The organism is Vibrio sp. L85, assembly GCF_963871815.1.
GTDB classification, from domain to species: Bacteria; Pseudomonadota; Gammaproteobacteria; order Enterobacterales; family Vibrionaceae; genus Vibrio; species Vibrio harveyi.
In genome coordinates this window covers 230,687-275,061 of record NZ_CAWMYL010000234.1, presented here as the reverse complement: position 1 = coordinate 275,061, position 44,375 = coordinate 230,687, and the positions used below count along the sequence as shown (strand labels likewise).

The window sequence follows — 44,375 nt, the reverse complement described above, 5'->3', positions numbered from 1 at the left end:
GCTTTTTTCATTTTGCTATCCTGTACTTGTTCATGGTTCGCTAATGTTTGATTTTCTGAAAAATTTTGTCCAGAGGCGTTTCACGGAGCTTAGCTTCGGGACAAAAGCGCCATAGAACATCCACTCTAAACATATGTGCCCCGAAGTTGTTCGCCTAATATTTGGGACACACTTTTCTTGCTATTAATTGACCTATTTCTCCTAATGATTCAATATGGCTCTGATTGAATAATGTGGTTCTGCATCTGTCTAGTGAGTAGGTTGCTATTCAATCTATGAGTAAATTTTTATACTTTACAATGATAGACCTACTTACAAGTAACATTGTGTTTTTGAACCTGTTAATTCCTAGGAGAAAGTATGGCATTTCAAAGAATGATGACAGATCGAATCAAAGTTATTAAAACTAATGGTGATGAGTATTCGGATTTAAAGGCTAGTGTGCAAGATAAAGGTATTTACCTTATGCAATCAAATGTTTTGATTGAAACAAATGATCTAATACAGAGGTTTATGTCTAGCGGCGGTGAAGAAACTTACAAAGTAATAGATCCAGGCTTTCACGAAAAATTTCATTCAATACCAGCACATTATCAAATCAAAGCTAAAAAGTTAGGTATTCCAGAAGCTAAGGAAGCAGTTCAAAATATTACTTACAACTTCCATGGTGACAATGCTCGAGTTAACAATAACTCGGTAGACAACTCAACTAATATCGTCAATCAGAACTCTGAAATCGTAGAGCATATACTGCTCCTTCGAAGCGAAATTGATAGGCTTGTTCAAGATACTGCTGAAAAGAAAGAAGCATTGGAAGTTGTTGATGCAATTGAACTACAGATTCAGTCAGACAAACCGAGTAAAGCAGTTGTCAAAACTTTGCTAAGTGCGCTGCCTCATGCGGGCAGTATCGCTAGTGTAGGCTCATTTCTACTTTCGATACTTTAGGATTTCAATTTAATGACTGCACACGAAAAGATTAAGAAATACGCTTGTATACAGGAGATAACATGAAGAATTTGGATTGTGAATCAAGTATACCTTTATCTATAAAAAAACGGCGTGAAAGTAACTTAAAAAATGCACTTAAATTCATTCTTGCTGATCAAACTATAGAGCTATTAGACATTTCATTTCCATATGTTTTGAAAAACCTTAATCGTGTTCTCACCCGTTATTGTCAATTGGCGCTAGATGGAGAAAACTTTTACAATTCTGATGCGAAAGGAATCGATGCATGGGTGGAACTACCTAACAAAGGCAAATTTGTGATTAAGTTTCCCATTCCAAATGAACTGTATAGCGAGGAGGTTTTTAATCATTCAAGGTGGAGCGGCAATGGTTCAATTCTTGGGTTAGGTGAAGAAGTAATCATGGACTATTTTTTCCCTTACTTAATAAGATATGTATCGCAAAATTATGATAATTTAACGGAAGAAGATAAAGCAATACTTCTAAATCCATATGATTGGGATTTTGGTCCTTCATAGTAAGGGGTTGCACCACCGAAACTAGACAGTTAATTAAACGACTTTTCATTAGCTGAGTTTATTCATGGATTGCTAATTTAGCAAAATGAATAACTCATAAATGTCCAGTTGTGAGCTACGATACCAGTAGTTAAAATTGTACGATCTAGTCGGAACTAATACATTTTGCTTACCACTTCTCTTCGCTCCCGTCATCGCTTCTCGGGTCGATGCTTTCGCTTTTCGGCACAATATGCATTTCTAAATTTAGCGACGATAAAATGCGAAATAGAGTCTGAATCCTTGTGGTTTCTGGATTAAGCTCAAACTTAGAAACCGTGTCTTGTTTTATACCTACAGGATCAGCAACCTTATTCTGAGATAGGTTGCTACTTTTTCTTTCATCACGAAGATGTATCGCTAACTGCTTAGGCGATGTTATCAACATAACAATCCCTCATATTACCCTCTATAGAGGGTAGTTTTAGCTTTACCCGCAGTCAAGGGTAAAATAAAAAACAGCCCTTTGGGCTGTTTGGTTCTAGTTTGTTGGTGCTTCTACGCTTACTGAGTATGTAATTAGATTTTTAGCATCTTCGCTAACCTTTTTCGGTTTGGCTTGTAATCCAATGACGTTAAGGTCTGAGTGTAAGTTGCAAATTTTTTTAAACCGAAATGGGTTATCGGATAATCCCGAAATATGCAGTATGAACGACACAGCTACTTAACCTAACTCTTCGCACAACTTTAAAGGTCATACTGCAAGCAGTGTGACTGAGCTACCTTATATTAGGAACTACGCTGCATTGCGCTTAAAGTTCTCAGCCTGCTCAAAAATCTCTTTATACACTTCATCACGATCAATCGGTGGGTAGCCCCACTCATCGAGCAAAATGATCAGGTCAAAGTGCAATTCAGCTTTGATATCATCTCGCTTGTTCCAATCTGTATACTTGGCTTTATCATCAATGACTTTCTTCACTTCTTTAGATAGATCAAGCAGCTTCTCTTCAGGATAGGTAAAGTCGTACTTATGAGCTAATGAAATGAGAATGTCGTAAAAGGCTTTTTCTTCAAAATCTATCCCCATTTCACCGAATGAAGCCATTTCAGCACGTAGTTCATTGTAAAGGTTAATAATTTCATCAGAAAAATCATTAATGACTTCCGAGCGAAGTACATCCTTTTCGTCACGCTCATTGTACTTTTCAACCAACATATTCATTTTCTTAGTGAAATCGACACCTTTCACTTTATTGGTCTTTTTAAACTCCCCAATCGCTTTAGCCAGCATTTGCTGAAGCAGTTGAAGCTTTGTATTTGGCTGTTTCACCATCTCCAATTTGGCAAGATAATCATCATCGAAAATATCAATCTCACCACCGTCTTTCTCACCCAGTTTAAAGATCTCTTCAACACCATCACTGATAAGCGCATCTTTAACCAAATCACGCACTCTGCGGTTCATCTGGTCAACATCTGGCGCACCACCCGTAGTGATCTTAAACACGATGGTTCGAACCGCTAGATAATAGTGAATCTTGTCCTTATGCTCTTTGGTCAGCTCACTACTACCCACACAAATGTCATAAGCTGATTTAAGGCGTTTGGTCAGTTCCATAAACGTCTTTTCAAACTTCTTGGTTCTTAGTGCAAAATCAGCCGAAGCATTTAAGCAATGTAACTGCTCTAGTGGTGTACCATTAAAGTAGGGCTTAGAGTCGAACTTATGGAACAGCCCATCCAACAGGCTCAAGTGATCCTTAACGATAATGACCGACTGTTTAATGTCTTCTAGATCCTGATCTTGCCCTGCTGTGTATTGAGAAAGTGCAAGGTTCATCTGTTTTTTTATGCCGATGTAATCGACTACCAGACCATTCTCTTTACCTTCAAATTTACGGTTTACTCTCGAAATGGTTTGGATCAGATTATGCTTTTGCAAAGGCTTATCAATGTAGATGGTATCGAGGAACGGTACATCAAAGCCCGTTAGCCACATATCGACAACAATAGCGATTTTGAAGTTCGATTTACCATTTTTAAACTGACGATCCAGCTCTTTACGGTACTCTTTATTGCCGAGTTTGTTCCAGAGAGCTTTATCATCGTCTTTGTTACGAGTCATAATCATCTTGACTCGTTCCATCGGCTTCACTTTCTTCTTATCACTTTCTGATAGAGTTGCACCGTCTTCACAGACTTTTACTTCATCCCACTCAGGGCGAAGCTTAAGCAGCTCTTTATAGAACTGGTAAGCGATTTCACGACTACTACAAACGAACATTGCTTTGCCTTTTTGAGTCGTGCCTTCTTCAACACGATTCTCATAATGCTCAACAAAGTCTTTTGCTATAGCTTTGATACGATCTGGGTCGCCCAGTATGGTAGACATACTTGCCATAGCCGTTTTGCTTTTATCTATTTGATATTCATTTGTTCCAGCGTCTTCACACTCTTTATAGTATTTTTCGACTTCATCAAGCTGGCGACCATCAAGTAGCACTTTTGCAGCTCGACCTTCATAAACAATACGAACAGTAATTTCATCGTAAACCGATTCTGTCATTGTGTAGCTATCGACAACCGCACCAAATACATCCAACGTTGCGTCAATCGGTGTACCAGTAAAACCGACATAAGTCGCGTTTGGTAAAGAGTCGTGAAGATACTTAGCAAAGCCGTAAGTCTTTTTCACGCCGTCTTCAGTAACGGTAATTTTCTGTTCTAAATTGGTTTGGCTACGGTGTGCTTCATCCGAGATACAAATGACATTGGTTCGCTCAGTCAGCAGCTCCAAATCTTCCGTAAATTTATGGATGGTAGTTAAGAATACACCGCCACTTTTACGCCCTTTCAGGTGTTCTCGAAGTTCAGCACGGCTCTCTACGCTAATGATATTTTGATCACCCACGTAACCTTTTGCATTAGTGAATTGACCTGAAAGCTGATCATCTAGATCAGTACGGTCAGTGATGAGAATGATAGTGGGACTACCCAGTTCGACATCTTTCATCAGTAGACGAGATAGGAACAACATTGTGTAGCTCTTACCACAACCAGTCGCACCGAAATACGTACCCCCCTTACCATCACCACTCACCAACTTTCCGTACTCATCAAAGTACTTCATATGTTGTTTTATATTGGCAAAAAGCTTTGTTGCTGCATAATACTGAGGATAACGACAAACAATCTTCTCTTGTTTGCTTGAGGTATCTGGTAGGTAGATAAAGTGACGAATCACATCGGTAAGGCGTTTCTTATTGAACAAGCCGCTGATCATCGTAAACAGTGAATCAATGCCGTCTTTGTCTAGCTTCTCTTCACCCGTAATTTTACGCCAAGAGTAAAAGAACTCGTATGGGGCAAAGTACGACCCCATTTTGCTGTTCACGCCATCACTAATCACACACAGAGCGTTGTATTTGAATAGTTCAGGGATATCTCGATCATAACGAGTAGTTAGCTGCTTATACGCATCATAGATAGTCGCTTCTTCACGAATAGCACTCTTAAATTCAAATACCACAAGAGGTAAGCCATTGATGTAAAGAATCCCGTCTGGGATACGCAGCTCATAGCCTTGTATCTCCATTTGGTTGACGATGCGATAGATATTACCGTCTTGCTTTGGTAAGTAACTCAAACTCGATTCTGCTACTTTTAGCTGGTCACTAGCCTCTGATTCAAGAGCTGCTACAACACTTTCAAAGTCGATAAGCTGAATGTATAAATCTTTCTGACTTACATCTTCACGCTTTAACAAAAAGCCATCAGAGACAAACTTCATTATGGCTTTGTTGGTATCGTAGAGATCCGAAGCTGGAAGATACTCAAGCTTATGGATAATTTGCTCTATCTCATAGGCTGTAATACCTTCCGCTTGATAACGTTTGGCTAGAAATTCACGAAGATCGGGCTTAATCAGCACATCTTCAGGTGATCGCTCAATCGCTTCACCACGAGAATGGGGGTAGCCTTCTTTCCCTAGCAGTTCAATGATGGCTTGCTCTAGCCTTTCTTCTGTGAATTTCATTAATTAAGCCTTCGAGATCCTTTGTAAAATTATTTGTGATAGATTTTTTAGCTGAATCTGAGAATTTTTTATCACATCAACATTGTCAGTTATCTTATTGATAATATCTTCGAGTTGAAGAATCACACCACCGTCTGGTCTTATAATATTAATCTTTACTAAATCTTTTATCGGCAACTGTGGTTGAGCAGAACCTGACAAAAAAGATTCAATTTTATTTTTCATTTCAACACTTTGAAGCAACGAAAAAATAAAACCCGAATACTCTTCAGCTTTAGGTCTGATAATTAACATTCCAGAATTGATTCGCATATGCTCATAAGGGGTTACACTAGAAAATCTAGCGACATTTCCGATTGTCCCTCTAGTTGTCAGAACCACATCATTGACCTGAAGCTTCCCTTTCCTTAGCAAAGAATCTCTTTCTTGATCAATAAAAGATAGATTCTCAAATAGGAATCCTTTTTTAGTAACATTGCCTGTATTCAGAAACAAACAATACCCTTGAGCTTTCATTTGCTCTTTGCTTGGGTAGTTTTTGCCACGGTCTCCATCAATCAAATCAGACATATCGCTAAGGTTTCCGAATGACCAACCATCAGGTATATTTTTTTCTAATTCTTCACAATGCTTCATCTCACCACCTGAAGACTTGTAAGGCTTCCCTTCTAGTTCAGGCTTACCGATGGATTCTGCGTATTCTTTTGATATCGGGAACTCAAAATCGACAAACCATTGTTGGTAAATAGCTTGAGCGGTATCTTCTAGCTTTTGAGTAAGTTGTTCGTTGAGTGCAATACGGTCATTCACCACATTGTATTCACGCACGATTTCGCGCTGCTTTTCTATAGATGGGATTGGTAGTTCCATATCGCAAAAGTCAGCCCAGCTAAAACCACCACGAACACTATTGTCAGTCATAAACCAAGCGTTTCGGTCGAACTCTGAGCGTCTGCACCACATCATCAGATATGCAGGTAAAAGCTCTTCTTCATCCTTTACCTCAAAAACCACATATGCTGGCGATACAATAATTGGTTCATCATCTTCAAGCATTGAAATGGGCAACACTTCATCTCGGCCAACGTGCATTGGGTTAAATGCAAATTGATTTTTCTTAACAACTCGGTACTTGCTTAGATCTGTACCATTGATGTTCGCAACCGAAGGCATAAAGTGTTTATTGATGTTTATCCCTTTAAGCGAAGAGACAGAGTCATCCGTATTTTTTAGTTTGATTTGGGTGACGTAATCACCAATACGCTTATAGTGTGATCTCATAGCCCAACTCTTCAAATACAGATAAAAGTTCCGATTTCGACTTTTCTTCTTGCTTCAATAGTGCTGTAAAGTCATCTCGCATTTGACTCATTTTCTGGTCAAAATCGACATCTTCATCGTGATTCTTAAACTCGATGTATTTACTTGGCACTAATGAGTAGTCTTTTGCTGCGATCTCTTCTTTAGTCGCAGAGTAACAATACTCAGCAATATCTTTGTATTCGGTTTCGGCACGTACTTCTTGCCAAGTGTGAAGCGTTTCAGCAATTTCAGAGATTTTCTCTGGAGAGAATTGAACGTACTTTTTCTCAAATGCTTCACCGTGTTTACGTAAGTCCATAAACAGAACTTTGTCTTCACGGTTACGGTAATGACGAGTCAGGTCTTCGTGTGGAACAGTTCGCTCTTTCTTGTTCTTATTAACAACCCAAAGTGTCACACTGATATCGGTGGTATAGAACATCTTCATCGGCAAAATGATGATCGCTTCTACTAAACCATTCTCGACAAGTTTCTGGCGAATAGCTTTTTCTGTCCCATCACCTGATAACGCACCGTTAGCTAGAATAAATCCAGCCACACCGTTTTCAGACAGCTTAGAAACCATATGCAAAATCCAACCATAGTTAGCATTGCCTGTTTGCGGTGTTTCGTAGCCGTCCCAGCGATGATCATCAACTAGCTCATCAGAAGCTCGCCAGTCTTTTTGGTTAAATGGTGGGTTTGCCATTATGAAATCAGCTTTAAGAGTTTCATGCTGATCATTGGCAAAGGTATCTTTTGCCGCTGCACCAAGGTTGGCAGAGATACCACGAATAGCGAGGTTCATTTTCGCTAGTTTGTAGGTTGCACCTGTGTACTCTTGACCATACACAGAAATGTCTTTCTTATTGCCTTTGTGGTTCTCAATGAACTTCATTGACTGAACAAACATACCACCCGAACCACAACAAGGGTCATAGATTTTACCTTTGTATGGCTCAATCAATTCTGCGATTAGGTTAACGATGCTCTTTGGTGTATAGAACTCGCCCTTACCCTTACCCTCTGCAATCGCAAATTTAGACAAGAAATATTCGTAGACTCGACCTACTACATCTTCATGCGGATTCGCTAGGGTGTCGATGTTGTTAATCACGTCAATCAGCGCAGATAGCTTGCTGACATCCAAACCAAGACGAGAGAAATAGTTATCAGGCAATGCGCCTTGTAATGCTTTGTTGGTTTTCTCGATGGTGCTTAAAGCAGTATCGATCTTTAGAGCAATATCTTCTTGTTTAGCGTTTTGCTGAACAAAGCTCCAACGACTGTTTTCTGGTAGATAAAACACATTGTCTTTGGTGTAGGCAGGAACCATATCAACGTGCTTTTCCAGCCCTGAATCAATCAGCTTTTGGCGCTGTTTCTCAAATGTATCACTGATGAACTTGAGGAAAATCAGGCTCAATACGATGTGTTTGTATTCTGACGATTCAACACTACCACGCAGCTTGTTTGCCGCATCCCAGAGTGTTTCTTCAAATGATTTTTCTTTCTTCTTTGCTGCTGGTTTCTTAGCCATGTTCTTATTTGCCATGCGAGATTTTGGCAAATTCTACATCAATATGAAACAAGCGACTAGGAATCGCATCAAGGTTCAAGGAATGTCTAAGAAAGCATGAGGCTAACGGTACAATCGACTCTTCATCATTAATTCTGGGTTGTAAGTACAATAATCGCAGAAAATGAAATCGACCAGCAAGCAACGAACCAGCTTGGAAAGTCTACTTTTCTGATCTGATGGTCGATAAAGGAATCATTATTTGCAAGGTAACAAGATACGTAAATATTAGAGATGATAATATAAAACTCAGTAGAAGCGTCGTACTCAACAGCTAAGCTCATTTGAAGAACGCAGTGTATCTATTGTCAGCGTAAACGCATTCAACATTCCATTAAGTTTTGCAGTTTCAAAGCTCAGTTTTTTCGTTCTCTCAGCGATCATCCCTTCAAGTGTCGGGAAACATTCGGCTAAGTTTTTATACGCCTCAGCTTCCCCCGCTAACTCTGTTTTTTTTGCTTGTAGACAGTCGATCTGCATTTGGACATGATCAAGCACATTTGCTATTCCTCCATCAGAATTATTGCCGTTTTCTGATGTTAGTGGGTTAACTCGACAACCAGATAGCAGCTCAGCCTGGTCTCTATCACCACATACTTTCACAAATTCAGGGTTTTGGTCACGCCTTGGTGATAGTTGTAACAAGAGATTTTGATTTTTTAGTCTACATATTTGTCGATAAGCAATTTTTCTCAACTCCTTATCATCAACATTTTTATATCCTCGATCTAGTGTCTTTATTCTCATAACAAACTGATCAAGCGTAATTCTCTCATCGTTTGAAAGAGCGTTGTAAATACTAAAAAATGGTTCTCTCAATCGTATAGTCATTTTTTGATACCTGTAAAAGCACACCTACCCACTATAATGGGTTGACCAATAAAGATCAACGTGAAAAAAAGGAAGGCATAAAATCCTCGTCATATGAAATGACTCTAAATAAAAATCATAAAAATGAATAAGATAGTGCGAGAGTTTGCAAAGAATCTGCACGAGCAGAGAGTTAGAAAAAAAATTTCGCAAGAAAAGTTAAGTCTAGCTTGTGGGTTTAACAAAAAGTTAGTGGGAATTTTGGAACGTAGCGAACAGCGAATAACATTGGAAAAAGTATATATACTTGCAGCTCACTTAGACTGCTCAATTTACGACTTACTGCCGCACGAAGATCCTCAACATATTGAAGCAATGATTAAACTCGATGAGTAACTAGAATCATTATATATCTACACTTTCGATAGGAAAGAAATACCTAAGCTTTTGATATATATAAAGATAAAGAAAAATCAGTCTAGTAAATAAACCATCCGCTTCATGCGGATGGTTAACCTATATGGCTTTGACGAAACTAAACTGCAACTTGAGCTTTGATTGCAGGCTGTGGATCGTAACCAACCAACTCAAAATCTTCCAACTTGTAATCATATATAGATGCAGGTTTACGCTTAAGCTTAAGCTGTGGAAGGGGAGTAGGAGTTCTCTGTAACTGAGTTTTAACTTGATCAATATGGTTAGAGTATATATGCGCATCACCGATACTCATGATCAGTTCGCCAACTTCAAGGTCACATTGTTGCGCTAGCATATATACCCAAAGTGCCGCTTGAGCTGTATTGAATGGATGCCCCAAGAAAAGATCATTTGATCGAATCGTACACATCAAATTTAATTTATTATCAATAACTTGGAACTGATAAAGTAAATGACATGGTGGTAACGCCATCTTTCCTTGACGAACATTTTCATGTGGAGTCAATTTTTCATCGGGTAAATACTCCACATTCCAACCGTGGAACAAAATCCTTCTAGAAGTAGGATTGTTTTTTAGCAAATCAACAACATAATCAATTTGATTGATAGTTGAACCGTCTTTGGTTTCCCAAGCAGTCCATTGTTTGCCATAAACGGGACCTAACGAACCATCTTCTAAAGCCCACTCATTCCAAATTCTAGCATCGAGGTCATTGATATTCGTACTACCTGATATGAACCAAAGTAATTCATTTACTATCGATTTAAAATGAACCTTTTTAGTTGTAAGTAGCGGAAACCCTTTAGCTAAATCAACACGATACATGCGACCAAATACTGATAATGTACCAGTACCAGTTCTATCTCCTTTAACGGATCCGTTCTCTAAAACGTCTTCTAATAACTCTAAATATTGTTTCATTTGTTAAGTTCTTCTAATAAGTTAATTCTATCTTCAAGAGACCGTGCCTTGAGTCTCTCCTTCTCTAGTTCTTTCTTGTACCAATCAACAAGATCCGCCTTTCTGCTCAGTTGAATGTCTAGTTGTCCTGCTTCTTGCGAAAGCGTCTGGAACTTAGTAAACCAGTACACAAGCTCATTTTTTGCATTCTCCAACTGATTTTCTAACTCTGTTACATGATCTTTCTTATCACTTTTATCTTGCTCTTTCTTATTCTTTTTTATTATTTTTATACGTTTAAGTTCGTCAGAGACTGTTGTTTCTATCTGAAGATCGCCCACAGTTAGGCTTCTATTCCTCAGTGTGTTTCTATGAAGACCAGACTGGCGTTCTAGTTCGGCTAAAGTCGCAGATAACGTTTTATCGTTTTCTATGATTTTCAGAGCTTTATTTATCTTCTCTGTGTTCTCTAGAAAGTCCGCTTGGTTTTTATCATCAAACTCATAACTCGTTGTGGCGCTCATGATATTATCAGCTCCTCACCTAGATCCAATAGAACTGCTTCAGCTTCTTGCATAGCTGCCAATATCTGCTCCTGCTTATCTTCAAAACCTTCTTTTCCTACTAGTGCCTTGTTCGACAAATAGACTTCTCTCCACTTGGGAGCATGAGCTTTTGTTACAATAGAATTTTTACACCGCAATGGATTACAACGTAGCCCCCCAAGACATGGCAGAGAGTCATCAAACTTTTCCATCTCATTATCGCCAAAACAGAAGCCTGTACCTACATTTACAATTGCCATCCCTTGCTCTGCCATGGCTTCGTAGATTTCATCATCAGAGAAGCCTTCTGCTCGATACCCTATAAATGCCTGAGTAAGCCTCTCTTTATGCTCTTTCCCTTTCTCTCCCAAATACGTTCCGTCAGGGTTCATAGTAGACTTGACGCTTTCAATCTCGGCTTGTTGACGAATTGACTGCCGCTTTCCTTTTGTCGCGTCACTACTAAGTCTTTCAGCTATCTCACCATACTCCAAAGTGACATCACTAGTACTTTTGTATCCAGAGTGTTTAGAAATACTCTCAACTACATGCTTCAATTGATATGAAATGAAAGGCAACCCAAGATCAACTCGGTATAACTGATACGCTAGAGTATGTCTGTACATATATGTGGTGAACTGAAGCTCTTTCCATTGCTCAACACTAAACAACCTAACAAAATACTTCTAAAAAGAATGCTTTATACCCTGTGAACTCATTGATTCTGGCTTCGAACCATACTCAACCGTATCAGCATTACTAAACAAATATGGGTTGTTTTTGCACTTAGCTATTAACTTTGCAGCGGTAATAGCATCTTTCATGATCGGGATAGTTACAAACTTGTCATCAAAAAGGTTAAAACTTTCTGATTTGCCTTTTTTCTCTTCGGTAACAATTAGGTCATCACCTTCAGAAGTTACAAGACAGCTCTCTATTATTATTTCCGAAAGAGCATTCGGTCTCATGCCAGAAAATTGTGCGATTATGTAACAGCATGCATCGTATACTTCATTAATCTTATTCCTGACTTCTTCAAAACTCTCAAAGCCATGACGCTCACTGATTTTTTTTCTTAACTTATGCTCTGAGAGTTTATTAGTGCCATCAACATACAAACCTGGATGAATAGTCACTATCTTAGATATCTCAGCTTCAGAATATCCTTTTCTGAATAACCTTATTACAGCATAGTCATCTATCAACTCACGGGTGATACCAAGACAAGGTGCTGAACTACCTAAAGCATCAAGATGTTTGAGAGCAAGTTGATCAAAAATATCCTCATTGCAACCTCTTAATAGGTCAACAATGCGATATGTTGAGTGGGATACAAGTTTTTCAAAGACATCATTTTCAAAAACTAATCTAGCCTTTCGTTTCTTAGTCTTCCGCTCAGGAAACTCAAGAACCCCAAAATCAACCTGAATGCTATGATCCAGAATTTTTACTGCAAAAGGATGCTTTAAGTAATAGCAAAACTTCCAAAAAGCATTATCCACTGTATAAGGATAATCTTTTGCGGCTTCTTTAAAATCAGACTCTAAAATATCTGAAAGCGTCTGATATTTCTCATTAATAAAGTCTATCGGAGCATCATCAGATATCTTTTTGAATACATGATCTAAAAATCGCAAACCAGACTCGAACTGTGAGATTGCAGTATTAGGCTTGATACTTTTTTTGCCTTTTGAGCCTTCAGAAAACACTACTGCATTTAGCATTAAGTAATTTAATAAGCATTTGATTTCTATAATTATATAGTTTGGTATACAGCTATATTTATAGAAATCGATTCGTAGCTTCGAGCCAGCCACATTCTTGGAAGGATTCAGAGCATCATCATTATAATCCCAAGTCATCTCACCAAACTTAGAAAGCTTGGTGACTGGCATCTGAGTCAGTAGATGAGCATAAGAGTTAATATCGATATCCTGTGAAAAAATATGCTGCTGGGTTACAAAGTTCTGGACCACCTTTTTATTTTCACTGAACTTATTCAACAGTGCTATTTGACTCTTCTGTTCCATTCTATGCTCCAGCACTATCGATAATATTAGTTTCTACAAAAAGAGATAGTCTCTCGCCCTCATCCAACTCTTTTTTAGAAAAACCATCTTCACCAGGGGTTAGTATTTCTTCTAGTAGAGATAGGTTTTCTTGTATAACAACCCCATAGGGAGTAGTCATGATCCTACTGTTCTGCATAAGAAGGAGATAATCTCTGCGCATAGCAAATAGTTCAGGTATGTGAGAAGCAATAAGCATTACATTTTCACAACCCAAACACTTGTTGTACTGGGAACATGCCTGCCCCTCTACAAACGCCGACGAATTCCTGATGAAGTCAGGGGGATCAAAAATATTGGCGCACCCACCTAGAGGAGTTGTAAAAACAACCTGGTCTTCATTATCTAAGTACTTTTTAGGTCTCTTACTCTTATTTTTCTGAGCTAAAGCACCTGTATGAATTTTTTTCAGCGCTGCGTACAATTTTTGTCTTGCTACGCGACTAAAATCAAGACGGTCAAGGTAGTTCGTTGTTGTAGATAAGTACTTATGACCCAGCATCAATTGGATCTCTCTAATTGATACATCTTTTTCTATCAGCTCGCTTACAAAAGTTGGTCGGAACCGCGCGATATTTAGCTGCGTTGGATCACCATCATCATTAACAATTGAGTGTTTGCTAACATAATTGTTAAAGTAACTTGTCAATGATTCAATCGCCATGACTTTTCCATAAGTTGCACGTCCCGTGCTTTTTATTAAAAATAGCCTTTTTGATATCTCTGCTGGCGCATCCTTTCTAATCTCTTTTGTTAACGCTATTACTGTATCGAATATATCTTTAACTGCTTTACTTTGAGATACTGTTAACCACTGCAACTCAGCTTTAAAAATATCGAGATGATAAGGTTTTTCACCTCCGCTACGTTCTTTCCAGTACGTAAGGCAAGGTCTTGACGTAATTTTATGCTGCATTAAATAATCATCAATTTCCAACGCACATATAGAGTCTGAATTTATACCCGTAATCTGAGCAAGGCGAAGAACAAATGGAGCTATTAATGCTCTATCTACAACAGGAATCACCCCCCAGTCTTTATAGAGTTGATGCAACTCTACATCATTAGACAGGATAATTCGTAAAAATGCGTCAGCAAAAACAGATGATGTATGACCATAGAAAACTGGCTCACAACCTAAGTGATTTTCAAATAGAAACCTCGCATTATCTAATGTCCCTTTTTTTGGAATCACATGATAGTCTGAATTTAAAGGGTATTCACCGACACCCGTATAAACATATGGCTCCATTAATTGCTTAGTTTGAGATATATCCGAAGCTAACGCATCATTGATCTGTTTACGCTCTCCGAGCGAGTAAGGTCGGTACATATCTGTTACACGCCCAACATCTTCGATTCCTTCAACGTCATAAAATGTCGTAAAACCAAGATTTTTAATTTGTGTAGCGCGTTTCAAGGTTTGCCTCAAACAAGAAATTATTGTGGCTGCACTACTAGGAGCAATATTTTTATTATCAATATTGGGGAGGATATAGTTTTTTCTGAAGCGACTTAAAAGGAACTCTTCAAGAATATCTTCTAAGGGAGTATCGGAGGGAACAGAAGATTCAATCAAAAAGTCTACGAAATGCTTATATGCAATTTTATAGTTGCTTATTCCAGAGTCACTATCAACAGACTTCAACTTAGCGGCAAATAACTGCCTAACTTGAACGTATGGCTCTGTATTATTTGTTATCTGAGTTAAATCACCAGCATCTTCCAGAGGTAAGTCAGATAAGTATGCCCATTCGTCGCGTTTTTGCTGTGCTCGTTCTTGAATGTTACTATCTCTTAGAGCAGCTCTATCTTTGGACAATACATAATTTTTATCTAAGATGCCTAACTCCAGCAGTTCATCATTGAACTCCGAAGATAGAGCAGCAACGATTTTGTAATTCTTTCCGCCACGATAGTTTGGTATGTAATTTTTAAACTGGATGCTGTTGCCAAAAATTTTTAGTTCGAACTTTTCTTCTAAGGACAGGCTAGCCCACCAGACTTTCATATTTCTTCTAATTTCGAGAGCTGAAGCTATTTCCTCAGGGAGAATGACTTCATACTCAATCATAAGCCCTCTGATCAACTCAATTAGTTCGGGATACCTGAGGAGTTGAGCTTGTGTTGCTCCCACGGTCTCTTGAAGGTACTTGTTAGACGGAACCGCTCCAAATTTTTTACTGTGTGTTATTGGAATGTTTAGGAGTAGCTTTGGCTCATTCCTATATGACTCAAGCAAACTCTCCAGTTCTGCTTTTATCTGGGATGAATTTTTTCTACTCATTTTTTATCTCCCAATTTTATCGCTCTTTTCGTTTTTGCAGCGATACGTTCCATCAGTTGAAAGCGACACAACCTTTCACCATTTTCGTCAACTAACAGCGAAAGAATATCGTAAGGTATACTCGTATAGATTTGGGTGGTTTCTAACTTACTGTGACCTAGACATTTCTGTAGCGCAACAAGTCGATCTACATCGTCTTTACCAATATCTGGAGAACGTAGAAAGCCACCAGCAAAGCCATGTCTAATCTTGTGCGGCGAAATAGGTCGTGTAATGTGCCTTTTCTTTAATGCTCTATTAGAGACTCTCTCTACAAGTTTACTTACTGAAGATGCAGTAAATCCCCCTCCCTGAGCATTCAAAAATGCAGGTTTATCATCACCAAATTTTCGTGAGAACTTTTTGTAAAGGGGACTTGCATGATATTGCTTTATCCTTACTAAAGTATGCACACTTACTATCGTGTATCGGGGTTTTATTTCCCTATGACGCCCTTTAGAGCCAGGGATATAGAGTGACTTATAATTGGCAGGAACTTGGATAGTTTCTTCATCTATAATTACACTCTTGCGCTCAGAGCTATAAGCTTCATCAATGTGCGACTTCATTACTCGCGGAATCTCTGATCGTCTAACACCAGAGTCATACATAAATTGAAGTAAAGTTCTTTCCCTTTCATATGGAGTGTTTTGAATTAGAGAGATAACCTCATCTAAATCACACATTTCAATCAAATTTGAGTTAGGAGACCCTGATAACAACCCTTCTTCATACGGGTTATCATCTCTCAATGCTTTCTGGTTAGAAAACTCCGTACAAAGATAATTATCAAAAAAAGCCTTGAACGAAGCATCTCTATTTCTAACGGTTTTTGACACTAACCCCTGCACGTTGTTCATGTCAGTAAGATATTCTTCAATATGGTATGCCTGAACATAAAGATAAGCCTGATCTAATTTTTCATGCTTCAGTGATGGAAACCTCTTTAAGTAAGACAAAAGATAGATAAGGTTCTTTCCGTATGTTTTTGCTGTTGCAGCAGAAATCCGATTCTTACTCAACTCTCTGGTCAAATAATGCGAGATCATTGGAAGCACTTTCATCTCTTCGTTTAACGCTACAACTCCAGTAACAAACTCTGGAGTGATACTTGTTAAATCATAATCTTCATGGAGAAGAGACTTACTAAGATCTATTTCTTTTCTATCAACAACACATATTCCCATACTGTACACACCTAACCCACTCTACCTAAATAATAACAACATACTGTGCATTTGTAAAACCTCTCTTTTTAGGTGAATTTATTATAAAAAAAATGGGTACTATGACCCATAATGTGCATTTATATTTAGGGGTTATAAAAGCGGGACATCACAAGAGCGTTGCGTGCTGTTTAAGTAGAGCGTGTCACCTAACAGTGAGAAGTGGTGGCTGTACATACATGGACGCAAACAACCCATGTGGAATTCACCCGGGTTGTAGAAGTTTAGGATTTCACCACGGTCATCAACACCACGCGTTAAATCATCCACAATCTTACGCAGTTGGTCGATATGACCGCCATCTGGCTTCGCCCATGAACGACCTTGAACGCCATATACACGTCCCATGTCATCTTCACCTTTGCGGAACGGGTTGTTTAGCCATGCTTCATTTAGGTTTGCGTTCGCATCCCACGTTTTCGTACCTAGCTTACGGAAATCTTCTGCGTTGTCGTAGCCACGAATGTAGCCAAGTAGCTCAGCAACTGCCGCTTTCCAAAAGCTCTTACGTGTCGTAACTAATGGGAATTGGTTGTTGGCAACATCGTAGGTCAAGTCTGCGTTGATCACCGTTAGGCAGCGTTTGCCTGTGCGCTCGTTTTCAACCCAAGTGCCTTGGTCAACGATACGCTGACACAAATCTAAATACTGTTTCACACCAATTCCTTACTTCGTTTCTGCTTGGACTTTGTCTTGGTAAAGACCACGTTTGTACGCCCAAACCATCATAAGAACACCCAGAATGATCATCGGTGACGATAGGATTTGTCCCATCGAAATGTAACCACCAAATAGACCAAGCTGTGCATCCGGTTCGCGAACAAACTCAACTAGGAAACGGAATGTACCATATCCAGCTAAAAATAGCCCTGATACCGCACCTAAAGGACGAGGCTTTTTGATGAACCAGTTGAGAATGAAGAACAGCACAATGCCCTCTAGGAACATCTCATAAAGCTGAGATGGGTGACGAGGCAGTGGGCCACCATTCGGGAAGATGATCGCCCATGGCACATCTGTTACGCGTCCCCAAAGTTCACTGTTCATGAAGTTACCCATACGCCCCATGCCAAGACCAAACGGCACGAGCGGAGCCACAAAGTCAGCCACACCGAAGAAAGTTCGACCATTCTTATGTGCGTACCAGAACATTGCCGTGATAACACCTAACAAACCGCCGTGGAATGACATGCCGCCAGTCCAAACTTTAAATAGGTATAGGGGGTCTGCTAAGAACAAATCAAAGTTGTAGAAGATAACGTAGCCAACTCGACCACCAATCACTACCCCAAGGAAACCAGCGAACAACAAGTCTGAAACTTGTTCACGCGTCCAACCACTACCCGGTTTATCTGCGCGACGATTTGCCAACCATAGTGCGAACATAAAGCCGACAAGGTACATCAAACCGTACCAACGAACAGAAACAGGACCAATAGAGACTAAAACCGGATCAATATTGGGAAATTCTAAGTATCCCTGAGACATAACTCATTCTCTTCTTATTACTAATAAAACAGGTGGACTTTACAGCAGCATGGTCGCTGCAACAAACATCAAGAACACAGCAAAGATCTTTTTTAAGACTGCCGTAGGAAGGTTGGTTGCCATTTTAGCGCCGACTTTCGTCGTGAGCATCGACGTCATCGCTATCGCCGCTAAAGCTGGTAGGTAAACATAGCCAATACTGTAGTCAGGTAACCCCTCAACTTTGTAGCCATGTAAGATAAATCCAATCATGCCTGAAATCGCAATGACACAACCGCATACCGATGAGGAGCCAACCGCTTTGCGCATTTCAATGCCATGCTTGTTTAAGAAAGGCACCGACAGAGAACCACCGCCAATACCAGCAAGACTAGAGACTACACCAATTCCCGTTCCGTACATCATAGTGACCGGACTACTCGGCATTGGCTTCTCACTTTTCGTCTTGATGGAGCGAAACATTTGTATTGCTAAGCACAGCACAATCACACCGAAGACTTTCGGTAGGTAATGAGTCGGGATCCATTCCGCGATATTAGCCCCAACAAAACCACCGATAACCACGCCAGGCATCAACCATTTGACGACAAACATATCGACATTCCCAAGCTTCAGGTGGTTCAGTGCAGAAGAACCTGACGTGACAATGATACTCGCCAATGACGTTGCTAATGCCATATGCATGCTCATTTCAGGAGAGATACCAGCAAGAGGAAGAAGGTATAGTAACGCAGGTACGACAATCAGCCCGCCTCCGATACCAAGAAGCCCCGCCATCACGCCTACAAAAGCGCCTAGCGCGAGCAATAATATAAATAAAGAGATGGTCACTGTTACCCTACTTCTTACCTGCACGAATAAAGCCGGCAAAGCCTTGCTGGATAAAGAAATCATGCATCATTTGATGGATTTCTTGCCCGTAAGAGCATGACATGGCTTTCTCGACGAGTTTTTCTAGTTCTTTTTGTTGGCTATGACGAATCAAATACTTCACCTTAGCCACGTTCGAGGTGTTCATGCTCAAACTGTTGTAGCCTAAGCCCAACAGGAGCAGCGCACCAAATGGATCACCTGCTAGCTCACCACAAATACACACAGGTACTTGATACTGGTGGCAAACATCGTGAATTTGTTTTAACGCTAACAACACCGCCGGATGCATGGATTCATAGACATCCGCAACACGGGAATTGTTCCGATCAACTGCCAACAAATATTGCGTTAAGTCGTTTGTACCCACCGAAACAAAGTCAACACGATGAGCAATGGCCGGTAACAAGTACACCATTGATGGGACTTCTATCATCACCCCAACCTTTGGTGCTTGAATTCGCTCATCCAGCAACACGACTTCACTGTACGCTTGATTTATAAGCGTAATCGCGTCATCGAGCTCTTTTATTCCCGAAACCATAGGAAGCAAAATACTTAAGTTGCCGCTTTCAGCACTCGCCCTTAGCATCGCTCTCAGTTGGATCAAAAAGATATCCGGATGATCCAAAGTAAAACGAATACCGCGCCAGCCCAAGAACGGATTATCTTCATCAATCGGCAGATACGGCAATGGCTTATCACCACCAATGTCCAAGGTACGCATCACAACGCGCTGATTCGGATAACTATTAAGAATTGCTTGGTACTGATGATACTGCTCATCCTCAGAGGGAAAGTGATGCTGAAGTAAAAAAGCGATTTCTGTTCGATACAGACCAACGCCATCGACACCTGAGTTGATCGCGATATTGCTATCGGCACTCAACCCCGCGTTAAGCATCACTTCAATGTGGCAATCGTCTTTTGTAATGGCTGGCAGTGCCAAGTCTTTGTTCACCATGGCGAACAGTTCAGACTCTTCACTCACAAGGCTACGATACTCGCGTAGAAGCTGCCTGTTAGGTTCTAAATAGATCTCACCAGTGTAACCATCCACAATCCCCTTCTTGCCATTCACGACACTGGTGTTAATGTTCGCGCCCATGATGGCAGGTACACCCAATGCCCTTGAAAGAATCGCCGCGTGAGAGTTCGCTGCACCTTCCAATGACACGACCGCTAAAAGGTGTTGTTTTGGAATCGACGCTAATAACGTGGCCGTCAGTTCATTGGCAACCAAGATCACCGGACGATCGATCGAGGCATGTTCTTGCTCGCTATTGTGCAAGAAATAGAGCAGGCGTTGTCCTAGTTCACGAATATCTTGCGCACGTTCACGCAGATACACATCCGACATACGTGCAAAGCGGTTCGAATAGGTCTCAACAACTTGTCGCAACGCCCAATCTGCTCGGTCGCCTTTCTCGATCTGCTTCTTCAGATCACCACGCAACATTGGATCGTTAAGTAAGTGGGTAAAAAGGTCGAAGATCGCCAAGGCATCTTTATTGATTTCGCTGTCGAACTTTTTCCGCATACGGCGAAAATCACTCAATGCCCTTTCTACTGCAACCGCTAAAAGTTCATGCTCACGCTCTTTATCTAACGCAGACGCAGGAAACACATCATTTAAGTTTGGTTGTGTATTATCAAACCAGAACTCACCAATCGCTACCCCAGTTGAAGCCGGTAGGCCTTTGATCACCGTAGGTTTGGAAGCAAGTTGCCAATGACCGAGGTTTTGCGCATGGGCAATGAGCACCGCAAGCTGTGCCGATAGGGTAACAAGGAAAGACTCTTCCATCTCACTGAACAAACGCGGTGTTTTCTGCTGGATAACCAACACGCCGAGTACTTGTTTGCGATGAATGATCGGCGTACCAAGGAAGGAGTGGTAAACCTGCTCGCCTAATTGGGGGAAGAATTTGAAATCAGGGTGAGTGGAAGCTTCTGCTAAGTTAAGTGGCTCTGCACTGCGCTTCACCAAACCAACCAAGCCTTCATTGAAGTTGATATGGATGCTATCGCCTTCAAAAATAAGGCCTTGAGTTGCCATTAACTCAAGGCGCTGCATTTCTTCGTTAGCAAGATAGATAGTACAACATTCAGTGCATAGGGCGGCACAAGTCTCTTTTACCAATATATCGAGTGCCAGATGCACATCATCGACTCTGGAGACTTTCTCAACTATTTCCCTTAGCTGACTGAGCATGTTAACCCTCTATCTACGTTGCTTTTTTCTTTTCCCTTTCGTCTTACGCTCTCGAAAAGGCATGGCTAAAGATGCAAACTCTTTCATTGCTCGACGGTATACGTCACGCTTGAAAGAAACAACTTGCCTAACTGGATACCAGTAGCTTACCCAGCGCCAACCATCAAATTCAGGGGATTTCCCGCGCTGCATATTGATGCGAGACTCATCGCACTCTAATCGCAGCAGAAACCATTTCTGTTTTTGGCCGATACAAACAGGCTTGGAGTCCCAACGCACCAATCGCTTTGGTAGCTTATATCTTAACCAATGACGACTTGTAGCGATGATCTTAACGTCTTTTTTCGTCAGACCGACTTCTTCATATAACTCCCTGAACATGGCTTGTTCAGGTGTTTCACCTTCGTCAATCCCACCTTGTGGAAATTGCCATGAGTGTTGCCCGTATCGTTTAGCCCAGAAGACCTGACCATGGTTATTACATATCACAATACCAACATTGAGTCGGTAACCATCGCCATCTATCACTGGCTAACCTCTATGAATAATTTTTTATTACCGTGATTTTTCCACATATCCCCATTACTAGCAAACTTACTGATGTGATATGAGCAAGATTTATTACCTTTCGCCCCGTTTTGGATATCTTTTGAACAGACATTATTTTATCAACACAAGTTTGAGACATAGCCCACATTTATTCACCTTTTCTGTGAATAACTTTGTGAAGAAAACGCTATCAACAAAGAATTTTGTTCAAAACCATTATTGTCGACATTTATAAAGGCTCAACCAAAAATAGATAACTAAATGATTAAAAAGAATAAAAAGCAATATTGATGATTTATTGATCTTATTTGCCTTGATGATCTTTTCATCAAACACAGATCGGTCAAAGATCGCACAATCGGTTATTTATCCACATTCGACAGGTAGGACTTCATGGCATCTCAATAAAAGCAAGTCTCAATCGCTACCTAAACCCCTGTTTATTCATCCAGCTCAGCTAGAGATCCTATTGGTCACTTCCTAATCTGTGGATAAGTTATGAATTGATCATTCTTAATCCAGCTCGATGAAATCTTAGACAGAGGATTTTATTCAAATTTGTTAGACTAGATGTTTTCCAATACCACCTTGTCATTATGAAACCAGAACCACAATCCGAAGCTGAACTGATGGAACGCGCGCACGACATTGCTGGCTTAAGCTTTGCTGAGCTTGCCGAAGAGGCTGGCATGACCGTTCCAGAGAACTTGAAACGCGACAAAGGTTGGGTTGGTCAATTGCTTGAATGGCATTTGGGTGCGCCTTCGGGTAGTAAGCCGCAACAAGATTTCGCTAAACTTGGGATCGAACTAAAAAGCATTCCGATCAGTTATTCTGGTAAGCCATTAGAAACCACTTTTGTCTCTGTAGCACCATTGACTGGTGTACAAGGCTTAACATGGGAAACCAGTCACGTACGCAACAAACTTTCCCGCGTACTTTGGGTTCCCGTGGAAGGCGAGCGCGAAATTCCTTTAGCAGAGCGACGAGTTGGCAGTCCATTGATTTGGTCACCAGACCAGGAAGAGGAGCTAGTCCTAAAAAACGATTGGGAAGAGCTGATGGAAATGATCGTGTTAGGTAAGTTTGATCAAATTTCCGCCAGACACGGAGAGGCACTGCACTTACGACCGAAAGCTGCAAACGCAAAAGCTTTAACAGAAGCATACAGTTCAAATGGTAAACCGATCAAAACCCTGCCTCGCGGATTCTACCTCAGAACACAGTTTACTGAGCAGATCCTACTGAAGCACTATATCAACGCTCAATCCGAGTAACTAGGTTCTGTTGGTCTTTTGCGGTTCATTTCTACAGCGTTATCGACTTCTCATGTAGGCTAGCTACGCTTCAAAGCCTCTGCCTTGTAGAAATTTCCCACAAAGTACTGCAAAAATCAGCTCAAAAGATCAACTGCCCCTAGTGCGTTACCAGTGACAATTCAATATCACAATATGAAGCTGCGCCATCGCTACCAAATTCATCGTACGCGTTGTGCAGTCTTAAATAAGCTTTATCAATCCCCAACCTAAGCAGTTCTTCTTTCACCAAGTCTAACGATCCAAAGTGAATCGGATCTTCGCCATCTTTGATCGGCTCAAGTTGGTGTTTGTACTCCACTGCTAATAGATAGTCAGAGACATCAGAACAACCTATCACAAAGACCTTCGGTGTTTTGTAGGAGTCTTTGTGGTGGCCATGCAACCACATGTCGAGTTGATGCTTCTGCATAATGCACCTCCTTCACAAGATCTTTTAAGTCTAGTTACCGTATTGATAACTTTCGAGTTAACTACAAAGCGAAAGTTAAATCATTTGCGACAGCGACTAAAAATCCCCTATATTGGAATGACTTATTCAGTCGGTAATTCTTCAAGGACGTGAAATGCAATATACAAAACTACCGCACTCATCACTCGAGATCAGTAAGATCTGCCTTGGCACTATGACGTTTGGTGAGCAAAACACCGAACAAGAAGCGTTTCAACAACTCGACTTCGCCCTCGACCGTGGCGTGAACTTTATTGATACTGCAGAGATGTATCCCGTTCCACCAAAAGCAGAAACACAAGGACTCACTGAGCAATATATTGGAAATTGGTTAGCGAAAAGTGGCAAGCGCGAAAAAGTAGTATTGGCAACGAAAGTCGCTGGTCCACGCAACGTGCCTTATATTCGAGAGAACATGAGTCTGAATCGTCGCCATATTCATACCGCTATCGATGACAGTCTCAAGCGTCTACAAACCGATTATGTCGATCTATACCAATTGCACTGGCCACAACGCCAAACCAACTGCTTTGGTCAACTCAACTACCCTTACCCAGATAAGCAAGAAGAAGTCACACTGATCGAAACACTTGAAGCACTGACCGAACTAGTTAAAGCAGGCAAGGTACGTTACATAGGTGTATCGAACGAAACCCCATGGGGTGTGATGTCACTGCTGCGTTTAGCAGAAAAACACGATCTGCCTAGAATAGTTTCAATCCAAAACCCATATAACTTGTTGAACCGCAGCTTTGAAGTTGGTTTGTCTGAAATCAGCCATTATGAAGGCGTTCAGCTACTTGCTTACTCACCTCTAGCCTTTGGTTGTTTAAGCGGTAAATACCTCAACGATGCGAAGCCAGAAGGTGCCCGGTGCACTATTTGGGAACGCTTTGCTCGTTACTTCACTCCACAAGGCGTGAAAGCAACAGAAGCATACGTCAATCTAGCTCGTGACCATGGTTTGGATCCTTCGCAAATGGCACTTGCCTTCGTCAATCAGCGACCATTTGTGGGTTCTAATATCATTGGCGCTACTAACCTAGAACAACTTAAATCCAATATCGACAGTATCGATGTTCACCTCAGTGAAGCGTTACTCAATGACATCCAAGCGATTGGCACCACTTACTCAAACCCTTGTCCGTAAGACTTCATGTTGACGTGACCAACACACTAAAGTAACGGACACTAAAAACAAAACGGGCTGACCATAATGGTCAGCCTGTTTTGTTTCTATCAAGCCCAAATTGAACCAAGTACATTAAGGAAAGTTCAATTTGGGCTTTTGATTACGTCAGTATTCGCGAAGTTAAAACTCGGCGAAGATGGCGAACTCGACGATCAACTTTTACGGCGTCTGGGACGCTAGTTCGAGTTGAGCGGCCGTCTTTATCTAAGCCAATATCTTTTAGCAAGTGTTCGTTAGTCCATGGAATATCATGTGAGCTACGACGAACCATACGTTGCCATTGTTTTTCTTCACGTTTTAGATCTGCTTTCAATAGCACAGTTGCTAGTTTCAGATAGATAGAGTGACGCATAACTTATTCTCCAAATTGCGATAAAGGATCGACTGGGAAAAATAGTGCGTAATTGGACAGAAAAATTCTGTTGAGACTAAGCCGCTACTTTTCCGCAGCCTAGTAAAAGAGATAGGTTACGGATTAATTTAATCTAATGAGCCAGTGGCATCCTGTTTAGTCGCATCAAAGGTTGAGCGAACAGCAGGCATACGATCAGCGCAAGCAGTGGTGTTAACAACGTAATGTTTCATCTTGCGCCTCCTAGCTAAAAATTAATCCGTGATTGATGTGGTATAACTCTTTGAGTTACGGCTAAATTGTAAGCAACGGAGGATATTTATCAAACAATTTTTATCCTTTCGATTAAAAACAAACCAATGACCTAAAATTAGGTTTCATATGGTTTTTTGAATAACATATTCAACTAAGGAATATATAAAATATCGAGTTTTATAAATAACCGAATTCTATTCACAAAAAAGGAGCGCATATGCACTCCTTTTTGGGATAAGTTGTTTCGTCAGCACTTACTGATTCAAATTAGATTAAACCGTCTGCTCTGAAATCAAATTATGCTTGTTCAATAGTCGATACATGGTTGCGCGCGATACGCCAAGCTCTTTCGCTGCGTTCGATACCTGACCGGAATGTGATTCCAACACAACAAGCAATGCATCACGCTCACTCTTTTCACGAATTGACTTCAAGCTACGTTTAGAATCATTGCGTTGCGGAAGATCAAGATGATGTTCTTCAATCATTACGCTATCCGACATCAGTACAGCGCGTTTGACTTGGTTCATCAACTCACGCACGTTACCTGGCCAGAAGTAACGTGTCAGTGCTTTCAGCGCATCTTCAGAAAAGCTTTTCGCCTGCGAGTTATATTCTTTTGAGAACTCTTGTAGGTAGAAGCGCGCTAATAGTGCGATATCACTTGCGCGTTCTTTCAAGCTTGGCACATTAATGCGAAGCACATTGATGTAATGGTAAAGCTCTTCATTGAAGTCACCATCAATCAGTGCTTTTTCAACATCAGAAGAGTTAGCAGCAAGAATACGAACGTTAACATTTTTCGCACCATCACGAGTTTCAATCGTGCCTTCTTGCAAGAAACGCAGAAGGTTCATCTGCTGTTCTTTAGAGATGGTCAAGATATCGTTGAAAAGCACGGTACCACCATCAGCCTGCTCAAGCAGACTTGCTTCCATATAGTCATCAGCATCAATGCCAAAGACTTCGGCTTGGAAGCGTTGCTCGTTAAGCGCGCGACAGTTAATTGATAGGAATGGCTTGTGAGAACGTGAGGATACTTTATGAATCGCACGTGCAACAGCTTCTTTACCTGTACCGCTTTCACCATAGATTAGAATACTTACATCGGTTGGACCGATACGTTTCACTTGGTCACGTAGACGTTTCATTGGGATAGATTCGCCGATCAGCCCCATGTCTAAGCTGCTACCAAAGCTTGGCCATACTTTTTTCTCTAGCTTCAACATACCAAGTTGGTGACCAATGGTACTCAATAGCTGTGCATCAGGGATTGGTGCCGTGAAAAAGTCGATACAGAAGTTCACAATGAACTGACAGATGGTATCAGTTCCGAGTTGAGATTCACGGATGAATGCTAACCAACGAACGTGCTTGTGAGAACTCACTAAGTTCGCCAAACCATTAAGACTGAACTCGTCATGGCTAAGGTCAACTATACCAATACATGGACCAATATCTTCTAACAATGTGTTGGCTTTACGTAAATCACCCACTTGGTGACATTTCCATCCCACTTGCTCTAGCACCGAAAGCCAAGGTTCATAAGTACCGCCAACTACTACAAGCGATCCCGGAATGGAATCCATCTTAAACTGCCCAGCCATTCTCTAACCCTTATTGATTGTTCATAGAAATTTCGCGCCACAAACCCATCTTTGCGAACGGGTAACATTATCGAGACTACGCGCGCTGAAGTCTGTCTCAATATTAAGACTATGCAACAGATTGAGATTTGGCGAATGCTTATTTAGACCTCTTATATACAATCAAATGCAAATATTTGAATTTATTCAAATTAAAGATACAAAAAAACCACCCGAAGGTGGTTTTTTCATTACTCAGCGAGGAGATTACGCTTGTGGGCGCATCGCTGGGAATAGGATCACGTCACGGATAGTGTGCGTGTTAGTCAGCAGCATAACTAGGCGGTCGATACCGATACCTTGACCTGCTGTTGGTGGTAGACCGTGCTCTAGTGCAGTGATGTAGTCTGCATCGTAGAACATTGCTTCGTCATCACCAGACTCTTTCGCTTCCACCTGTGCTTTGAAACGCGCGTCTTGGTCTTCTGCATCGTTAAGCTCAGAGAAGCCGTTTGCTACTTCACGACCACCGATGAAGAACTCAAAGCGGTCTGTGAAGAATGGGTTGTCATCGCTACGACGAGCCAGAGGAGAGATGTCCGCTGGGTAGCCAGTGATGAACGTTGGCTGCATTAGCTTAGGTTCTGCAGTTTCACCGAAGATTTCTTCAAGAAGCTGACCACATGTCCAGAAAGGTTCGACTTCAACGTGCACTGATTTCGCGATAGAAACCATTAGGTCACGGTTTTGAATGTCTTCTTCTGTTAGCGCCTGGATTTGTGCGTGGTCTGGGTTGTAGTGCTTGATTGCTTCAAACATGCTCATACGAGTGTAAGTGCCACCAAACTCAACCGTGTCATCACCGTAAGGCATTGACGTTGAACCTAGAACTTCTAGAGCGACTGAGCTTAGTAGTTCTTCAGTTAGGTCCATAAGATCTTTGTAATCCGCGTACGCCATGTAGAATTCCATCATTGTGAATTCTGGGTTGTGACGTGGAGAAAGACCTTCGTTACGGAAGTTACGGTTGATTTCGAATACGCGATCAAAACCACCAACAACTAGACGTTTCAGGTATAGCTCAGGCGCGATACGTAGGTACATTGGCATGTCTAGTGCGTTGTGGTGCGTGATAAATGGACGCGCACTCGCACCGCCAGGGATAACGTGCATCATTGGCGTTTCAACTTCCATGAACTGTTTAGAGATCATGAAGTTACGGATTGCAGACATTACTTTAGAACGTACTACGAACGCTTGACGAGAATCTTCGTTAACGATTAGGTCAACGTAACGTTGACGGTAACGCATCTCTTGGTCAGTTAGACCGTGGAACTTCTCTGGTAGTGGACGAAGTGCTTTAGTTAGCAACTCGTACTCTTCCATGTTCACGTATAGGTCGCCTTTACCTGATTTGTGCAGCGCACCTTTAACACCGATGATGTCACCGATATCAAGACCTTGGTATTTGTCTTTTAGTACTTTTTGAACCGCTTTGTCAGCGTAAGCTTGAATACGACCAGAAGTCTCTTGGATTACTAGGAATGGACCACGCTTAGCCATGATACGACCAGCAATTGCAACTACGTGGTTAAGCTCTTCTAGCTCTTCCTTCGTCTTTTCACCGAACTCTTTTTGAAGGTCGCCCGCTAGTGCGTCACGACGGAAGTCGTTTGGGTGGCCATTTGCTTTGCAGCTCTTTCGGATTTCATCCAGTTTAGCGCGGCGTTCAGCAATTAGCTTGTTTTCTTCTTGTACAGTTTCGTTTTGAACAGCATCAGTCATTTTCGATGTATCCTGTTTTTGTCGGTGAAAAGCTTTATAGACCTGATTTCAGGCTAGCTTCAATAAATTTGTCCAGATCGCCATCAAGAACCGCTTGAGTATTACGGTTTTCAACGCCCGTACGGAGGTCTTTAATGCGTGAGTCATCCAATACGTAAGAACGGATCTGGCTACCCCAGCCAATGTCAGACTTAGCGTCTTCATTAGCTTGTTTTTCCGCGTTTTGCTTTTGCAATTCAAGCTCAAATAGCTTCGCTCGAAGCTGTTTCATTGCCTGATCTTTGTTCTTATGTTGAGAACGGTCATTCTGACACTGAACCACTGTGTTCGTTGGTACGTGTGTAATACGAACCGCAGATTCGGTGGTGTTTACGTGCTGACCACCAGCACCTGACGCACGGTAAACGTCGATACGTAGGTCAGATGGGTTAATGTCGATATCAATGTTTTCATCAATCTCTGGGTAGATAAACGCAGAAGCAAATGAAGTATGACGACGACCGCCTGAATCGAATGGCGATTTACGAACTAGGCGGTGAACGCCTGTTTCTGTGCGTAGCCAGCCGTAAGCGTACTCACCAGAGATCTTCACTGTTGCGCCCTTAAGACCCGCAACTTCGCCTTCCGATACTTCGATCACCTCAGATTTGAAGCCTTTTGCTTCAGCCCAACGTAGGTACATACGTAGCATCATGTTGGTCCAGTCTTGTGCCTCTGTACCACCTGAGCCAGCTTGCAAATCAATGTAGCAATCAGAGCTGTCATGGTCACCAGAGAACATACGACGGAATTCAAGCTGTTCTAGCTTCTCTTCCAACTCAGCAAGTTCTGGTTCGATTTCGTCAAACGTTTCTTGATCTTCTTCTTCAACCGCAAGCTCAAGAAGACCTTCAACGTCCTCTACACCTTGCTCTAGTTGATCGATAGTTTCAACAACCGCTTCAAGAGATGCACGCTCTTTACCTAGTGCTTGTGCACGTTCTGGCTCGTTCCATACATCTGGTTGTTCAAGTTCTGCGTTGACTTCTTCTAGACGCTCTTTCTTAGCGTCATAGTCAAAGATACCCCCTCAGGACATTCGTGCGCTCAGACACGTCCTGTAGACGGTTTTTAATTGGATTGATTTCAAACATGTTGGCTCAACATTTTAGAATAGAATTTAACCGAGAAATTCTACTCAAAAATGTGACCGAGATACAGGAAAATTTCGGCTGGGAAATCAGATTGCAATTAGAGAGAGCACGGTCATAAAATTTTTGCCCCACAAAAAGGCGACCGTACTCTAAAAGAAGTGACTTTCTAGGTCCTACTTAGCTTCAATGTGGTCAATCATTAACTGTAATGATTGATTGCCGCGAAACTCATTCACATCCAACTTATACGCGAGGCGTACTGTTTTCACTGATGCATCCGGCCAACGACGCAAGTCAACATTAAATGCAATACCATCGATCATGACGTTTGTTGGATGGCCTTTGAAAAGTGGTTCTAGCATCAGCTTAAGGTGCTTCTCACCGACCAGTTTCTGGTGCAATACTTTGAACTCACCATCAAAGATAGGTTCTGGGAACGCTTGCCCAAAAGGACCACCTGAGCGCAATTGTTCAGCAACATTCATCGAGAACTCTTCGGGTTTAAGCTCGCCGTCCGACATTACCACACCTTTCAGCGCCGCTTCGTCCAGTTCTTTCTTCACGACTTCATCAAACAAACGGCTAAAGCGCTCGAAGTCTTGTTCTTTGATGGTCAAGCCTGCCGCCATCGCGTGTCCACCAAATTTGATGATCAAGCCTGGGTTTTGCGTATCGATGAAATCCAGCGCGTCACGCATGTGTAGCCCCGGAATAGAGCGACAAGAACCTTTAATTGTCCCCTCTCCGCCATCGGCAAAGGCGATAACAGGACGATGGAACTTCTCTTTAATGCGCGAAGCAAGAATACCGATAACGCCTTGGTGCCAATCACGTTGGAACAGTGCTAAACCGTAAGGCAATTCACTGTTTTCACCAAATTGAAGACGCTCACAAAAAGCCATCGCTTCTTGCTTCATCCCTTCTTCAATCTCTTTACGGGTTTGGTTCAAACCATCCAACTCACTCGCCATACGACGCGCCGCATGGATGTTGTTACACATCAGTAGTTCAACACCGAAAGACATGTCATCCAAACGACCTGCGGCATTAATACGAGGACCAAGTGCAAAGCCAAAATCAGATGCTACCAAACGACGAGCATCTCGCTTCGCGACTTCAATCAGAGCTTGAATTCCCGGGCGTGCTTTGCCTGCACGAATACGCTGCAAGCCTTGGTGTACAAGAATGCGGTTATTTTCATCCAGCGGTACAACGTCGGCGACGGTGCCGAGAGCAACCAAGTCGATCAACTCCATCAACTTAGGCTCTTGCATGCCTTGCTGCACGAACCAATTTTGTTTACGCATATACACACAAAGCGCCATCATCAAATAGAAAGCAACGCCAACCCCTGCCAATGCTTTCGATGGGAAAGCACAGCTGTCGAGGTTCGGGTTCACCATGGCATCCACATTCGGCAGCTCTTGCCCTGGTAAGTGATGGTCAGTAACCAGTACAGTAATGCCGTTTTCTTTGGCGTAGCGAACCCCTTCAATCGACGACACACCGTTGTCTACCGTCATAATCATCTCAGCACCCAGCTCTAACGCCTGGTCCACGACTTCAGGACTGAGGCCGTAGCCATCTTCAAAGCGGTTCGGCACCAAGTAGTCCACGTTATTACTGCCAAGCATACGTAGGGCAAGCACTGACAACGCCGAGCTAGTCGCGCCATCGGCATCAAAATCGCCAACGACAATAATGCGCTTTTGCTCATTAATGGCTTGGAACAACAACTCAACCGCCTGGTCAATGCCACCCAACTGTTGGTAAGAATGTAAGCCACGAGCAGAAGTCTCTAACTGTGCTACATCTGTGATACCACGGTTAATGTAGATGCGCTTGAGAATAGGTGGAATGGAATCGGGAAGAAGAGAAAGATCCGGTTCAGGACGTCGTTGAATTTCTATCATGTTTGAAAAGAGCCAACGAATACCGCAGGCTCTGCTCCTTAAAGGATTATTGTTGCTCTAAGCGTTTTAGTAGTTCAGCCGGTGGAAGGTAACCGCCTACGAGTTCACCACTTGGTAGGAAGATTGCTGGCGTACCAGAAATACCAAGTTCACGACCTAGGTTGTAGTGCGCTTGAATGGTTTCTTTGCACTGTTTTAGATCTTTCGCTGGATTGTCGAAAGTGCGCTCAACTTTTGCATTGTGCATTGCTGATTTCGGATCTTCTGCACACCAAATTGTCGCCATTTGTTCAGCAACTGGACCTGTTGCACCTTGACGAGGGTACGCCATGTAACGAACAGTAATACCCAAGTCGTTGTAACCTTGCATCTGGCTGTGTAGACGTACACAGTAACCACACGTGATATCGGTAAATACCGTCACCACATACTTCTCGTTGTCCGCTTTGTATTCAATCACGCTATCAGATAACTTCGCGATTTTCTCTGCGTTCAATGGTGCTTGACGCTCAGCAATCACGTCTTTGTAGCCGCCGTTATCATCAATGGCGTAAAGTGTACCGGCAATAAAGTGGTTACCATCGTTTGATGCGAACAACACACCACCATTGGTTTGGATTTCTAATAGTCCAGCAACGTCTGATGGTTGGATATCAAGAATAGACACACCCAGCTTAGAGAACTTCGCTTTTAGCGCAGCTTCATCAAAGTTCTGTTTTGCCGCTGGCGCGACTTGTTGTGCAGGAGTTTCCGTTTTTGCCTGACTTTCTTCAGCACCACAAGCGGTTACGAAAAACGGTAAAGTCAGCAGAGTTAGTCGGCGTAATACGCTCATTAAATTCACCTTAAAATAAAATCTTTTCATCCAATGAGACAAAGGATGAACCAAACCATCATTATGCTCTTGGGTGGTGTTGACTGTGGATCTGTTTCAATCGTTCAGTCGCCACGTGAGTATAAATTTGCGTTGTCGATAAGTCACTATGCCCCAACAGCATCTGTACGACCCTGAGATCTGCGCCATAGTTCAATAAGTGTGTCGCAAAAGCATGGCGCAATACGTGTGGAGACAGTTGGTCGGTATCAATACCCGCTATCACAGCGTAGTACTTGATACGGTGCCAAAAGGTCTGACGGGTCATTTGTCTCGCACGTTTACTTGGGAATACCACATCCGACGTAGTCTCTCCCAATAGAGCAGACCGACCTTGCTGGATAAAAGTTTCAATCCAATCGACCGCGTTTTCTCCCATAGGAACGAGGCGTTCTTTACCACCTTTACCGGTCACGCGCACTACCCCTTGACGCAAACTGACGTTTTCCATTGTCAGACTGACCAACTCTGTCACACGCAACCCAGTCGCGTAGAGTAGCTCAAGCATGGCTTTGTCTCGCAGCTCAACGGGATCATTAGGATCTGGCGCATCAAGCAGTGCGTCCACTTGCTCTTCACTGATGTCTTTAGGCAGACGCTGAGGCAACTTTGGGCTGACCAACAGCGCACTCGGATCATCGCCGCGTACTTTTTCACGGTGAATGTATTGGAACAAGCGACGAATCGCTGACAACATACGCGCACGGGATGTCTGCTTGTAATCTAAATCAACGAGGTAACTTTGATACTCTTGCAGACCAGACAAACTGATGAAATCTAGACGGTAGCTATGTTGCTCCATCCACGCGAGCAATTTCATTAAATCATTTCGGTAGGAAGCCAACGTGTTCTCCGATAGACCACGCTCCATCCACATTGCATCTAAGAATTGTTCAACCAGACCAAAATCTTGTTGATTGACAGGCTGTTGTGCCGTCATGAACGCTTCCTTATCTGTTTATATTTACAGTATTGAGAGTAAGGCAACTGCTCAACCAATACCATAAAAAAATCATCTCCCGCGGGATATTCGCTGCAATCTTCCCCGATTTATGGTTAGAATCTGCCACAACAGCAACATAAAAAACGACGAATATAATGAAAATCGGACTCTTTTACGGCTCAACAACCTGCTACACAGAAATGGCAGCAGAGAAAATTCGCAATATCATTGGTGAAGACCTTGTCGACATTCACAACGTGAAAGAGACACCGCTGTCGCTGATGGCAGATTACGATTTACTGCTAATTGGTATCTCTACTTGGGACTTCGGTGAAATCCAAGAAGACTGGAGCGCTATCTGGGAAGATATTGCAATCACACCGCTAAAAGGCAAAGTCGTAGCTTTATTCGGCTTGGGAGACCAAGAAGGCTACGGCGAGTGGTACCTTGATGCGATGGGTCTACTGCATGACGAGCTAAAAGCAACGGGCGCGCAGTTTATTGGTTACTGGCCAAACGAAGGCTATGAGTTCGAAGCATCAAAAGCACTGACAGAAGATGGCAGTCAATTTGTCGGCTTAGCGTTGGATGAAGATTCCCAGTACGAACTCAGTGATGAGCGCATCGAGAAATGGTGTGAGCAAGTCTTAGTAGAGTTCCACGACACACTTTAAGTCATACGGCATCCAGCACTTGCTAGACAACAGATAAACAAAAAGCCCGGCGAATCACTTCACCGGGCTTTTTTTGTTTTGCTAGTCAGCAATTATGCAGTTTCTTCAGTCAACTCTGGTTGTGAGGACTTAGCAATAAAGAACATGCAAATAATCGCTGCAAATGTTGGTAGAACCCAACCCATGCCCACTTCAAATAGCGGCAGCATGTTGAATGCAGACACGTCTAGACCCGCAACTTTCGCAGCATCAATCAATGCAAATAACAGTGATACTAGCAGTACAGAGCGGTAAGCCACTCGTGGGTTTGGAAGCTTGCTACGTACAAACGTTAGCGCAACCAATGCTACTGCTACTGGGTATAGCGCAAACAGAACCGGAACTGATAGAGAAATTAGCTGAGACAGACCAATGTTTGCAATCAGTGCACAAGCCGCACCGTTGATAATAACCCACTGCTTGTAAGTCAGTTTCGTTTTAGAGCTGAAGAAATCTGAACATGCAGAGATAAGACCGATAGCCGTCGTCAAACATGCAAGCAATACGATGATTGAAAGTACAATCTGACCGTAAGGACCAAATAGCGCCTGAACGTATTGGCTCAGCACAGCACCACCGTTGTCTGCGCCTGCTGCAATAGTTGAACTCGTCGCACCTAGGTAGAACAATGAGATGTATACGAACGCAAGACCTGCAGCGGCAATACAGCCAGCACAGATTAGGTATTTTGTCGTTGCTGCACGCTCAGTGATGCCTTTACTGCGAAGTGCGTCCACCATTAGCATACCGAACATCAACGATGCGAACGTATCCATGGTGTTGTAGCCTTCAAGGAAGCCCTTAGTCAATGGTTGAGTTAGGTACTCGCCGTGCGCGCCCATCATTTCACCTTGTGGGTCAATGAATACCGCAATAGCAAGAACGATAAGACCAAGGAACAGAACTGGCGTTAGCACTTTACCAATCAAATCAATCAAACGACCTTGGAACCAAGCGAAGATCATAGCCACCGCAAAGAACAAGATTGAGAATGATGTTAGATGCGCTTGAGAGGCATCTAGGAAGAATGGTTTCACTGCCATTTCATATGCTACAAGACCTGTACGAGGTGCAGCAAATGCAGGACCAATGATGATGAAGATCAACGCCGCCATCAGCACTGCTGCTTTCTTAGGAAGATCTTGAGTCAAGTGATCCCAAGAGCCGCCTGCCACAGCAATAGCAACGATAGTAATAAGAGGTAGACCTACCGCTGTTAGCAAGAAACCGAACATTGCTGGCATCAGGTGATCACCGGCTAGCTGACCCGCTAGTGGTGGGAAAATGATGTTGCCAGCACCCAAAAAGAACGCAAATAGCATAAAGCCTACTGCGATAATATCTGTTAGTTTTAACGTCTGCTTCACAGATAACCCTTTTTCTCTAATTGATGAATGTTGTGTATGCATCGACCACTTTTTTGTATACCCAAAGTGAATGAGTACCTGTGGTTCAATCTATAAATTTCCGCCGCATAATGACGAAGTACCCATCATTTGGCAACCTTTAAGAAAAAAACACCATATTAATTTAGTTCGTCAACTTAAAAGCAGTGAATATCACTACCTATAGATTTGAGACCAGTTCATTATCTCGATCAAATTGAAATACAATTTAATAACCAACAAGATAACAATCTATACAATTAAGAAACAATAGAGAAATTAACTCTATTATTGAGCAAAAATAAAACAATCATGAAGAGCGAAAAATTTCAGACTAAGGACTTCAAGTTCAAGCAGTTTTCGATTCACGGCGGTGAAAGTGGCATGCCTGTCAGCACTGATGGTGTGATGCTTGGCGCTTGGGCAAATTGCTCACCACAGAGTAAAATTTTGGACATTGGTACAGGCACGGGCTTGCTAGCACTAATGTGCGCACAGCGATTTCCTGCCGCACAGATCACCGCTCTTGATATTGAAACATCGGCGGTAGAAGCAGCGCAGCAAAACTTCACCCTATCCTCTTGGTCCGACAGGCTTCACATCCACCACGCTGATGTATTGCAGTTTGAACCAACACATCGCTTCGAGCACATCATCTGTAATCCGCCCTACTTCAACAGTGGTGAGCAATCGAAGCAAAGCCAACGTGCAACTGCTCGACACACGGATACTTTGCAACACGCTTCATTACTTAAACGCTGTAATGAACTACTCGAAGAAGACGGTACTGCCAGTTTTGTTCTGCCGATTACAGAAGGCGAATTGTTTATTGCCATGGCTAAACAGCAAGGATGGTTCTTATCGCGCATCTGTCGCGTGCAACCATCACAGAAAAAGCCAGTCCACCGTTTACTGTTTGAATTAGCCAAACAAGCTTGTGATACTCAAGAAACGCACTTGATCATTCACTCAAACGAGGGTTATAGCGACGACTTTACTCAGCTAACTCGCGAGTTTTATCTTAAGATGTGAAATAACATGTGATCCTTGTCACCAATCACTTTATAATGTGCGACCTTTTTATATTCTATGCTGCTGTGGCGAACCATTAACCAAGCTTTGCTTGTGGAGAACTCATTGTGATCAGAACCTTTGCTGAACTTGATCTAGACCAAAACCTACTTGAAGCCATTGACGAGATGGGCTACGAACGCCCAACTAAAATTCAGGCAGAAGCGATTCCACAAGCGTTAGATGGTCGTGACATTCTAGCGTCAGCACCAACTGGTACTGGTAAAACGGCAGCATTCGTCCTGCCAGCACTGCAATACCTGCAAGATTTCCCACGTCGTAAACCGGGACCTGCACGTATTCTGATCCTAACCCCAACTCGTGAACTTGCGATGCAGGTAGCGGATCAAGCTCGTGCTTTAGCGAAAAACACCAAGCTAAACATCTTCACCATCACTGGTGGTGTTCAATACCAAGAGCACGCAGATATCCTAGCAACGACGCAAGATATCGTGGTAGCAACACCAGGTCGTCTACGTGAATACATTGACGCAGAACGTTTTGACTGTCGTGCGATTGAATGGCTAATCCTTGATGAAGCAGACCGCATGCTAGACATGGGCTTTGCTCCAACCGTTGACCGTCTGTCTAACGAATGTCGCTGGCGCAAACAAACCCTTCTGTTCTCAGCAACACTAGAAGGCAAAGGCGTAGAGGGTTTCACAGCAGACCTACTGAACGAACCAGCAGAGATCGACGCAAAATCACCACTACGTGAGCGTAAGAAGATCGCACAGTGGTACCATCGTGCTGATGACGCAGAGCATAAACTTGCCCTACTAAAACACATCATTACAGAGCAAGCAGAACGCACTATCGTATTCTTGAAGACTCGCGAGCGTTTAGCAGAGCTTCGTGCCCAGTTAGAGAGCGCACAGATTCCATGTTCTTGGATTCAAGGCGAAATGCCTCAAGATCGTCGTAACAACGCGATTTCTCGCTTCCGTGAAGGCACTGTAAACGTGCTATTAGCGACAGACGTAGCGGCACGCGGTATCGACCTTCCTGACGTATCACACGTAATCAACTACGATATGCCACGCACGGCAGACGTGTACCTTCACCGCATTGGTCGTACGGCTCGTGCAGGTAAGAAAGGTAATGCTATCTCAATCGTAGAAGCGCACGACCAACCAATGATGGATCGCGTTGCTCGTTACGTGAAAGAAGACATCAAAGAACGTTTCGTGAAAGAGATGCGCCCTAAACACAAAAAGCCTGTGTTTAAGAAGAAAAAGAAAAAAGACGACAAGAAGAAAGTAGCGAAAAAGAAAACCGCTAAGAAGAAGTAATCACGTCTGATTGATTTCAAATCTAAAAGAGCCGCAATCGCGGCTCTTTTTGTTTTTCATCTATAGTTGATGAGCAGGCAAGGTTTTGTCTTCATAGGCATCAGCGAAGCCATGGTTACGGTCACGGTGCCCCGCTTCATCCTCTCGAATACGCAAAATCACATCTCTTAGCATCGCATCAGTTGGCAGCTTGTAGTAATCAATCGCCAGAGTCGGGGCTGGTACGTTCTCCACTTCCCCGCTATCAATTTTCTCTAGGTACTCAGTGTAGCTGTTACACGCTTCTTCTTCGAAGTAACCAACAACACGGTGAGCGATTTTAGAAGACAGCAGATAGATGAAGCTGTACACAACAATGAAAACACCTTGTCCCAGCAACACCAACAAACGCTCAACCAAACTTGGCTTGGCAATATCGAGGAAAATCATCAGGTGCATGCGCTCGTTCTCAGCCTCATCGAGAAGTTCTCGGATCCAGCCTTCATCATCTTTCATTCGGCGTAGCGCTTTCAAGTGATTGAACATCCCAGCTACCATGCCCGGCACGGCTGCGATGGTTTCGAGAATTACCGCTCGTTTCGCGTATTTCTTGCCATAAAAGATGTTCAGAGTGAATTTCAGCAATTTGGTAATACGCAGTGCAACGTACTCCGATAACTTAGAGGCTTTTTTGTGTGTGAGCTTGAAGTCTGACATAGGAGAACTCCTTATTTTAAAAGTTGCATTTAAAATACAACTTTAAACTTTATTACTCAACTATTTTTTAAGATATAAACTTTTTATGTAAAAATTCGATTAAGATCAGATCGAATAGGCATAAAAAAAGCCGGATAACTATCCGGCTTTTTGGCGTACTTTATTTCGCTGAATCATCAACTCGCGATTGACTGACTTCAATCAGTTTTGCTCTTCTCGTTTGAAAACTAAGTCTGTTGGTGTCGACTCTTCTTCAACGAAGTAGTAACCCGCAACATCAAACTTAGTGAGGTCAGCAACACTTTCGATACGGTTTTCGATGATGTAGCGAGCCATCATGCCGCGCGCTTTCTTCGCGTAAAAGCTGATCACCTTATATTGACCATTCTTACAGTCTTTGAAGATAGGCGTGATCACTTGTGCATCCAAGTTCTTTGGCTTCACCGCTTTGAAATATTCATTTGATGCAAGGTTAATCAATACGTTGTCGCCTTGCGCAGCAATCGCTTCATTCAGCTTATCGGTAATGACATTACCCCAGAACTGGTAAAGGTTAGATCCCTTGTCGTTCGCCAGCTTAGTACCCATCTCAAGACGGTATGGCTGCATTAAATCGAGTGGCTTAAGCAGACCGTATAGACCAGATAGCATTCTTAGGTGATCTTGAGCGTAGTCAAAATCAGCGTCAGAAAGGGTTTCCGCTTCAAGACCTGTGTACACATCGCCTTTAAATGCCAAAATGGCTTGGCGTGCATTATCTGTGGTGAAAGTTTCACTCCACTCTTGGAAACGGCCAACGTTCAAATCAGCGATTTTGTCGCTCACTTTCATCAGTGATGCAACATCGGCAGGTGTTAATTTACGGCATACCTCGATCAGCGCTTTTGAATAGCTAACCAAGTCAGGTTGAGTAAACTTCTCGGTCGCGAGTGGTGATTCGTAATCGAGCGTTTTAGCTGGAGAAACTACGATGAGCATGACTTTAACTTCCCTAATTCTATTTTCCATTTAGAGTACAAAAAAAGCCATGCATTGTCTGCATGGCTTTTTGAATCGTGTTGATAGCTTTCAACAATGATTGGCAGTGAACATCACTTAGTCTTCTTTTTTCGTGTTGTCCCAAATGCCATCTTCTAGCTGAGACTTCAGCTCAGGGAAGTCATTTGCATCAAACGTCGGCACTTTACCTTCGCTTAGCTGGCGGTTGTAGTCTTTCGCCAGTTTAATCACGATACCAGATAGCAATAGAATCGCCACCAAGTTCACTATCGCCATCAAACCCATTGATACGTCAGCCAGTGACCAAACCACAGGTAGTGATGCTAGCGCACCGAACATAACCATACCCAATACAATGATACGGAAGATGCCTAGACCTGCTTTGTGGTTGTGCTCTAGGAAGATTAGGTTCGTTTCAGCGTATGAGTAGTTCGCAATAATCGAAGTAAATGCGAAGAAGAAGATCGCAACAGCAACAAAGATGCTGCCCCAATCACCAACTTGTGAGCTCAATGCACGCTGAGTTAGCTCAATACCGGTCACTTCCGTTGCTTGACCAACGTACTCACCTGACATAAGGATGATAGCCACTGTCGCAGAACAGATAACAATCGTATCCATGAATACGCCTAGCATCTGAACGTAACCTTGAGATGCAGGGTGCGGTGGATAAGGGGTTGCAGATGCTGCTGCATTTGGTGCAGAACCCATACCAGCTTCGTTCGAGAACAGACCGCGTTTGATACCGTTGATCATCGCTTGTGCGATTGCGTAACCAAGACCACCCGCAGCTGCTTCTTGCAGACCAAATGCGCTCTTGAAGATAAGCATTAGCACATCTGGTAGTTTGTCTAGGTTAGAGAACATCACAAACAACGCTAGTAGTAAGTATGCTAGTGCCATCACTGGAACAATCAGTTCAGCTACTTTCGCAATACGCTTAATACCACCAAAGATAACGACGGCTGACAGTGCTACAACAGCAATACCAACATAAAGGTCATTCCAACCAAATGCAGTGCTCATTGCGTTTGCAATTGAGTTTGCTTGAACGGCATTGAATACCAAACCAAAAGCGATGATTAGGAAAATCGAGAACAGCACGCCCATCCAGCGCATGCCCAAACCTTTTTCCATGTAGTAAGCAGGACCACCGCGGTAGTTGCCATCATCATCTTTGGTTTTGTATAGCTGCGCTAGCGTACTTTCCGCAAACGACGTCGCCATACCAAGCATTGCAATCAACCACATCCAGAAGATTGCACCAGGACCACCTGCTGTCAAAGCAACAGCAACACCCGCCATGTTACCTGTACCTACACGTGCAGCAAGACTAGTACAAAGCGCTTGGAAAGAAGAAATACCAGCTTTGTCTGCTTTACGGCTGTTCTTCAGAACAGAGAACATGTGGCCGAAATGACGGAATTGAATGAATCCCAATCGAACGGTGAAGTAGATTCCTACACCAACAAGAAGATAAACCAGAATCGAACCCCAAAGGAGATCGTTCATCAAATTGATTAAGTCTGTCATGTGTACCTCAAAGTGAGTTGCGCCGGTCTTTGCTTCCAAGCCATCCACCAGATTGCCTGCTAAGTGTCAAAGTGTGCTTAGCTTTTTGAGTAATGTTTATTGCGCAATCTAGAATCGTAAACGTCGCTTCATGCATCCATTTTACGTACCAGCGTATTTTTTGACGGGCGGATAATGCAGCCTCGAAAAGCAAAAATCAATATGCAACAAGTAAAATAACCTTGTTATTTTTCACTAGAAAGTCACCAAAAGTTAACATAAAAGGAAAACTTAATGCTCACAAACAGCAACATCTTGTTTATCAAATCTCAACATAAATAGCCCTTCCATCATTAACAAAACGCAATACCATTTATTTTTGATGAGGCTAGTTATCACAAGGTATCTGAGAAAAATTTCTTACTCTGCTTTGTTACGATTGGATACATTTTAATCAAAGCGATGCTATGCAACCTTAGTATTCAAAAATTGAGTAAAATGAGCCCTTCGAATTAACATACCAAATCTCTTCATTTAATCGTTTTCGTGAGTTCGTTCGCTTATTTTTTGTCCACTTCAGATATGTGCAAAATGTGATTCTGTGAGTATTTTTACGCGAAAATGTCATGTTACCGACACAAATGCGAAATATATCATGGTTATTCTCACGCCTATTGTGGTACTTAAAAAGCTCCACAAGGACTGGATATAACAGTTTAGATAGAAAAAGGTAAAGGTGGCTTATGGAAGGCTTTCAACTCGATGACCTATTTGGTCTGGATACTACCTCAACAACCAAGTCTCGCTCAAAACCAGTGAAGCGTAAGTGGCGAGAAATCGAAGAAATGAACGATAGACGCAATTTGCTCAAAGAGCTGCGCGAACTCGATGTCTGCAACGACATCACTCTGGATGACATCAAACTATAATTCGCACAAAAGGCACCTCAATGGTGCCTTTTGTCATTTATAGAGAGGACAAAAGTGGGTGATTTTCATGCTGATTTTATTGGCATGACGCCCATTCTTATCCATTGAGAATTTCCCTCAGTTTTCACTCATATTTTAAACGAGACAATTTCTAAACAATTCCCATCAGACAAGAAAATGACGAAACAAACTACGCACACGCAATCGATTACTTCGTCATTTTTATGTTTTAGACAAACTCAGCGTCGTTCTGACGCACTCGATCAGCAAGTTGCTTGTAGCGATCTGCAATAGTATTACCAAACACAGGATCGTCTTCGTTCTCATGCCATAGGCTTTCAACATATTGCCAGTCTTGCGAAGTGAACAACTCTTCAATTAGAGGTAAGATTTGGCGCTCTTCTAGCTCCAGATGGCGCTTTTGCGTCACAATGAAGTCTTCAAGCTGAGCAACGAACATATCTTGAGGGACAACAGCATCCTGCAAAATCATCTCAATCAACATTGAAAACGCTTTGGTTTTGTCCGCCAGATCTTGATGTTCCTGTTCCAAGTTTTCCATGGTCTTTTGCTGACCATAATGCTCTAGGAAGTAGCGATAGAGAATGTCTTCTTTAGGATGGTGAATTTTTTCTGAATGGTTAGAAAGATAATCCACGATCTCACTCACCAACGCATAGTTGATGGCGCGTTCTTGTTTAATCTCATTCAATTTGTGGCGCAGTATTGCCAGCAGACGGACCATATAGCCGTGTTCGCGTCGAATTCTTTCGATCATCATAGCGTCTCTCCTTAACACCTACTTTTAATAAGTGTATATGAGAAAGCGAAAACCTGACTCGACGGTGTTCAAAAAAACAGCGATCGTGATGTCACGATCGCTGTACTGATTGCTCTCTCCTTATATAAGAGGAAAGTGCACTTTACACCGCCATTGGTAGGTGCCAATTGATGACCTCTTTGCCTTGCTGAGAGAGGATCTGGTTCGCTTGTGAAAATGGTTTGCTACCAAAGAAACCTCGGTGAGCAGACAACGGTGATGGATGCGGTGCCGTTAACACATAGTGTTTGTTACGATCGATAAAGCGACCTTTCTTCTGCGCGTGTGAGCCCCACAGCAGGAACACCACACCCTGTTGATGCTGGTCAATCGCTTCAATTACGCGGTCAGTAAAGGTTTCCCAGCCCGTTTTTGAGTGCGAGTGTGCTTTGCCCTGCTCTACCGTCAATACGGTATTTAGTAGCAACACACCTTGCTCTGCCCAGCTTTGCAAAAAACCATGTTGAGGAATTTGAAAACCTTCGATATCTTGCGCCAACTCTTTGTACATATTCACCAAAGACGGTGGCGTTTTAATGCCGGGCAACACAGAGAAACACAAACCATGCGCTTGATTAGGACCGTGGTAAGGATCTTGCCCCAGAATCACTACCTTAACGTCTTTGAACTCGGTAAAACGAAAAGCGTTAAATACGTCTTTGGCTGGCGGATAAATGGCTTTGCCAGCCGCTCGTTCTGCTTCAACAAAATTCAAAGTATCGACAAAGTAGCTCTGCTGTTTTTCTTCGCCGATCACATCGTGCCAAGTGGGTAACTGATTCATGGAAAGTTCCTGTCCTAAAGTTTCCCTCTATTCTAACGAGCGAAACCCAAACAAACAAAAACTTACCACCAGCTTGAGACGGCTTTTCAAAAACTGACGCGCAGACAGCTGGTGTTAATCCATGCTGGTTTGGCTAAAACCAAAGTAACCAATACTAATAATGATGACGCTAATTACGCTGCGGCGTTCGAAAGTGTCCTTGTCCTGAGATATGGCGGTTTGGAGTAGGTAAACGTAATACTCGTCGAGAGTGTGTCGCTGGGATAAAAGAAACTGGTCGAGACATATTGTCATCCTCCTAACTAGCTTCGCCTAACTACAACGTTGAGTTCAGGCGTTTAAAACAAGCGCATAACCGCTCAATGGTTTTAGCTAAGAAAGAAGGATGCCAACTTTGCCATCCCGTTAGGAATTAACCATTTCTTCCATATGGAATTGGCGTAAAGTGTTGATTTCTTGCTGCCAGATATCTGGGTCAATTGTCTCTAATATCAGAGGGATACCATCAAAGCGTGGATCTTTAGCGATGTACTCAAAACAGCTCCAGC

39 protein-coding genes and 1 pseudogene (1 of these 40 cut by a window edge) are annotated in these 44,375 nt (G+C 42.5%); 9 read left to right on the top strand and 31 right to left on the bottom strand.

Going from position 1 to position 44,375, the window contains the following annotated elements:
- Window positions 1-360 precede the first annotated feature (360 nt).
- On the top strand, window positions 361-948 hold the full coding sequence (locus tag AACR11_RS22520) for a hypothetical protein (protein ID WP_079324473.1): 588 nt from the start codon (window positions 361-363) through the stop codon (window positions 946-948).
- A 62-nt stretch (window positions 949-1,010) separates the two neighbouring features.
- Entirely contained in the window at window positions 1,011-1,490 is a 480-nt protein-coding gene (locus AACR11_RS22515; protein WP_031412873.1) for a hypothetical protein, read from the top strand.
- A gap of 169 nt (window positions 1,491-1,659) precedes the next feature.
- Here the strand turns inward: AACR11_RS22515 and AACR11_RS22510 are convergent, their stop codons facing one another.
- The 5 genes from AACR11_RS22510 to AACR11_RS22490 all read right to left on the bottom strand — a co-directional run bounded on the left by AACR11_RS22510 (window position 1,660) and on the right by AACR11_RS22490 (window position 9,220).
- Window positions 1,660-1,917 carry a helix-turn-helix domain-containing protein gene (locus AACR11_RS22510; protein WP_079324471.1) on the bottom strand — a complete coding sequence of 86 codons (258 nt, stop codon included), beginning with the start codon at window positions 1,915-1,917 and terminating at the stop codon, window positions 1,660-1,662.
- A 348-nt stretch (window positions 1,918-2,265) separates the two neighbouring features.
- A complete protein-coding gene (locus tag AACR11_RS22505) occupies window positions 2,266-5,508 on the bottom strand; it encodes a type I restriction endonuclease subunit R (protein ID WP_079324469.1) in 3,243 nt (1,080 codons plus the stop codon).
- 3 nt (window positions 5,509-5,511) lie between these two features.
- Window positions 5,512-6,789 carry a restriction endonuclease subunit S gene (locus AACR11_RS22500; protein ID WP_079324467.1) on the bottom strand — a complete coding sequence of 426 codons (1,278 nt, stop codon included), beginning with the start codon at window positions 6,787-6,789 and terminating at the stop codon, window positions 5,512-5,514.
- Complete coding sequence (locus tag AACR11_RS22495; RefSeq protein ID WP_079324477.1) at window positions 6,773-8,365, bottom strand: type I restriction-modification system subunit M; 1,593 nt, start codon at window positions 8,363-8,365, stop codon at window positions 6,773-6,775. Before AACR11_RS22495 ends, AACR11_RS22500 begins: the two co-directional genes overlap by 17 nt.
- 291 nt (window positions 8,366-8,656) lie before the next feature.
- Entirely contained in the window at window positions 8,657-9,220 is a 564-nt protein-coding gene (locus AACR11_RS22490; protein ID WP_045490829.1) for a hypothetical protein, read from the bottom strand.
- Between the two features lie 123 nt (window positions 9,221-9,343).
- On the opposite strand from AACR11_RS22490, the gene AACR11_RS22485 reads away from it, so the two are divergent.
- Entirely contained in the window at window positions 9,344-9,595 is a 252-nt protein-coding gene (locus tag AACR11_RS22485; protein ID WP_045490827.1) for a helix-turn-helix domain-containing protein, read from the top strand.
- Between the two features lie 139 nt (window positions 9,596-9,734).
- Here the strand turns inward: AACR11_RS22485 and AACR11_RS22480 are convergent, their stop codons facing one another.
- The 11 genes and pseudogenes from AACR11_RS22480 to rppH form a co-directional block, all read right to left on the bottom strand.
- Window positions 9,735-10,559: a thymidylate synthase gene (locus tag AACR11_RS22480; protein ID WP_045490825.1), complete on the bottom strand. Its 825-nt coding sequence runs from the start codon at window positions 10,557-10,559 to the stop codon at window positions 9,735-9,737.
- The gene (locus AACR11_RS22475) at window positions 10,556-11,062 is read right to left on the bottom strand and encodes a hypothetical protein (protein WP_045490823.1); all 507 of its coding nucleotides are present in this window, start codon (window positions 11,060-11,062) and stop codon (window positions 10,556-10,558) included. The genes AACR11_RS22480 and AACR11_RS22475 overlap by 4 nt, the downstream gene beginning before the upstream one ends.
- Window positions 11,059-11,709, bottom strand: a complete 651-nt coding sequence (locus AACR11_RS22470) for a hypothetical protein (protein WP_079324465.1) — start codon at window positions 11,707-11,709, stop codon at window positions 11,059-11,061. Before AACR11_RS22470 ends, AACR11_RS22475 begins: the two co-directional genes overlap by 4 nt.
- Window positions 11,710-11,769: 60 nt before the next feature.
- Window positions 11,770-13,113 carry a hypothetical protein gene (locus AACR11_RS22465; protein WP_079324463.1) on the bottom strand — a complete coding sequence of 448 codons (1,344 nt, stop codon included), beginning with the start codon at window positions 13,111-13,113 and terminating at the stop codon, window positions 11,770-11,772.
- A 1-nt stretch (window position 13,114) separates the two neighbouring features.
- Window positions 13,115-15,439, bottom strand: a complete 2,325-nt coding sequence (locus AACR11_RS22460; RefSeq protein WP_079324461.1) for a tyrosine-type recombinase/integrase — start codon at window positions 15,437-15,439, stop codon at window positions 13,115-13,117.
- A complete protein-coding gene (locus AACR11_RS22455; protein ID WP_079324459.1) occupies window positions 15,436-16,665 on the bottom strand; it encodes a tyrosine-type recombinase/integrase in 1,230 nt (409 codons plus the stop codon). The genes AACR11_RS22460 and AACR11_RS22455 overlap by 4 nt, the downstream gene beginning before the upstream one ends.
- A gap of 138 nt (window positions 16,666-16,803) precedes the next feature.
- Window positions 16,804-17,361, bottom strand: a pseudogene (locus AACR11_RS22450) (thymidylate synthase); the annotation flags it as partial.
- A gap of 9 nt (window positions 17,362-17,370) precedes the next feature.
- Window positions 17,371-18,192, bottom strand: a complete 822-nt coding sequence (lgt, locus tag AACR11_RS22445) for a prolipoprotein diacylglyceryl transferase (RefSeq protein WP_005447915.1) — start codon at window positions 18,190-18,192, stop codon at window positions 17,371-17,373.
- A gap of 39 nt (window positions 18,193-18,231) precedes the next feature.
- Complete coding sequence (locus AACR11_RS22440) at window positions 18,232-19,023, bottom strand: sulfite exporter TauE/SafE family protein (protein WP_005447912.1); 792 nt, start codon at window positions 19,021-19,023, stop codon at window positions 18,232-18,234.
- 7 nt (window positions 19,024-19,030) lie between these two features.
- The gene (gene ptsP, locus AACR11_RS22435) at window positions 19,031-21,277 is read right to left on the bottom strand and encodes a phosphoenolpyruvate--protein phosphotransferase (RefSeq protein ID WP_017190105.1); all 2,247 of its coding nucleotides are present in this window, start codon (window positions 21,275-21,277) and stop codon (window positions 19,031-19,033) included.
- A 9-nt stretch (window positions 21,278-21,286) separates the two neighbouring features.
- A complete protein-coding gene (rppH, locus tag AACR11_RS22430) occupies window positions 21,287-21,805 on the bottom strand; it encodes an RNA pyrophosphohydrolase (RefSeq protein WP_005434895.1) in 519 nt (172 codons plus the stop codon).
- Window positions 21,806-22,422: 617 nt separating this feature from the next.
- Here rppH and mutH point away from each other — a divergent pair.
- Window positions 22,423-23,103, top strand: coding sequence for a DNA mismatch repair endonuclease MutH (gene mutH / locus AACR11_RS22425; RefSeq protein WP_005447908.1), 681 nt, complete (start codon window positions 22,423-22,425; stop codon window positions 23,101-23,103).
- 139 nt (window positions 23,104-23,242) lie between these two features.
- Here the strand turns inward: mutH and AACR11_RS22420 are convergent, their stop codons facing one another.
- On the bottom strand, window positions 23,243-23,554 hold the full coding sequence (locus tag AACR11_RS22420; RefSeq protein ID WP_005447906.1) for a DUF6482 family protein: 312 nt from the start codon (window positions 23,552-23,554) through the stop codon (window positions 23,243-23,245).
- Window positions 23,555-23,708: 154 nt separating this feature from the next.
- Between AACR11_RS22420 and AACR11_RS22415 the strand changes: the two genes are divergently transcribed.
- Complete coding sequence (locus AACR11_RS22415; RefSeq protein WP_005447904.1) at window positions 23,709-24,743, top strand: NADP(H)-dependent aldo-keto reductase; 1,035 nt, start codon at window positions 23,709-23,711, stop codon at window positions 24,741-24,743.
- 142 nt (window positions 24,744-24,885) lie between these two features.
- Here AACR11_RS22415 and AACR11_RS22410 read toward each other — a convergent pair whose 3' ends face one another.
- From AACR11_RS22410 to xerD, 7 genes are all read right to left on the bottom strand, one after another.
- Entirely contained in the window at window positions 24,886-25,137 is a 252-nt protein-coding gene (locus AACR11_RS22410; protein ID WP_005447902.1) for a hypothetical protein, read from the bottom strand.
- A gap of 527 nt (window positions 25,138-25,664) precedes the next feature.
- Window positions 25,665-26,999 (bottom strand): cyclic-di-GMP-binding transcriptional regulator VpsR, encoded by a 1,335-nt coding sequence (vpsR, locus tag AACR11_RS22405; RefSeq protein ID WP_029789800.1) that lies wholly within the window; start codon window positions 26,997-26,999, stop codon window positions 25,665-25,667.
- 246 nt (window positions 27,000-27,245) lie between these two features.
- Window positions 27,246-28,763 (bottom strand): lysine--tRNA ligase, encoded by a 1,518-nt coding sequence (gene lysS / locus AACR11_RS22400; RefSeq protein ID WP_005447896.1) that lies wholly within the window; start codon window positions 28,761-28,763, stop codon window positions 27,246-27,248.
- A 34-nt stretch (window positions 28,764-28,797) separates the two neighbouring features.
- Window positions 28,798-29,896, bottom strand: a protein-coding gene (gene prfB, locus AACR11_RS22395) for a peptide chain release factor 2 (protein WP_100208484.1) whose coding sequence is annotated in 2 segments (ribosomal slippage) — window positions 28,798-29,820 and window positions 29,822-29,896 — 1,098 coding nt in all. Because the reading frame shifts where the segments join, the coding sequence is not laid out codon by codon here.
- Between the two features lie 173 nt (window positions 29,897-30,069).
- Window positions 30,070-31,809 carry a single-stranded-DNA-specific exonuclease RecJ gene (gene recJ, locus AACR11_RS22390; protein ID WP_029789799.1) on the bottom strand — a complete coding sequence of 580 codons (1,740 nt, stop codon included), beginning with the start codon at window positions 31,807-31,809 and terminating at the stop codon, window positions 30,070-30,072.
- Between the two features lie 46 nt (window positions 31,810-31,855).
- Entirely contained in the window at window positions 31,856-32,644 is a 789-nt protein-coding gene (gene dsbC / locus AACR11_RS22385; RefSeq protein ID WP_026000319.1) for a bifunctional protein-disulfide isomerase/oxidoreductase DsbC, read from the bottom strand.
- 61 nt (window positions 32,645-32,705) lie between these two features.
- Window positions 32,706-33,623, bottom strand: coding sequence for a site-specific tyrosine recombinase XerD (xerD, locus tag AACR11_RS22380; RefSeq protein WP_005447892.1), 918 nt, complete (start codon window positions 33,621-33,623; stop codon window positions 32,706-32,708).
- Between the two features lie 158 nt (window positions 33,624-33,781).
- Between xerD and fldB the strand changes: the two genes are divergently transcribed.
- Window positions 33,782-34,300, top strand: a complete 519-nt coding sequence (fldB, locus tag AACR11_RS22375; protein ID WP_029789798.1) for a flavodoxin FldB — start codon at window positions 33,782-33,784, stop codon at window positions 34,298-34,300.
- Window positions 34,301-34,392: 92 nt separating this feature from the next.
- Here fldB and brnQ read toward each other — a convergent pair whose 3' ends face one another.
- Window positions 34,393-35,706 carry a branched-chain amino acid transport system II carrier protein gene (gene brnQ / locus AACR11_RS22370; RefSeq protein WP_029789797.1) on the bottom strand — a complete coding sequence of 438 codons (1,314 nt, stop codon included), beginning with the start codon at window positions 35,704-35,706 and terminating at the stop codon, window positions 34,393-34,395.
- Between the two features lie 330 nt (window positions 35,707-36,036).
- On the opposite strand from brnQ, the gene AACR11_RS22365 reads away from it, so the two are divergent.
- A complete protein-coding gene (locus AACR11_RS22365; RefSeq protein ID WP_009700497.1) occupies window positions 36,037-36,756 on the top strand; it encodes a tRNA1(Val) (adenine(37)-N6)-methyltransferase in 720 nt (239 codons plus the stop codon).
- A 107-nt stretch (window positions 36,757-36,863) separates the two neighbouring features.
- Window positions 36,864-38,087, top strand: coding sequence for an ATP-dependent RNA helicase SrmB (srmB, locus tag AACR11_RS22360; RefSeq protein WP_005447883.1), 1,224 nt, complete (start codon window positions 36,864-36,866; stop codon window positions 38,085-38,087).
- 60 nt (window positions 38,088-38,147) lie between these two features.
- On the opposite strand, the gene AACR11_RS22355 is transcribed toward srmB, so the two are convergent.
- From AACR11_RS22355 to AACR11_RS22345, 3 genes are all read right to left on the bottom strand, one after another.
- Window positions 38,148-38,783: an alternative oxidase gene (locus AACR11_RS22355; protein WP_005447882.1), complete on the bottom strand. Its 636-nt coding sequence runs from the start codon at window positions 38,781-38,783 to the stop codon at window positions 38,148-38,150.
- Window positions 38,784-38,984: 201 nt separating this feature from the next.
- Window positions 38,985-39,761, bottom strand: coding sequence for a peroxide stress protein YaaA (gene yaaA / locus AACR11_RS22350; RefSeq protein WP_005447880.1), 777 nt, complete (start codon window positions 39,759-39,761; stop codon window positions 38,985-38,987).
- 117 nt (window positions 39,762-39,878) lie between these two features.
- On the bottom strand, window positions 39,879-41,315 hold the full coding sequence (locus AACR11_RS22345; RefSeq protein WP_005447878.1) for an alanine/glycine:cation symporter family protein: 1,437 nt from the start codon (window positions 41,313-41,315) through the stop codon (window positions 39,879-39,881).
- A 722-nt stretch (window positions 41,316-42,037) separates the two neighbouring features.
- Between AACR11_RS22345 and AACR11_RS22340 the strand changes: the two genes are divergently transcribed.
- Entirely contained in the window at window positions 42,038-42,223 is a 186-nt protein-coding gene (locus tag AACR11_RS22340; RefSeq protein WP_005447876.1) for a DUF3545 family protein, read from the top strand.
- A 229-nt stretch (window positions 42,224-42,452) separates the two neighbouring features.
- Here the strand turns inward: AACR11_RS22340 and AACR11_RS22335 are convergent, their stop codons facing one another.
- The 3 genes from AACR11_RS22335 to nfo all read right to left on the bottom strand — a co-directional run.
- Window positions 42,453-43,004 (bottom strand): hemerythrin domain-containing protein, encoded by a 552-nt coding sequence (locus AACR11_RS22335; protein ID WP_005447874.1) that lies wholly within the window; start codon window positions 43,002-43,004, stop codon window positions 42,453-42,455.
- Window positions 43,005-43,146: 142 nt separating this feature from the next.
- The gene (gene ung, locus AACR11_RS22330; RefSeq protein ID WP_029789796.1) at window positions 43,147-43,827 is read right to left on the bottom strand and encodes a uracil-DNA glycosylase; all 681 of its coding nucleotides are present in this window, start codon (window positions 43,825-43,827) and stop codon (window positions 43,147-43,149) included.
- Between the two features lie 405 nt (window positions 43,828-44,232).
- Window positions 44,233-44,375, bottom strand: partial view of a deoxyribonuclease IV gene (gene nfo, locus AACR11_RS22325; RefSeq protein ID WP_029789795.1) — the final stretch only. It continues 745 nt past the right edge of the window; only the last 143 of its 888 coding nucleotides appear in the window; the start codon falls outside the window, past its right edge; it ends in the stop codon at window positions 44,233-44,235.

What these genes read in the sequence shown, in the direction of transcription:
- vpsR (WP_029789800.1), bottom strand. Translation starts at nt 26,999, where the DNA reads ATGGCTGGGCAGTTTAAGATGGATTCCATTCCGGGATCGCTTGTAGTA.
- lgt (WP_005447915.1), bottom strand. Translation starts at nt 18,192, where the DNA reads ATGTCTCAGGGATACTTAGAATTTCCCAATATTGATCCGGTTTTAGTC.
- ptsP (WP_017190105.1), bottom strand. Translation starts at nt 21,277, where the DNA reads ATGCTCAGTCAGCTAAGGGAAATAGTTGAGAAAGTCTCCAGAGTCGAT.
- lysS (WP_005447896.1), bottom strand. Translation starts at nt 28,763, where the DNA reads ATGACTGATGCTGTTCAAAACGAAACTGTACAAGAAGAAAACAAGCTA.
- AACR11_RS22520 (WP_079324473.1), top strand. Translation starts at nt 361, where the DNA reads ATGGCATTTCAAAGAATGATGACAGATCGAATCAAAGTTATTAAAACT.
- AACR11_RS22505 (WP_079324469.1), bottom strand. Translation starts at nt 5,508, where the DNA reads ATGAAATTCACAGAAGAAAGGCTAGAGCAAGCCATCATTGAACTGCTA.
- AACR11_RS22340 (WP_005447876.1), top strand. Translation starts at nt 42,038, where the DNA reads ATGGAAGGCTTTCAACTCGATGACCTATTTGGTCTGGATACTACCTCA.
- AACR11_RS22335 (WP_005447874.1), bottom strand. Translation starts at nt 43,004, where the DNA reads ATGATGATCGAAAGAATTCGACGCGAACACGGCTATATGGTCCGTCTG.
- AACR11_RS22415 (WP_005447904.1), top strand. Translation starts at nt 23,709, where the DNA reads ATGCAATATACAAAACTACCGCACTCATCACTCGAGATCAGTAAGATC.
- AACR11_RS22490 (WP_045490829.1), bottom strand. Translation starts at nt 9,220, where the DNA reads ATGACTATACGATTGAGAGAACCATTTTTTAGTATTTACAACGCTCTT.
- fldB (WP_029789798.1), top strand. Translation starts at nt 33,782, where the DNA reads ATGAAAATCGGACTCTTTTACGGCTCAACAACCTGCTACACAGAAATG.
- AACR11_RS22365 (WP_009700497.1), top strand. Translation starts at nt 36,037, where the DNA reads ATGAAGAGCGAAAAATTTCAGACTAAGGACTTCAAGTTCAAGCAGTTT.
- AACR11_RS22510 (WP_079324471.1), bottom strand. Translation starts at nt 1,917, where the DNA reads ATGTTGATAACATCGCCTAAGCAGTTAGCGATACATCTTCGTGATGAA.
- xerD (WP_005447892.1), bottom strand. Translation starts at nt 33,623, where the DNA reads ATGACGGCACAACAGCCTGTCAATCAACAAGATTTTGGTCTGGTTGAA.
- mutH (WP_005447908.1), top strand. Translation starts at nt 22,423, where the DNA reads ATGAAACCAGAACCACAATCCGAAGCTGAACTGATGGAACGCGCGCAC.
- AACR11_RS22460 (WP_079324461.1), bottom strand. Translation starts at nt 15,439, where the DNA reads ATGAGTAGAAAAAATTCATCCCAGATAAAAGCAGAACTGGAGAGTTTG.
- AACR11_RS22515 (WP_031412873.1), top strand. Translation starts at nt 1,011, where the DNA reads ATGAAGAATTTGGATTGTGAATCAAGTATACCTTTATCTATAAAAAAA.
- yaaA (WP_005447880.1), bottom strand. Translation starts at nt 39,761, where the DNA reads ATGCTCATCGTAGTTTCTCCAGCTAAAACGCTCGATTACGAATCACCA.
- AACR11_RS22455 (WP_079324459.1), bottom strand. Translation starts at nt 16,665, where the DNA reads ATGGGAATATGTGTTGTTGATAGAAAAGAAATAGATCTTAGTAAGTCT.
- dsbC (WP_026000319.1), bottom strand. Translation starts at nt 32,644, where the DNA reads ATGAGCGTATTACGCCGACTAACTCTGCTGACTTTACCGTTTTTCGTA.
- AACR11_RS22495 (WP_079324477.1), bottom strand. Translation starts at nt 8,365, where the DNA reads ATGGCAAATAAGAACATGGCTAAGAAACCAGCAGCAAAGAAGAAAGAA.
- AACR11_RS22500 (WP_079324467.1), bottom strand. Translation starts at nt 6,789, where the DNA reads ATGAGATCACACTATAAGCGTATTGGTGATTACGTCACCCAAATCAAA.
- AACR11_RS22485 (WP_045490827.1), top strand. Translation starts at nt 9,344, where the DNA reads ATGAATAAGATAGTGCGAGAGTTTGCAAAGAATCTGCACGAGCAGAGA.
- AACR11_RS22470 (WP_079324465.1), bottom strand. Translation starts at nt 11,709, where the DNA reads ATGTACAGACATACTCTAGCGTATCAGTTATACCGAGTTGATCTTGGG.
- AACR11_RS22465 (WP_079324463.1), bottom strand. Translation starts at nt 13,113, where the DNA reads ATGGAACAGAAGAGTCAAATAGCACTGTTGAATAAGTTCAGTGAAAAT.
- AACR11_RS22410 (WP_005447902.1), bottom strand. Translation starts at nt 25,137, where the DNA reads ATGCGTCACTCTATCTATCTGAAACTAGCAACTGTGCTATTGAAAGCA.
- AACR11_RS22355 (WP_005447882.1), bottom strand. Translation starts at nt 38,783, where the DNA reads ATGTCAGACTTCAAGCTCACACACAAAAAAGCCTCTAAGTTATCGGAG.
- AACR11_RS22420 (WP_005447906.1), bottom strand. Translation starts at nt 23,554, where the DNA reads ATGCAGAAGCATCAACTCGACATGTGGTTGCATGGCCACCACAAAGAC.
- recJ (WP_029789799.1), bottom strand. Translation starts at nt 31,809, where the DNA reads ATGATAGAAATTCAACGACGTCCTGAACCGGATCTTTCTCTTCTTCCC.
- AACR11_RS22345 (WP_005447878.1), bottom strand. Translation starts at nt 41,315, where the DNA reads ATGACAGACTTAATCAATTTGATGAACGATCTCCTTTGGGGTTCGATT.
- ung (WP_029789796.1), bottom strand. Translation starts at nt 43,827, where the DNA reads ATGAATCAGTTACCCACTTGGCACGATGTGATCGGCGAAGAAAAACAG.
- AACR11_RS22475 (WP_045490823.1), bottom strand. Translation starts at nt 11,062, where the DNA reads ATGAGCGCCACAACGAGTTATGAGTTTGATGATAAAAACCAAGCGGAC.
- AACR11_RS22480 (WP_045490825.1), bottom strand. Translation starts at nt 10,559, where the DNA reads ATGAAACAATATTTAGAGTTATTAGAAGACGTTTTAGAGAACGGATCC.